Origin of the sequence: Thiothrix litoralis, from assembly GCF_017901135.1 — a bacterium.
Classification (GTDB): Bacteria; Pseudomonadota; Gammaproteobacteria; order Thiotrichales; family Thiotrichaceae; genus Thiothrix; species Thiothrix litoralis.
This window is the reverse complement of sequence record NZ_CP072801.1, coordinates 3677843-3734929: the sequence shown is the minus strand read 5'-3', so window position 1 is coordinate 3734929 and position 57087 is coordinate 3677843. Positions and strand designations below refer to the sequence as shown.

General features: G+C 54.2%; 55 protein-coding genes and 3 pseudogenes (2 of these 58 only partly in view). 26 read left to right on the top strand and 32 right to left on the bottom strand.

Annotated features, from left to right (window positions below; genetic code table 11):
• The 4 genes in view from J9253_RS18050 to J9253_RS18035 are tightly spaced (at most 6 nt apart) and all read right to left on the bottom strand, a layout consistent with a single transcriptional unit that may run on beyond the window.
• Window positions 1-370, bottom strand: the beginning of a protein-coding gene (locus J9253_RS18050) for a complex I subunit 4 family protein (RefSeq protein WP_210222249.1). 1166 nt of this gene lie to the left of the window's left edge; 370 of the gene's 1536 nt are visible here — the first part of the coding sequence; its start codon is at window positions 368-370; the stop codon falls past the left edge of the window.
• A 6-nt stretch (window positions 371-376) separates the two neighbouring features.
• Window positions 377-1936 carry a proton-conducting transporter transmembrane domain-containing protein gene (locus J9253_RS18045; protein WP_210222248.1) on the bottom strand — a complete coding sequence of 520 codons (1560 nt, stop codon included), beginning with the start codon at window positions 1934-1936 and terminating at the stop codon, window positions 377-379.
• Window positions 1929-5159: a putative inorganic carbon transporter subunit DabA gene (locus J9253_RS18040; RefSeq protein ID WP_210222247.1), complete on the bottom strand. Its 3231-nt coding sequence runs from the start codon at window positions 5157-5159 to the stop codon at window positions 1929-1931. The genes J9253_RS18045 and J9253_RS18040 overlap by 8 nt, the downstream gene beginning before the upstream one ends.
• A complete protein-coding gene (locus J9253_RS18035; RefSeq protein WP_210222246.1) occupies window positions 5156-6652 on the bottom strand; it encodes a complex I subunit 4 family protein in 1497 nt (498 codons plus the stop codon). The genes J9253_RS18040 and J9253_RS18035 overlap by 4 nt, the downstream gene beginning before the upstream one ends.
• Window positions 6653-7009: 357 nt before the next feature.
• Between J9253_RS18035 and J9253_RS18030 the strand changes: the two are divergent.
• Window positions 7010-7350: pseudogene (locus J9253_RS18030) on the top strand (zinc ribbon domain-containing protein); the annotation flags it as partial.
• Between the two features lie 13 nt (window positions 7351-7363).
• On the opposite strand, the gene J9253_RS18025 reads toward J9253_RS18030, so the two are convergent.
• From J9253_RS18025 to soxB, 4 genes are all read right to left on the bottom strand, one after another.
• Window positions 7364-8968: a TolC family outer membrane protein gene (locus J9253_RS18025; protein WP_210222245.1), complete on the bottom strand. Its 1605-nt coding sequence runs from the start codon at window positions 8966-8968 to the stop codon at window positions 7364-7366.
• Window positions 8969-9059: 91 nt separating this feature from the next.
• Complete coding sequence (locus J9253_RS18020; RefSeq protein ID WP_210222244.1) at window positions 9060-9374, bottom strand: rhodanese-like domain-containing protein; 315 nt, start codon at window positions 9372-9374, stop codon at window positions 9060-9062.
• Window positions 9375-9376: 2 nt separating this feature from the next.
• Window positions 9377-10036: a protein-L-isoaspartate O-methyltransferase family protein gene (locus J9253_RS18015; protein ID WP_210222243.1), complete on the bottom strand. Its 660-nt coding sequence runs from the start codon at window positions 10034-10036 to the stop codon at window positions 9377-9379.
• A gap of 442 nt (window positions 10037-10478) precedes the next feature.
• Entirely contained in the window at window positions 10479-12227 is a 1749-nt protein-coding gene (soxB, locus tag J9253_RS18010; protein WP_210222242.1) for a thiosulfohydrolase SoxB, read from the bottom strand.
• 146 nt (window positions 12228-12373) lie between these two features.
• On the opposite strand from soxB, the gene J9253_RS18005 reads away from it, so the two are divergent.
• From J9253_RS18005 to J9253_RS17990, 4 genes and pseudogenes are all read left to right on the top strand, one after another.
• Window positions 12374-12913 carry an RNA polymerase sigma factor gene (locus tag J9253_RS18005; RefSeq protein ID WP_210222241.1) on the top strand — a complete coding sequence of 180 codons (540 nt, stop codon included), beginning with the start codon at window positions 12374-12376 and terminating at the stop codon, window positions 12911-12913.
• A complete protein-coding gene (locus J9253_RS18000; RefSeq protein ID WP_210222240.1) occupies window positions 12910-13611 on the top strand; it encodes a hypothetical protein in 702 nt (233 codons plus the stop codon). The genes J9253_RS18005 and J9253_RS18000 overlap by 4 nt, the downstream gene beginning before the upstream one ends.
• Window positions 13612-13774: 163 nt before the next feature.
• Window positions 13775-15454 (top strand): InlB B-repeat-containing protein, encoded by a 1680-nt coding sequence (locus J9253_RS17995; protein ID WP_210222239.1) that lies wholly within the window; start codon window positions 13775-13777, stop codon window positions 15452-15454.
• A pseudogene (locus J9253_RS17990) lies at window positions 15412-15731 on the top strand (zinc ribbon domain-containing protein); the annotation flags it as partial. The gene J9253_RS17995 and the pseudogene J9253_RS17990, both read left to right, overlap by 43 nt.
• A gap of 68 nt (window positions 15732-15799) precedes the next feature.
• Here the strand turns inward: J9253_RS17990 and J9253_RS17985 are convergent.
• Complete coding sequence (locus J9253_RS17985) at window positions 15800-17575, bottom strand: N-acetylglutaminylglutamine amidotransferase (RefSeq protein WP_210222238.1); 1776 nt, start codon at window positions 17573-17575, stop codon at window positions 15800-15802.
• A 159-nt stretch (window positions 17576-17734) separates the two neighbouring features.
• On the opposite strand from J9253_RS17985, the gene J9253_RS17980 reads away from it, so the two are divergent.
• Together J9253_RS17980 and J9253_RS17975 are read left to right on the top strand one after the other, a co-directional pair.
• On the top strand, window positions 17735-17986 hold the full coding sequence (locus J9253_RS17980; protein WP_028489824.1) for a type II toxin-antitoxin system Phd/YefM family antitoxin: 252 nt from the start codon (window positions 17735-17737) through the stop codon (window positions 17984-17986).
• Window positions 17983-18237 (top strand): Txe/YoeB family addiction module toxin, encoded by a 255-nt coding sequence (locus tag J9253_RS17975; RefSeq protein WP_028489823.1) that lies wholly within the window; start codon window positions 17983-17985, stop codon window positions 18235-18237. Before J9253_RS17980 ends, J9253_RS17975 begins: the two co-directional genes overlap by 4 nt.
• 33 nt (window positions 18238-18270) lie before the next feature.
• On the opposite strand, the gene J9253_RS17970 is transcribed toward J9253_RS17975, so the two are convergent.
• On the bottom strand, window positions 18271-19404 hold the full coding sequence (locus J9253_RS17970; protein ID WP_210222237.1) for a peptidase associated/transthyretin-like domain-containing protein: 1134 nt from the start codon (window positions 19402-19404) through the stop codon (window positions 18271-18273).
• 136 nt (window positions 19405-19540) lie between these two features.
• Here J9253_RS17970 and J9253_RS17965 point away from each other — a divergent pair, with 136 nt between their 5' ends.
• From J9253_RS17965 to J9253_RS17945, 5 genes are all read left to right on the top strand, one after another.
• On the top strand, window positions 19541-20230 hold the full coding sequence (locus tag J9253_RS17965) for an ABC transporter ATP-binding protein (protein WP_228291424.1): 690 nt from the start codon (window positions 19541-19543) through the stop codon (window positions 20228-20230).
• Window positions 20231-20256: 26 nt separating this feature from the next.
• The gene (locus J9253_RS17960; RefSeq protein ID WP_210222236.1) at window positions 20257-21441 is read left to right on the top strand and encodes a PDC sensor domain-containing protein; all 1185 of its coding nucleotides are present in this window, start codon (window positions 20257-20259) and stop codon (window positions 21439-21441) included.
• Between the two features lies 1 nt (window position 21442).
• The gene (locus J9253_RS17955; protein WP_210222235.1) at window positions 21443-23848 is read left to right on the top strand and encodes an ABC transporter permease; all 2406 of its coding nucleotides are present in this window, start codon (window positions 21443-21445) and stop codon (window positions 23846-23848) included.
• Window positions 23838-24947, top strand: a complete 1110-nt coding sequence (locus J9253_RS17950) for a lipocalin-like domain-containing protein (protein WP_210222234.1) — start codon at window positions 23838-23840, stop codon at window positions 24945-24947. The genes J9253_RS17955 and J9253_RS17950 overlap by 11 nt, the downstream gene beginning before the upstream one ends.
• Window positions 24948-25057: 110 nt before the next feature.
• Entirely contained in the window at window positions 25058-25642 is a 585-nt protein-coding gene (locus tag J9253_RS17945; RefSeq protein ID WP_210222233.1) for a superoxide dismutase, read from the top strand.
• A 67-nt stretch (window positions 25643-25709) separates the two neighbouring features.
• Here J9253_RS17945 and J9253_RS17940 read toward each other — a convergent pair whose 3' ends face one another.
• Window positions 25710-26318: an SCO family protein gene (locus tag J9253_RS17940; RefSeq protein WP_210222232.1), complete on the bottom strand. Its 609-nt coding sequence runs from the start codon at window positions 26316-26318 to the stop codon at window positions 25710-25712.
• A 140-nt stretch (window positions 26319-26458) separates the two neighbouring features.
• On the opposite strand from J9253_RS17940, the gene J9253_RS17935 reads away from it, so the two are divergent.
• Window positions 26459-27478, top strand: coding sequence for a DUF2189 domain-containing protein (locus J9253_RS17935; RefSeq protein WP_210222231.1), 1020 nt, complete (start codon window positions 26459-26461; stop codon window positions 27476-27478).
• Window positions 27479-27518: 40 nt separating this feature from the next.
• Window positions 27519-28853, top strand: a complete 1335-nt coding sequence (locus J9253_RS17930) for a cbb3-type cytochrome c oxidase subunit I (protein WP_210222230.1) — start codon at window positions 27519-27521, stop codon at window positions 28851-28853.
• 8 nt (window positions 28854-28861) lie between these two features.
• Here the strand turns inward: J9253_RS17930 and J9253_RS17925 are convergent, their stop codons facing one another.
• From J9253_RS17925 to J9253_RS17905, 5 genes are all read right to left on the bottom strand, one after another.
• Window positions 28862-30652, bottom strand: a complete 1791-nt coding sequence (locus J9253_RS17925; protein ID WP_210222229.1) for an AAA family ATPase — start codon at window positions 30650-30652, stop codon at window positions 28862-28864.
• A 73-nt stretch (window positions 30653-30725) separates the two neighbouring features.
• The gene (gene cyoE / locus J9253_RS17920) at window positions 30726-31622 is read right to left on the bottom strand and encodes a heme o synthase (RefSeq protein WP_210222228.1); all 897 of its coding nucleotides are present in this window, start codon (window positions 31620-31622) and stop codon (window positions 30726-30728) included.
• 28 nt (window positions 31623-31650) lie between these two features.
• Entirely contained in the window at window positions 31651-32436 is a 786-nt protein-coding gene (locus tag J9253_RS17915) for a DUF2189 domain-containing protein (protein ID WP_210222227.1), read from the bottom strand.
• Window positions 32437-32485: 49 nt separating this feature from the next.
• The gene (locus tag J9253_RS17910; protein ID WP_210222226.1) at window positions 32486-33109 is read right to left on the bottom strand and encodes an SCO family protein; all 624 of its coding nucleotides are present in this window, start codon (window positions 33107-33109) and stop codon (window positions 32486-32488) included.
• Window positions 33106-33861, bottom strand: a complete 756-nt coding sequence (locus tag J9253_RS17905; RefSeq protein ID WP_210222225.1) for an SURF1 family protein — start codon at window positions 33859-33861, stop codon at window positions 33106-33108. Before J9253_RS17905 ends, J9253_RS17910 begins: the two co-directional genes overlap by 4 nt.
• A gap of 12 nt (window positions 33862-33873) precedes the next feature.
• Here J9253_RS17905 and J9253_RS17900 point away from each other — a divergent pair, with 12 nt between their 5' ends.
• Window positions 33874-34083 (top strand): twin transmembrane helix small protein, encoded by a 210-nt coding sequence (locus tag J9253_RS17900; protein ID WP_210222224.1) that lies wholly within the window; start codon window positions 33874-33876, stop codon window positions 34081-34083.
• A gap of 12 nt (window positions 34084-34095) precedes the next feature.
• Here the strand turns inward: J9253_RS17900 and J9253_RS17895 are convergent, their stop codons facing one another.
• The 6 genes from J9253_RS17895 to J9253_RS17870 are packed head-to-tail and all read right to left on the bottom strand — an operon-like array spanning window position 34096 to window position 39034.
• Window positions 34096-34995, bottom strand: a complete 900-nt coding sequence (locus J9253_RS17895) for a cytochrome c oxidase subunit 3 (RefSeq protein ID WP_210222223.1) — start codon at window positions 34993-34995, stop codon at window positions 34096-34098.
• A gap of 9 nt (window positions 34996-35004) precedes the next feature.
• Entirely contained in the window at window positions 35005-35625 is a 621-nt protein-coding gene (locus tag J9253_RS17890; RefSeq protein WP_210222222.1) for a cytochrome c oxidase assembly protein, read from the bottom strand.
• A complete protein-coding gene (locus tag J9253_RS17885) occupies window positions 35622-35759 on the bottom strand; it encodes a hypothetical protein (protein ID WP_210222221.1) in 138 nt (45 codons plus the stop codon). Before J9253_RS17885 ends, J9253_RS17890 begins: the two co-directional genes overlap by 4 nt.
• Complete coding sequence (locus J9253_RS17880) at window positions 35756-37366, bottom strand: cbb3-type cytochrome c oxidase subunit I (protein ID WP_210222220.1); 1611 nt, start codon at window positions 37364-37366, stop codon at window positions 35756-35758. Before J9253_RS17880 ends, J9253_RS17885 begins: the two co-directional genes overlap by 4 nt.
• Window positions 37367-37387: 21 nt before the next feature.
• Entirely contained in the window at window positions 37388-38512 is a 1125-nt protein-coding gene (gene coxB, locus J9253_RS17875; RefSeq protein ID WP_210222219.1) for a cytochrome c oxidase subunit II, read from the bottom strand.
• A gap of 27 nt (window positions 38513-38539) precedes the next feature.
• Complete coding sequence (locus tag J9253_RS17870) at window positions 38540-39034, bottom strand: DUF2244 domain-containing protein (RefSeq protein WP_210222218.1); 495 nt, start codon at window positions 39032-39034, stop codon at window positions 38540-38542.
• Window positions 39035-39146: 112 nt separating this feature from the next.
• On the opposite strand from J9253_RS17870, the gene J9253_RS17865 reads away from it, so the two are divergent.
• From J9253_RS17865 to J9253_RS17845, 5 genes are all read left to right on the top strand, one after another.
• Window positions 39147-39656, top strand: a complete 510-nt coding sequence (locus tag J9253_RS17865; protein WP_210222217.1) for a TlpA disulfide reductase family protein — start codon at window positions 39147-39149, stop codon at window positions 39654-39656.
• 5 nt (window positions 39657-39661) lie between these two features.
• The gene (locus J9253_RS17860) at window positions 39662-40660 is read left to right on the top strand and encodes a COX15/CtaA family protein (RefSeq protein ID WP_210222216.1); all 999 of its coding nucleotides are present in this window, start codon (window positions 39662-39664) and stop codon (window positions 40658-40660) included.
• Window positions 40661-40695: 35 nt separating this feature from the next.
• Window positions 40696-41319: an IS607 family transposase gene (locus J9253_RS17855; RefSeq protein ID WP_210222215.1), complete on the top strand. Its 624-nt coding sequence runs from the start codon at window positions 40696-40698 to the stop codon at window positions 41317-41319.
• Complete coding sequence (locus J9253_RS17850) at window positions 41316-42524, top strand: RNA-guided endonuclease InsQ/TnpB family protein (protein WP_210222214.1); 1209 nt, start codon at window positions 41316-41318, stop codon at window positions 42522-42524. Before J9253_RS17855 ends, J9253_RS17850 begins: the two co-directional genes overlap by 4 nt.
• A gap of 267 nt (window positions 42525-42791) precedes the next feature.
• Window positions 42792-44003, top strand: coding sequence for an RNA-guided endonuclease InsQ/TnpB family protein (locus J9253_RS17845; protein ID WP_210222213.1), 1212 nt, complete (start codon window positions 42792-42794; stop codon window positions 44001-44003).
• A 156-nt stretch (window positions 44004-44159) separates the two neighbouring features.
• On the opposite strand, the gene J9253_RS17840 is transcribed toward J9253_RS17845, so the two are convergent.
• Window positions 44160-44378, bottom strand: a complete 219-nt coding sequence (locus tag J9253_RS17840; RefSeq protein ID WP_210222212.1) for a hypothetical protein — start codon at window positions 44376-44378, stop codon at window positions 44160-44162.
• Window positions 44379-44577: 199 nt separating this feature from the next.
• Complete coding sequence (locus tag J9253_RS17835) at window positions 44578-45384, bottom strand: TatD family hydrolase (RefSeq protein WP_028489834.1); 807 nt, start codon at window positions 45382-45384, stop codon at window positions 44578-44580.
• 53 nt (window positions 45385-45437) lie between these two features.
• On the opposite strand from J9253_RS17835, the gene J9253_RS17830 reads away from it, so the two are divergent.
• The 3 genes from J9253_RS17830 to J9253_RS17820 all read left to right on the top strand — a co-directional run bounded on the left by J9253_RS17830 (window position 45438) and on the right by J9253_RS17820 (window position 47481).
• A complete protein-coding gene (locus tag J9253_RS17830; protein ID WP_228291423.1) occupies window positions 45438-46376 on the top strand; it encodes an ATP-binding protein in 939 nt (312 codons plus the stop codon).
• Between the two features lie 143 nt (window positions 46377-46519).
• Complete coding sequence (locus J9253_RS17825) at window positions 46520-46690, top strand: hypothetical protein (protein ID WP_210222211.1); 171 nt, start codon at window positions 46520-46522, stop codon at window positions 46688-46690.
• A 200-nt stretch (window positions 46691-46890) separates the two neighbouring features.
• Window positions 46891-47481, top strand: coding sequence for a transposase (locus J9253_RS17820; protein WP_323128882.1), 591 nt, complete (start codon window positions 46891-46893; stop codon window positions 47479-47481).
• A 124-nt stretch (window positions 47482-47605) separates the two neighbouring features.
• Here J9253_RS17820 and J9253_RS17815 read toward each other — a convergent pair whose 3' ends face one another.
• From J9253_RS17815 to J9253_RS21375, 4 genes and pseudogenes are all read right to left on the bottom strand, one after another.
• Window positions 47606-47986 (bottom strand): RNA-guided endonuclease InsQ/TnpB family protein, encoded by a 381-nt coding sequence (locus J9253_RS17815; protein WP_210222209.1) that lies wholly within the window; start codon window positions 47984-47986, stop codon window positions 47606-47608.
• Window positions 47949-48092 carry a hypothetical protein gene (locus J9253_RS21380; RefSeq protein WP_407701800.1) on the bottom strand — a complete coding sequence of 48 codons (144 nt, stop codon included), beginning with the start codon at window positions 48090-48092 and terminating at the stop codon, window positions 47949-47951. The genes J9253_RS17815 and J9253_RS21380 overlap by 38 nt, the downstream gene beginning before the upstream one ends.
• 5 nt (window positions 48093-48097) lie before the next feature.
• Window positions 48098-48406 (bottom strand): hypothetical protein, encoded by a 309-nt coding sequence (locus J9253_RS21040; protein WP_228291422.1) that lies wholly within the window; start codon window positions 48404-48406, stop codon window positions 48098-48100.
• A gap of 59 nt (window positions 48407-48465) precedes the next feature.
• A pseudogene (locus tag J9253_RS21375) lies at window positions 48466-48516 on the bottom strand (hypothetical protein); the annotation flags it as partial.
• A gap of 171 nt (window positions 48517-48687) precedes the next feature.
• Here J9253_RS21375 and J9253_RS17800 point away from each other — a divergent pair.
• The gene (locus tag J9253_RS17800) at window positions 48688-49506 is read left to right on the top strand and encodes a hypothetical protein (protein ID WP_210222206.1); all 819 of its coding nucleotides are present in this window, start codon (window positions 48688-48690) and stop codon (window positions 49504-49506) included.
• Here J9253_RS17800 and J9253_RS17795 read toward each other — a convergent pair.
• Window positions 49503-51020, bottom strand: a complete 1518-nt coding sequence (locus tag J9253_RS17795) for a B12-binding domain-containing radical SAM protein (RefSeq protein ID WP_210222205.1) — start codon at window positions 51018-51020, stop codon at window positions 49503-49505. The genes J9253_RS17800 and J9253_RS17795 overlap by 4 nt on opposite strands.
• A 464-nt stretch (window positions 51021-51484) precedes the next feature.
• On the opposite strand from J9253_RS17795, the gene J9253_RS17790 reads away from it, so the two are divergent.
• Window positions 51485-51874: a 3D domain-containing protein gene (locus J9253_RS17790; RefSeq protein ID WP_210222204.1), complete on the top strand. Its 390-nt coding sequence runs from the start codon at window positions 51485-51487 to the stop codon at window positions 51872-51874.
• Between the two features lie 83 nt (window positions 51875-51957).
• Window positions 51958-53148 carry a BaiN/RdsA family NAD(P)/FAD-dependent oxidoreductase gene (locus J9253_RS17785; RefSeq protein WP_210222203.1) on the top strand — a complete coding sequence of 397 codons (1191 nt, stop codon included), beginning with the start codon at window positions 51958-51960 and terminating at the stop codon, window positions 53146-53148.
• Window positions 53149-53164: 16 nt separating this feature from the next.
• Here the strand turns inward: J9253_RS17785 and J9253_RS17780 are convergent, their stop codons facing one another.
• The 3 genes from J9253_RS17780 to J9253_RS17770 all read right to left on the bottom strand — a co-directional run.
• Window positions 53165-53464 (bottom strand): TusE/DsrC/DsvC family sulfur relay protein, encoded by a 300-nt coding sequence (locus J9253_RS17780; protein WP_028490407.1) that lies wholly within the window; start codon window positions 53462-53464, stop codon window positions 53165-53167.
• A gap of 97 nt (window positions 53465-53561) precedes the next feature.
• Complete coding sequence (gene polA / locus J9253_RS17775; RefSeq protein ID WP_210222202.1) at window positions 53562-56324, bottom strand: DNA polymerase I; 2763 nt, start codon at window positions 56322-56324, stop codon at window positions 53562-53564.
• Window positions 56325-56395: 71 nt separating this feature from the next.
• Window positions 56396-57087: the 3' portion of a TIGR00266 family protein gene (locus J9253_RS17770; RefSeq protein ID WP_210222201.1), read on the bottom strand. The gene runs 19 nt beyond the window's last position; 692 of the gene's 711 nt are visible here — the last part of the coding sequence; its start codon lies beyond the right edge, outside the window; its stop codon occupies window positions 56396-56398.

Here is a 57087-nt window from a genome sequence, read left to right as displayed (position 1 = left end):
GAAGCATCATCATCACCGCCAGCATCAAACTCTCATGCAAGCGCATCACCAGAATGAAGGCCACACTCAGCAAGCTGATCAGGCTGGTCAGCAACACAAACATCACACTGATGCCATCCACCGCCGCGTGGTAGTGAAAAGCCCCCAGAATCTGCACACTTTCGGCAAACTGCATCACCCCCGCAGGTTGGTGAACATCAAATTTCGCATACAGATTGATCGCCAGAAACACCTGTGCCAACGACATGATGCCCCCCAACGCGACGGCGGCATTGCCCCGCACCCACACCAACACCAAGCCAGTCAGAAAGGGCAACAATTGCAAGATTGTCAGCAAGGGCGTATTAGCCGCTATCTCGGAAAAGTTCATTGCACACTACCCTCGGAAGATGACCACCAGTGTCGCCATAATCAGTAACACCAGATAACGCGGCTGGGTCAATAAGCGCTCAACCCTGTCGATATAATGCCCCAGCCGATCCAACAAGGTTTTGGCTTTACCGCCATCCTGTTGCAACAGCAGACGGTTTTCAAACCACTCCAAATGTTCCGCCACCCACTGCATCAGCTTGCCGAACACCCCTGAACCCACGCCGATGCTGCTTTCCACCCGCAAACGCCCTTGTTGCAATGCCTGCATATCCGCCAGCGTTTCAATACTACTGTGCGTCCCCGGCGTACCACTGAGCTTGTCGAGGATTTGCCCATCGAACACCTGTGCTTCCTGCGACAAGGCCAAGGTCGGCTTTACCAGCAACCAATCTGCCAGCGGATCCAGCCAGAAACGTTGCAAGGCTGCATTGTGCAACCAGCGCTGCTTGCCCAGCCACGCTGGAGCCGCCGGTGCAGGCTGCCATTGCGTGTGCAATGCAAAAGACGGCGAATGCAGAAACTGGTAAGCCCGCCACACCGCGTGCAACAACAAATGCACCAACGCCAGCGTATACCAACCAAAGCTAATCGCCACCAGCATCAGGCCAGTTTGTGCCAAGGTTGCAAACATCAGCGAGGTTTTGATGTCGGTTTGCACCATCCCACCCAGCCTGCCATACAACACCGTCAGAAGCCCCACCACCAGCAACAACCATTGCAGCACCGGCGCTTGTTCCAGTAAGGGATGAATCCGCAGTAACAGGAAAATCCCCGCATGAACCATGAGTGAGCCATAAAACACCGTACTTGAAGGCGTTGGGCCTTCCAGCGCCCGCGTAATCCACGCCGAAAACGGAAATTGCGCCGACTTCACCAAAGCTGCCGCGATAAAGCCCAGTGCCAGCACCCCCACCAACAAGCTGGAGGTCTCCGGTTGCGCCACCAGCATCACATCCCATTCGGTGGTACGGAACAGCGTAAAGGCCATGAACATTCCCAACAAAAACCCGGCATCCCCCATCCGGTTGGTCACAAACGCACGGGTTGCACTCGTGGCTGCCGTGCGGCTTTGCCAGTTGTAAGCGATCAGCAGGTAAGAACTTACCCCCGCCAATTCCCAGCCCACAAAGGCCAGCAAGGCACTGCCGGAAAGCGCAATCGATTGCATCGCCGCCGTGAACAGCGCCATCACCATGAAAAAGCGCTGAAAGCCTGCCTCCCGATGCAAATAAGCCACCGAAAAGCGCGTCACCAGCAAGGCAATAAGCCCCACCAGCGTTGCCATGCTCAGCGCCAACGGGTCGAGCATAAAGCTGATGCTAGCGCTATACAGGCCGCTGTGCAGCCAAGGCAACACCAGCACATGACGGCTTCCCAACAGCCAATAATCCACATCCGCCCACAACACCAGCAACAAACTCAGGCTACCCGCTGCCTGTAACAAACGCGCCGTGAAACGTTCACACCCATCGCGCTTGCTCCAGCCGAACAAACGATCCAACACCATCAACAACGCCGCCAGCAAGGGCAAACCGGGAATCAGCAACAACATCACTTCAGGCATGATTCACCTCCGCCATCCCGCGCACTGCCGCAGGCGACAAATGCCCATGATGCCCGGCGTACCACTCCTGCGAATGCTGCACTTGCGGCAAGGGATGCACCGTCCCCTGCCATTGCACAAACCCCTGCCCGGGCTGAAACACATAAATTTCATTACGCGCCGGTGGCTTTACCGCCAGCAACACCCAGCCATTATCCAACAACTGCCGTAGGTAAGCGTCGCGCCGGTGAATCACCCCCAGTGTTGCCAGTTCCGCCTCCACAATCACCAGCAGCCGCATCGGCTCATGTAACTCCACCATTTGCTGAGCAAGCCCAGTACGCAAATCGCTGGAACCACCTTCCATCACCCCAAACATTCCCGTCAGGTTATGGGTCGCCTTGCTACCGGAACCGAAGTAACCGCTTTGCATCCGCGAAAAATAATAATCCATCTGAATACCGACCCCGACCACGCCATTGCCATTCAATTGCGCTTCCAGCAGCTTGCCTTCCGAGTCATGCTGCGGGTCATAGGAAATCAGGAAGGAACGCCGATCCCAAAATACCCCTTTACTCAAACTGCGCGGCCCGATGAATGCCACAGCACAGCCTTGATGCCCCAGCTCGGCACGCACCTGATCGGGGGAAGCGGCACGGCCTTCCACATGACGCTTGGCCTTTTCCGGGGTCAACTGCGGGTGGGCAGAGGCAAACTTGCGGCAACGTTCCTGCGCTGACTGGCGGGCGGCCTGCTCGGTCGCTTGTTGCACCCGCTCGAACACCGCCTGATGGCTGGCGGGAATCAGATCCGTATCAAACCAGTCGATGTCATCGCTAGTGGTGTCGTGTTCACTGGCCATAAACCAGCAACCTTCAGGCATGTGGATGCCGTGTTGTTCAAGCAACTGAGTGCGCACTTCCGGCTCATTACACATCCCCGCAAACGCCCGCGCATTCGGCCCCCCGAAACGCCCGCTGCACGCCCCGCAGCCATAACCAAGAATATGCGGATTATTCAAATGGCGTGAACGGTGCGCCATCAACACCACCAAGGGTGCGAACCCGCTGATGAACCCCGTCAACTTGAGGAAAGCCGCAACTTTGGCGACCTTTTCTGCTGCACTCAAACCGATCTGGTTGTGTTCCTTGCTAGGGCATTCCAACACCTCGGTAGCATTGTAAGCCACGCGGGTTTGCAGGGGCAGACTGGCCTTGTGTTGCCACTTGCTTATGAAACGCTGGTAAGCCGCTGGCATCAAACCACGCCCCAGCAATTCCAGCAGCGCAAACGGCGCAAGCAACGGCAAAGCTAAGGCCGTTCCCAACACACTGCGACGCATCCAGTAATTTTTCAGCCCTTTCAGCCTGTTGAGGAAACGCTGGCGGCGTTGGTGCGCGGGTAACTGGGGTTCAGCGCTGCTATCCGGGATTTCGTGAAGTTCGTGTACTGCGGTCACCGTCGGCTGTGCCAGCTTGAGCGGGGCAGGCGCATCCAGCCCGCGCCAGTTATTGGGCAAGCCGAAAACGCCCGCAGCGCCCAAGGTTTCGAGATCAGGGGCGATTTCCTCCAGATGGCGGCGCACGCTTTCCTCGCGGTCATCCATGCAAAAAATCAGTTGGGCAGCAGGCGGGGCAGAAAGAGCGGAAGGCGCCTCATCGGCGTGCTTGTTCAGCACTGCACTGAAGATTTCTTCCTGATAGTGGTGCTCATAGGCTTGCAGCCACAGGTAGCCGCTGGTGTTAGGGTCATCCAGCTCCTCCAAAATCGCCAGCAAGCGCTTGATCCGTTGTGGTTCCAGTTGGGCAACACTGGCAGCATCCAGCGCCAAATGTTGCGCCAGATGGAACAAACGCCATGCCTTGCGGTAGATGTCCGTGCCGACCGGGATAACCGTTTGCGGCGCAAGGCTCCACGTCAGAATCTGGTGAGCAAGCTGATGCCAGTCTTGCGGCAGGATGTCCTCCTCACTCACCAGAAACTGCTGGGCAAGCTGCTGCAAGAATTCCGGCAAGGTAGTGTTGTAAGCGTGGTAGCGAACAAAAAACTCGTCCTGATGCTGGTGAAAATAGCCGCGCAAGTTGGTAGTACTGGCATTGATTTTCCAGTGTTCGCTGGTGTATTGACGGCAATACAGGTGTTCCAGCACCAGCCTGACCGCGAGGTAATCTGCCATGCTGACAGGCGCTGACAACCCGTCATAACCGGGGTTTTTCGAGCGCCAGTTGAACATACCCGACCAGCCCGGCAGTTCCAGCGCCAATACCCGCAGGTAGCCGCCCCAGTGCTGGCGGTCGATACCGATGCGCATCAATTCCTGATGGATAGTTTCCAGTGGGTCATCGTGCAGGGAACACAGGTAATCTTCCCAATCATCCATCCCCTCCAGCGTCAGGGTGATGTCATGCAAAGTAGCTTCGCGCCAGTAGGCATAGAAACCCTCCCCGCTTGCTCTCAACCCTGCTATCCCCTGATCCAGCCAGCTTGCCAGATGACGATCCAGCAAGGGCAGCAGTTTCTCCATGACATCGACATTCACCAGCTTGTGTAACAGGCCACGCAGGGTCAGGGTTTCACCCACCTGATCCAGCAAGTGGTGCAACAGGTGACGGCTTTCGGCATGGATGAAGCTTTCCGCATCCGGGATGCTGGCACCGATCTGGCCTTGCTGCTTGATCTGATCCCAGATGCCATTAATGTCGGTGAGGCGCAAGTTCAGCAGGGCTTCCGGGTGCGGCAAGTCGTATTGAAGCTCCAGCTTTTGCAAACAGGTTTCCCACAGGGCGCGGATGGCAGTGGCTTCATCCTGCCCGGCAGCTTCCAGCAGTTTGTCACGTTGCTCGAAGGCCACGTCTGCCTGAAAGCGTTCCAGCGCGTGGTTTTCTTCCACCTGCCAACGCATTTGCTGGAAACTGATCGCCTTGATCTCAGTCGCCAGCACAGTGAGGTAAATCTCGCGGTCAGCGAACTTGTCCGGTTCGCCCGCCAGTACGCTAAAAATATCATGACGGCTAATGCGCCCTTCCCGGAAAAAACGTTGGTAGTCGCTAGCAGGCAAATAACCCAGTGAACCACTGTCGGCATGGGCAGCGCGTAACGCCTCCGCAAATGGCAAATGTTCGTAATTCACCAGCGGGTTAAAATGCACAAAATCCTGCAACGGTGCCTGAATCGGTAACACCGCATCCAGCGCGGCAATGGCTTCTCGCAACTGTTCGTGGTATGCCTGATGGTTTTGACTCACAGATTACCCCCTGAAACCTGCGCCATGGTTTCCAGTGCAAAGTGGCTAATGAGTTGTTGCACCGACATATCCACCATGTGCAGCAAGGGCGCGGGGTAAAAGCCCAGTAAAAACGTACCAGCAATCAGGCCACCCGCCGCCAGCATTTCCAACGGACGCAGGTCTTCCACCTGTTGCATGTCCAGCCGTACCGGGCCGGTGTAAAGCTGCTTGACGGTGCGGAGGCTGTAAGTTGCGGTAATCAGCACGCCCAGTGACAACAGCACGATAGGCCAGCCCCAGCGCTCAAAACCACCGATTAGCACATGCAATTCCGCCACAAACCCGGCGGTACTCGGCAAGCCTACCCCCCCCACAAACGCCAGAATAATCAGGAAGGCAAAACGCGGTGTCACCTTGATCAGCGAGCCGTAATCATTAATGTCGCGGGTATGGGTACGCTCATACAGCAAGCCGATCAGCATGAAGGTTGCGCCCGCCACCAGACCATGCGCCACCATCTGGTAAACCGCCCCAGTCATGCCGTGGACATTCAGGGTGGAAATACCCATCAACACCACCCCCATGTGGCTCACCGACGAATACGCGATCATTTTTTTCATATCGCTTTGCCGCCACGCCAACAGGCCGCCGTAAATCAAACCAATTACCCCCAATGCAAACAGCAAGCCTTGCAGGGCAAGCGCAGCAGCAGGCAAGCTATCAATCGCCCGCAACAAGCCATACGCCCCCATTTTCAACAGGATACCGGACAGCAAAATACTCACCGGGCTAGGTGCTTCCACGTGCGCCAGCGGCAACCAGCCATGCAGCGGGAACAGCGGTATTTTTACCCCCAAACCAATCAACAATCCCCCGAAAATCAGCACTTGTTCGGCAGTACTCAAACCCTTCGCCCCTTGCGCCATGGCCGCAAACGTGAAGGAATGCTGCGGCGTAGCATCGAATAGCACCAACAAGGCCAACAACATGAAAACCGAGCCGCCCATGGTATACAGCACGAAATTCAATGCGGCAGTCTGACGATTTTTACCACCCCAGCGGTCGATCAGAAAAAACAACGGAATCAGCACCAGTTCCCAGAACACGTAGAACAAACCCCAGTCCTGCGCGATGAACACCCCCAGCGTAGCCGCTTCCAGCAACAGCATTAACAGGTAATAGCCTTTGACGTGATGCGTAATCATGTGCGAAGCCAGCAAGGCCATCAGCACCAACAGTGTGGTCAGCAAGACCAGCGGAAAGGACAAGCCATCAACGCCCAGCGAAAAAGACGTACCCAATTGCTCATTCCACACCACGCTGGTGTCCAACTGGGTCGCAGCCTTGGCGAAATCCATCTGGCTGGTTAAACCAACCGCATAAACAAAGGTTACTAACGCCACGGTAATGGCTGTATAACGAATCAGGCCGGGGCGTTCATCAGGCAACAATGCCAGGACGCAAGCACCCACAGCGGGTAATAACAGCAACAGGATTAAAGGGTGATCCATAAGATCCAATACGCTTTCAGGTTGGGACAGGGAAGGTAGGCGAATGATACTACCTAAGTTTGTTATTTGAAGGTAGGTGTTATACGGTTAAGCGCTACACTTTTCTGCGACGTAGAGGCGAGTAAATGCAGCATTCCAAGCATCGCCTGGTGTTGTTCCCGTCACACTCCGCAACAGCAAGGCTGACACCGCCATCATTACCAATATTCGCGTAAAGCTCCGTCCTTCAGGTCGGGGATATAAGCGTCTTTAGCTAACCTATCCGTTGGTGGCGTATCTCCCACCTTTCATACGGTTTTCCCGTTGTCATTCACACCTAAACGGGTCATTGCGGAAACCGCTGAATGGTGTTCTATGACGTGCAGCAATGGCGACAAGCTGGAGCGCGGTGATTTCTACCGCAACCTCGAAGCAAAGTTAGGCATTGCCCAACGCGCCAAACAGAAAAAGCGCGTGAAAGCGATTCATGCCAAGATCAAAAACAGGTGTTTGAGGAAATCGACGAAGCGTACACTACCCAAGCCTGTTCGTGTGGCGGCAGTATTTCCGCCAGCAGCCCGAAAGGTAGAGCAGGACTTGGAATAAGAGAATGGATTTGTGCCGAGTGTGGCACGCTGCACGACAGAGATGTCAATGCAGCACGGAACATTCTCGCGGCTGGGCATAGCCGTCTCGTAGGAGGAATCCTCGTTCTTTAGGGCGAGGAGGATGTCAATACTTGCCAACATCCTTGGGGATAATGAAGTATTGCGGCGCGTCAGCCTTGGGCTGCTGGACAGGTGCTGGCTTGGCTTGTGCCTTTGGTGCAGCTTGCTTCACTGGCGCTGTTTCTGGCATCGCTTTATCGGCAACAGCAGGCTCAGGCTGCGTGCTTTTCATGTCATCCTTATTGGTCGGCACAGCACTGTAGCGTTCAAAACTGCCATTGTCCTCCAGATCTGCGGGTGGAGCGCTGGGCTGCAAAGCTGCTGCCAATTGCTTTGGCGTCGTGGTCATGACAGTGTTCATCGTCACAATGTCCTGATCGGACAACGTACCCGCTGCCTGGCGCAGTTTCAGGGTATTCAACAAGTAGGTGTAACGGGTCTGTGCATAGTCACGACGCGCACTGAACACATTGCGCAAGGCAGTCAGCACGTCAACGGCGGTACGTGTCCCCACCTCAAAACCTGCCTGAGTCGCTTCAGCAGCGGTTTCCGCCGAAGCAAGGGCGCGTTGGTTGGCTTTTACCTGACTGATGCTGGACTGCACCGTGAGGAAGGCATTACGCGCTTGTTGCTCAGTGGTGCGGTTCTGGAAGTCATATTCCTGTTGTGCCTGACGGAAACTGTGTTGGGCGGCGCGGATTTTGGAGTCCGTCGCGCCACCTGTGTACAAGGGCATACTCACCTGCACCCCAACGCTGACACCATAGTATCGCTGGTCAAGCGATGCATAACTTTGAGTGTCACTGCCCGTTTGCTTGGCCACCAGATCCACCACCGGTTTTTTGGTAGCACGCTGGATGTCGATGGCCGTCTGTGCTGACTGGATAGCATATTGGCTGGCAATCAGTTGCTTGTTGTTGGCCTTGGCCGTTTTAACCCATTGCTCAATATCTGCCGGAGTCGGCATAACCAGTGGCAAGTTGGCAGCCGGGGCATTCAGGCTCTGGTAGAAACCGCCGGTCAGTACCCGTAACTGTTCCCGCGTCAGATCAAGCTGGTTCACGGCATTGATTTCTTGTGCACCCGCGAGGTCATAACGGGATTCTGCTTCCTTGACATCGGTGATGGCGGAACGGCCTGCATCAAAATACGCACGGGTCTGTTCCAGTTGGCGACCGATCGCGGTTTTCTCGGTACGGGCAAACTCTAGGTTATCCTGCGCCAATAGGAAATTGAAGTAGGCTTCTCCTACCCGTAAGACCAAGGCTTCGCGTTCGGCCTCCAGTTCTGAACTGGCTTGGGCAATGATGGAATCAGTCTGCTTGACTTGCTCATTCAGCGTTTTATTGTACAGGGATTTGCTCAAACTCAGGCTATAAGTGGCGCTACTACCATTAGCAACGCCATCCGTGTCAAGCAACGAATAATCATAGGTAATCCGCTGGCGGGTTTCGGTAATGGAGCCGGAAAGCCCCACTTGCGGCTTGAGGGCTGCCAACGCTTGGGGCTTGCGTTCCAGAATCGAAAGATAATTGCTTTCCACTGCTTTAAATTGGGCATCGTAGCCTTTTGCCTGTTGGTAAACCTGAAGCAGGTTTTCCGCCTGAACTTGCTGGGTTGCCAGTGTCAGGGAGGCTGCAATCAAGAATGCCAGTGTCTGTTGTTTCATAAAAAACGGTTCCAGTAATGTAGTTAGCCACATGCGGACTCGGCATGTTCATTTAAATTGATTCAAACGCGAATTATAGCCCTAATTCGTGTTAATAGAGTAACATATCGCGGTCAACCTCTTTAGCCCAGCGGTCGATACCGCCTGTCAGATTGACCACCTGAAAGCCATTTCGTTCCAGATAATAACACGCATGGGCACTGCGGATACCATGATGGCATACGACCAGCCACTCCCGACTGCTATCCAATTGCGCCATTTTCCCTGCCAATTGCCCCAAGGGAAGCAAGGTTGAGCCTTCCAAGTGTGCAATATCGTATTCCCACTCTTCCCTAACGTCCAGTATCTGCAAGGGTTCAGACGTTTTTAAATGTTCAGCCAGTTCGGCGGGTGTCCAGTGGCGCATGATCAGAACACAAAATCACGCCCGGCATCGCTGTCTGCACCCACCAGCGCTTGCAAGCGGGTTTCAAATAAAGCAGTACGGGTAAATTCGCCTTCTTCTTCACGCTTGACCAGCATGGCCTGCATCGCAGCACCACGCCCGACCACAATAAACAAACGCCCACCAACGGCCAATTGTGTTTCAAAATTCGGCAGGTAAGCCGGAATCGAACCAGTCACCGCAATGACATCGTATTGCTTACCAGTTCCCTTATCACGCAAGGCATCAGCCGTATGCAAGGTGTGGTTACGCAGCTTCAGGGAAAACAGGCGCTCCTCCGTTTGTCGGATAAAATCGTCATAAATATCCACACTGTCGACGTGTTTGCTAATATGGGACAGGCAAGCCGTTACAAAACCGCTTCCTGTGCCAATTTCTAAGCAAGTGTCTTCTGGAGTGATCGCAAGTGCCTGCAACATCCGGGCTTCCATGCGCGGGAACATCATGTGTTCGCCGTGAGCCAAGGGTATTTCAACATCGGCGAACGCGAGTGTCTTATGGACTTTGGGTACAAACAGCTCACGCTGGATGAAACCAAAGGTTTCCAGAATGGTCTGATCCAGTACGTCCCACGGACGTATCTGTTGTTCGATCATATTAAAGCGGGCATGTTCCAGATTCATGTGCAGGCTCCAGACAAAGAATGGCACTAAGAGTACGGATTACAACGGCATGTCGCAAGTGATTGAGTACTGCCCAAAAGCATCTAATACGAGGTTTTTTATGAAAATGCGAGGAATGCTACTGTTCGGGTGGCTATTGCTAGCAGTGTCGTTGGCAGGGTGTAGCCGTTCTGATGCGGCGAATGCACCGACAACGCCTTTTCTACAGTGTCAGGAACCACGACCAGAAATTTGTTATGAAGTGTTTGCGCCAGTGTGCGCAACCATCAATGACCCAGCCATCCGTTGTGTCACGGCACCATGCCCTTCCAGCCTGCGTCTGACGTATGTCAACGACTGCAAGGCCTGTGCAAATCCACTCGTGCAAGGGTTTACACCAGGAGAATGCCAGTAAGTAAAGTCCCGCCCCCTGAGCGTAGTCGAAGGGAGCGGGGTCAGACACTTAAGCCAAACCTTCGTTGCCCTCGACGTTTTTCAGTTTCGGGGTATTCAACTCAATTTTGCCAATGGTCTTTTTGCTACGCAGGTAATCCGCGACCACTTCCCAAATCTGCTTATTCTCAGGCACTTCTTCCTGCACGCTTGCCCAACCCGCTACTGGGTAGGTTTTTGCTGCATCCAACGGTTTTCCGCCCAATTCCATGTCAGAAACACGCTGCCCCATCTTCGCAGTAGGGTCAAAGCTGAACTTCAAGCCACCAACCCGCACCATGTCCCCCCCTTGCTGGTAGTAAGGGTCTTCATTGAACAGATTATCCGCCACGTCTTCGAGGATGGTTTTGATCATTTCACCACTCATCTCGTTGCGCGTGACCGTGCCGTAAGTGATCGCCGTTTGGTCAGCAACGTGTTCAAAAGTGATTGGCTGACCCGGCAGCACGCTTGTGCCCCAACGGAACCCCGGTGAGAACGCCATCGGCGCATCCAACCCTTCCATCAGCGCGTCACAGATCAATTGGTCGAACGTACCGTTGAAGTTGCCACGACGGTACAGCACGTCGTCACATACAGCGAGTTCTTCCGCCAGCTCTTTCTTGTACGGTTCGCGGATCTTGTCGATCAGCGTTTGCATGTCCTTGTTGGCTTCCAGCAGGTTGGAGAACACTGGCAGCAATTTGTAACGGAAATCAGCAACTTTGCCATCTTTCACATCAAGGTCGAGGACACCGAGGAATTTACCGTTGGAACCGGCATTGGTTACCAGTGTTTTACCGCCACTGTTTTCCACGACTACTGGTTGGAACACGCCGTCGTGGGTGTGACCGCCCATGATCGCGTCGATGCCGGTGACTTTGCTGGCCATTTTCAGGTCAACGTCCATACCGTTGTGGGACAGCACGATCACGACTTTGGCACCCTTGGCACGGGCAGCATCCACCGCTTCCTGCATGTCATCGTCACGGATACCGAAGCTCCAGTCAGCCACCATGTGTTTCGGGTTGGCAACCGGCACATACGGGAAGGCTTGCCCGACAATGGCCACCGGCACACCGTTGATTTCCTTGATCACGAACGGTTCAAACACACGCTCGTCAAAGTCATTACTGAAGACGTTCTGGGCAACAAAATCAATCTTGCCCGCGAAATCCTTCTCGACGATTTCTTTTACGCGGTCAGCGCCGAAAGTCATTTCCCAGTGCGGAGTCATGACATCGACACCGAGGGCAAGCTGGGCGTCTACCATGTCTTGCGCATTGGTTTTCAGCGCCGTCCACGAACCTTGCCAAGTATCACCGCCGTCCAGCAACAGCGAGCCGGGGCGTTGCGCCCGTACTTGATCAACCAAGGTTTTCAGGTGAGCAAACCCGCCAACCTTACCGTATTTTTTAGCGGCTTCGACGTAATCCAGATAGGTAAAGGCGTGCGCATCCATCGTTCCGGCCTCAAGACCGTACTTTTTCAGGAAGTGTTCGCCAACCAAATGTGGTACCTGGCCTTTCATACTGCCAAGACCAAGATTGACGCTGGGTTCACGGAAATAAATCGGCATCAACTGTGCATGACAGTCGGTGTAATGCATCAGCGATACATTGCCGAATGCAGGCAGTTCATAGGGATTACCGGGGGCTTTGGTATCGGTTTTACTGCCTTCCTTGCTGGCACCATCGGCAGCAAAGGCATTATTCAGGCTGAAACCGGCAACACTGGCGGCCGCCAGCATTTGCATAAATTCACGACGGGTTAGACTCACGTTCTCTCTCCTCAAACGGGCTGAAGTTGTTCTCGCTACAGGTTTACTGACGGGGCAGCCGCTAAAATATTCCATCTTTTTTGGAATATTTTGCAGGTTTTCGGCATCATGTTCGACAGAACCGCAGGAGAATTTAAATAACTATTATGTTTAGCCATTATTTTCGTTTTAACCGACTCGACCACAGGTTAGCAGAATACCGCGCCAAACTGTACCGCATGGCGGTGGCGTGGTGTGGCGACCCGGTGTTAGCTGACGATCTGGTGCAGGATGCACTCGCCAAAGCGCTGGAAAAACAGGAACAGCTCAAGGACGACGAGCGCCTTGGCGCCTGGTTATACAAAATCCTGCATAACTGCTGGATGGAACACCTGCGCACCCAAAAGCCCACGCTGGACATCGACGACATGGAAGTGGCTTGCACCGACTGCCCGGAAAAGCAACTGGCCGATGACCAACTAGCCGAACAAGTACGCGCAGCGGTAGAAACCTTACCCATCGGTCAATGTCAGGTGATGACCTTGGTTGATCTGGAAGGATGCAGCTATGAACAGGTCGCTGCAATCCTAGACATACCCGTCGGCACGGTGATGAGCCGCCTCAGCCGCGCCCGTGACACCATGAAAAAACGCCTGCAAGGCATACGCAACACTGACAACGTTCACTATTTACGGAGAGTGAAATGAACCCGGATCAGCTAACCATCCACGACCGCCTGCACGCACTGGCAGATGGACAACTGGATGCCGAACAAAGCCGCCGCGTGCTTACCCAAGTAGAAGCCGATATTGGCTTGCAAAAAGAGCTGTGCGACATCCAGCGCATCAAACACTTGATCAAATCCGCCTACCCCTTGCCCGCCATGAGCAGCATGAGCAAACAACGCCAGCGTCCGCAAGTGTGGCAACAGGCAGCCGTATACGCACTGGTATTCGGCCTGACCTTCCTCGCCGGGGCAGGCACGACTGAATACCTGCCACGCCTGTGGCAACCCGAAGGCTTGACGCTGGAAAATGCAGCGGCACACGACAACCGTTTCATCGTATTCCTCGACTCGCATGAACCTGCCAAACTGGAGAAAGCCCTGATAAAAGCCGAAGACCTCGCCAAACAGGTCGAGCATAATGACGGCAGCGTTTTTGTCGTCACCAGTGCGGAAGGCATCGACTTACTGCGGCTGGGGACAACCAAGCACGAAGGCCGCATCCTGCAAATGAGCGAAGAATACCCGCACCTGAAATTTGTGGCGTGCAGTAATACCTTGTATTCCTTCAAGCAACGCGGGGAGCTGGTATCGCTGGTCGACGAGACAGAAATTGCCCCGTCAGCGGTGGAATTTGTGGTCGATCACATGCGCAACGGCTGGCGCTATATCGCGATTTGAGGCAGGCTCCACAATACCCCACCCTTTATCGCAATTTTTAAACCTATTAGGTTGCCAACCCAACAAAATAAAAAGAACCCTATAGATTTAAGCTATAACCATAATCCGTATCAACAAAGCACGGTGAATAGGAAAGTTTTATGGCAAAAGCGAGGGGCGTTGGATGAAAATTTACACCACATGGTTGTTAAGCCTGCTCGTGTTGATGTTTATATTACCCCTCAACACGCAAGCGGCTACGAACCAAGCAGGGCTTGCCCTGACATTTGACGACGACTACGTTGACCAATGGTATGACTATTTCATAACCAATAGCCAAAACATCAACCTGTCGAATGTGAAAGCAACCTTCTTTGTGAGCAACTTTCACCTGCTGTCCAATGACCAGCTCAACAAATTACACATACTGGCTAACGCCGGGCACGAGATCGGCAGCCACAGTTATTCTCACGGCGAAATCAACACCAGCGACCCGACGGTTAATGACCCCGCGAAAGTCAGCACCTACCTGAATACACAAGTATTGCCCACCTTAACCGGGATGGTCGCGGCGGGTTTTACGCCGTTAAGTTTCGCTTACCCATCCAACGGGCATACCAATGCCTATGATGACGCCATTCGCCCCTACTTCCCCTTCCTGCGGGCAGGCTACGCGGATGAAACCCGACCACTCTCGCAACGGGATCGGCTTTATCACAACAGCGACAAGTACTACACATTTCTGGAAGGCGACAGTATCGACAATGATACCCAAAACGAACTCCCGGAAATTGGGGATGCCCTGACCCGCGCAAAAAATAATACCGAAATCCTCACGTTGTATACCCACCGCATCCAGCCGGACGCCCAACCCCATACCTACAGCCTGAATGTCAGCAAACTCAATGGTGTCATCAGTAAAGCCAAACAACTTGGGCTACGTTTCTATACGTTCAGTGAAGCCTACTCGGTTGGCCCTGCCCCCAACCCACAGGGACAAACGGGCGACCCCAACAATATCACCGTCAGTGTTGAATCCAGCAGCCGGGTGCGCGTCCGCTGGAACAGTATGCCCATCAACGATTTCATCGGTATTGTTCCGCTAGGCAGCCCGTACTGGGTCGAGAGTGCGACGACGGATGGCAGCCCTTCCGGCAACCTTGGCATCAACGTACCGGGTGTTCAGGCGGGGCAGGCATATACGGCTATTCTGTACTATCACGGCAACAAGGTTGTGACCTCCGCCCCCTTTGTGATTATCCCCGGAACATCACCTACCCCCCAGCCCCTGACCATTAACAAAACCGGCACAGGTTTGGGCATGGTCAGCAGTTTGCCAGCGGGCATTAATTGTGGCACGGACTGCGCCGAGAACTACACCAGCGGCACCAGTGTCACCCTCGCAGCAACAGCCGCAACCGGCTCAACCTTCGCTGGCTGGTCAGGCGCAGGCTGTAGCGGCACGCAGGCCAGTTGCGTGGTCAACATGACGGCAGCACAAACGGTTACAGCAAATTTCACGACGAATACTCCTCCTCCCCCATCGAACGCCACTATCAGCGTCTCCATCGAAAACATCAACCGGGTAAGGCTCAACTGGAGCAATATGCCACCCCACGACTTTGTAGGTATCGTGCCCACCAGCCAACCAGACTGGCAGCCCGGCATGTCTGGGGCAACCACGAATAGTAGCGCTTCCGGCAAGATCGGCATTACCGTGTCGGAAGCCGTCACAGGTCAGGAATATTCGGCCATTTTCTACCTGAATAATGCCAAGGTAACCACATCAGCACCGTTCATCATTATTCCCGGCTCAACACCGTGGAGCGCGGTGATTTCTACCGCAACCTCGAAGCAAAGCTAGGCATTGCCCAACGCGCCAAACAGAAAAAGCGCGTGAAAGCGATTCATGCCAAGATCAAAAACAGGTGTTTGAGGAAGTCGACGAAGCGTACACTACCCAAGCTTGCTCGTGTTGCGGCAGTCTTTCCGCCAGCAGTCCGAAAGGTAGAGCAGGACTTGGAATAAGAGAATGGACGTGTGCCGAGTGTGGCACGCTGCACGACAGAGATGTCAATGCAGCACGGAACATTCTCGCGGCTGGGCATAGCCGTCTCGTAGGAGGAATCCTCGTTCTTTAGGGCGAGGAGGATGTCAACAGCTCCCCTGCCGGTATCAGAGGGGGATGGGTGAGTGTTTACGGGCGGTTTTAAACGCCCTGACCCTGCAACCACATTTCCAACGCCGCCATGTGCCACAGCTTGCTACCCTGAATCCGCGTTAAGTGTGCCTCGGGTGACGCCAGTACCTTGTCGATATAGCTACGCTGATACAATCCCCGTTCGCGACACGCTTGCGAATCCAGCAAATCGCGCATCATGTCCAGAAATTCGCCCCGCACAAACTTGAGCGCAGGCACGGGGAAATACCCCTTGGGGCGGTCGATCACGCTATCCGGCACGTGCCCGCGTGCAATCTGTTTCAGCACATACTTGCCGCCGTCGCGCAGTTTCAATTCGGTCGGCATTTGCGCGGCGAGTTCCACCAGTTCGTGGTCGAGGAACGGCACGCGAGCTTCCAAGCCCCATGCCATCGTCATGTTATCCACACGCTTGACCGGATCGTCGACGATGAAGGTGGTGGTGTCGGCGCGTAATACCGCATCCAGCGTTTCTTCCGCATCGGGCGACTCCAGCAATTCGCGCACCAATTCGCTGGTGTAATCGCGGGTCTGGAACGGGGTTTGCAGCATTTCTGCCATTTCAGAATGGTCGCGGTCGAAATAATACGGGGCGAGGCGTTGCAGCATGTCGGAGTGGGTCGAGGCGTGCGCTTGCGGATACCAGAAATAGCCGCCGAAGACTTCATCCGCGCCTTGCCCGGATTGCACCACTTTCACATGCTTGGATACTTGTTCGGAGAGCAGGTAAAAGCCAATCGCATCCTGCCCGAACATCGGTTCCGCCATATTTTCTACCGCTTCCGGCAGGCGCGACAGGGTTTGTTCGTTGGGAATGTGGAATTTGTGGTGGGTGGGCTTGAAGCGTTCTACCACCGCGTCGGAATATTCGTATTCGCTGCCTTTTTCTTCCGGCTGGTCGTCGAAACCGATGGTGAAGGTGCGGATGTCTTTAATGCCGATTTCGGCGAGCAAGGCGACCAATAGGCTGGAATCGAGGCCGCCGGAGAGCAGCACGCCCACGGGTACGTCGGCGATATTGTTGCGGCGGCGCACGGCGGTTTTTAACGATTCGTGTACGGCGTCGATCCATTCCTGTTCGGTGCGCGGCTCGGCGGGGCGACGTGCCACCAGATTCCAGTAACGTTTCAGCTCTTGGCGTCCGTCGGCGTGGATGGTGAGGCTGTGTGCGGGTTGCAGCTTGCGGATGCCGTTTAGCACGGTGCGTGGGGCTGGCACAACGGCGTGCAGCGAAAACAGGTTGTGGATGGCCAGCGGGTCGAGGCCGGTATCAATCCCCGGCGTGGTCAGCAGGGCTTGCGTGTTGGAGGCAAAGCGGAAACGTTTGCCGTCGGCGGCGTAGTACAGCGGCTTGATGCCCATGCGGTCACGCGCCACGAACAGCGTTTTTTTGCGCATGTCCCAGATGGCGAAAGCGAACATGCCGTGCAGGTGTTTGGGCGCGTCTTCGCCCCATTCCGCGTAGGCTTTGAGGATGACTTCGGTATCGCCTTCGGAGAAGAAGTGGTGGCCTTTGGCTTTCAGTTGCGCCCGCAGTTCGGGGTGGTTGTAGATCGTGCCGTTGAACACCAGTGCCAGCCCCGATTCCGCGTCCACCATCGGCTGACTGGATTTGTACGACAGGTCGATGATTGCTAGGCGGCGATGCCCAAACATTAAGCCACCGTCGGAAAAGCTGCCTGCGTGGTCGGGGCCACGCTTTTCGAGCTTCGCCATCATGCTGTTGAGGTATTTCAGTTCGGGGAGTTGCCCGTCGAGGCGTAGTTCACCGCAGATGCCGCACATGGGTATTCCTTGTTATCCGCTAAATTTCTGCCATGCAGTGTGCCACAAGTTGATAAGCAAATCTAAAAGACCATTATTGCTATGCTTCAAAATAACTTGCAGAGTCTAATTATCTTACTTATAGTTTTACGTACATAATCACGTACAGGTTGACTGACCATGAACGCCATCTCCTACACCGCTGTGCGAGCGGAACTCGCCAAAACGATGGATCGGGTCTGCGAAGATCACGAACCCATCATCATTACCCGCAACCGCGAACAAGCCGTCGTCATGATTTCGTTGGAAGATTACAAAGCGATGGAAGAAACCGCCTATTTGTTGCGTAGCCCAGCTAATGCCAGTCGCTTGCTGGAATCCATTGCTGAATTGGGGCGTGGGAATGGGCAAGCGCGAGAGTTGCTGGAATGAGGATAGTTTTTTCATCCAAAGCGTGGGAAGACTATCTGTACTGGCAGCAAGCCGACAAGAAAATCCTGAAACGCATCAATGAGTTGATCAAGGCGATTTCCCGCGAGCCATTTGAGGGTATCGGTAAGCCCGAACCGTTGCGGCATGGCTTGTCCGGCTATTGGTCACGACGGATCAATGATGAACATCGCTTGGTCTACAAGGTGGAAGGTGAGGATTTACTGATCGCTATGTGCCGCTACCATTATTAAAGATGTCGGGCTAGCTAAAGCCCGACAGTTTCTTCAATTCGTCAAATGCTTCTGTAATTCGTCCTGCAACCGCTGCATCAGCATGTCTTCGACATTTTGGGGTTGCTGCTGCTGTTGCTGGAAGTTATCCATCGGTGGCATGTGTGGGGCGGGTGCTTGGCTTTGCCCACTCACGCCCCGGATATTGAAGGTATGCGTGCTCACTTGCCCCGGCTGTACCGTCAGGGATTTGTAGCCCTGAAACCCCTGGAAATCAAAGCTGACCACGAATTCCTGTGGCGGCAGGGTGAGTTCTGCCAGTGAGACGTTATTGATTCGATCAACGACCGTGCCATCCAGTCGGGCAATGGTGAAATTTACCTTGATAGGGCTGCCGTCATCGGCGGAAAGGGCGACGACCCGTAGTTTGCCATCCCGTTGCCCCGGTTGTTGCGCAGGCATCGGAGCAGGTTGTGGTGGGGCGCGAGTAATCGGAGGTGGCGCAGCAGGTGCGGGGGTGCTGGCAGCAATGGCGGGCAGCGGGAAAATTTCGTTGACCACTGCGCCATCCGGTACAGAGATATTGCGTGACAAGCTGGCGTAGCCTTCCGCCCGTACCGTGATTTTGTATTTGCCGGGTTTAAGGCTAAACGTGGCTTTGTTGGTGTAAGTAGCTTTGTCGATATTCGCGCCGTTGGTTTGCTGCACGTAAACGTTGGCCTTGATGGCTTTGCCGCTCTCGCTCTGGGCGACGATTTCCAGCTTGCCGGTTTGACCCACGACAGGTTGTGGCACGGGCGCGGCGGGTGGCGGTGTTGTGGCTGGTGTGGGGCTGGTAGTGATTTCATCCGCAGGTGGTTCTGGTATTGTCGGGGCTGCGGCCACGGAGGCGGGTGCTTCTTCTGCCGCCGGTGCTTTGGCTGTAGGCTCTTTGGTATCGGGTTCACCGACCAGTTCAACCTTGGTATCGTCTTCCTCCGGCTTGTCGTTTTTCGGATTCGTCAGGCGACTGTTGTCCGTCAGGGTGTCGGGTGAGGGCAGATTGGCATTGGGCATGAGCATGGGTTGTTCCCAACCGTCGGCGCTGGGGGGGGCGTTTGCTGGGTCGGTGGGTAACAGGCTTTTGATTCCCAGCAGGGCTAGGACGATCAATAAACCGCCCAATATGAATTTTGTCATTCCGCTCATGTCGCTTCTCGTTCATCATCAATGTGGGGAGGATAGCAGAAAGTTTCTGCTTGCCCATTCCATTGATGGGCTGAAAGGTATTTTACCGCCGCTGGTATTCCGTGTTACACCTGCTTTTTCGACTTTGGGGACTGTTATGTTGTTACAGGCAACGCACCTTCATTATGCTTATCCTGAAGCAGGCCGCGAGCACACGGTGTTGCGCGATGTTAGCCTGAGTTTGCAAGCAGGTGAACACGTGGCCTTGGTCGGTAGCAGCGGCTCGGGTAAGTCTACCCTGTTGAACCTGTTGGGGGGAATTGATGTGCCTGCGACAGGGGATATTCACCTCGCGGGGAAGTCTCTGTCGCGTTTGCAAGAGCCGGAATTGACCTTGTTTCGCCGCCAACACATTGGGTTTATTTACCAGCAGTTCAATCTGATCCCTACCTTGACGGTGGCGGAGAATATTTTGTTGCCACTGGCTTTGCTGGGAATAGCGGCGGATGAGCAGCAGCAACGTTTACAGCACTGGCTGGAAGCGGTGCAATTGCCGACCCGTGGCGCGGCGTTTCCCGATCAGTTATCCGGTGGGGAACAGCAGCGCGTGGCGATTGCGCGTGCCTTGATTCACCGCCCCGCACTGGTGCTGGCGGATGAACCGACTGGGAATCTGGATGCAAAAACCGGCGCGTTGGTGTTGGATTTGCTGTTTTCATTGGCAGATGCGGCGCAACAAACACTGCTGGTGGTGACGCACAGCCGTGCCGTGGCGGAACGTGCTGGGCGTATTGTGGTGATGGTGGATGGTTGCTTGCAGACAGGTGAGCAAGCCTTGGCGTGGTAAGGCCAAACAAGAAAACGAGGAATTTTATGACATTAAATACATTGCAACATTCGATCAATGCGCACCGTGCCTTGCTGACGGATTTGTTGGGTACGGCATTGAATGATTACGCAGGCAGAATTTTGCCACACATCGGTGAGTCTGAGCGTCTGGATGAGTGTGTGCGCCGGGTATTCGGTACGCTGGACTACTGTAAGTACGTGTACGTGCTGGATGCCAATGGGGTGCAAATCAGCTCGACCGCCAACCGTTATGGCGTGGATGCTGAGTCGCGTGGACGTGACCGTTCCGAGCGGCCTTACATGCGGCACATCAAGGATGCGAGTGTCGAATTTAATTTGTCGGAAGCCTACATTAGCCGCAATAAAAAGCGTCCGTCGGTGACGGCAATCCAGACGATTCGCGATGAGCAAGGGCAGCGCGTCGGGTTTCTGGGGGTGGATTACGATTTGCGCGAATTGCCGCATTCAGAAGTGATTTACGAAGAACCCAGCCAGTGGCGGCAAATCAAGGGCGACCCGGCCATTCGCAGCGGTTTGTTCGCGCAGCAGCGGGTGGAAAGCGTGATGGATCGGCATATTGATACGGTGATGTCGGTGCACGAGGCGCTGGTTCTGGATCAGGGCGTGCATCATTTTCAGGTGCACTTTTCCAGCAGCCGTACCACGATCTGGCATCGGGATGACCCGTATGTGTACCGTCTCTTGTCCAATGAAGAATTGATTGACCCGAATATTTGCTTGGCTTACCCGCGCCGCCCGTATTTTGAACGTGCCATTGTGCCCAAGGTGGATGTGGGTAAAGTGTTGCATCAATTCAAAGCCTTACGTTTTGCGGATGAGACCATTTACTTGCGCTCGGCTTCGCTGAATATTGTGAATGGGAAGGTGGGGCTGAATTTTTCCTGCGACGGTACGCATTATTTGGGGTATGACGAGTTTCTCTCGAAAGGGTTGGATTTCTGGTTTGGTGCAGATGATTTCCCACAAGCGGTGGTGCCTGCCGAGCCATTGGATAAGCCGCAATTGGATCATGTGGTGGAAGAAATTGCAGGCACAGGCTGTATGAAAGTCAACAAGGTGCTGTATGCGCTGGAAAAGGGCGATACCCCAGCACGCTTGGAGGCTTTCACCCCGGAGGAGCGTGATTATATTTACCACGAGCTTAAGTCGGTGATGGATGTGTACGACGGTGGCGTGTGCAGTATTTGACATGACCAGCAGCTTATTGACCCGTTCCAGTTGGCGGTTTTTCACCCGGCATCCCTGGCAGTTGTGGCTGACGCTGTTGAGCATTGCCTTGGGTACGGCGGTGATTCTGGCGGTGGATTTAGCCAACCAGAGTGCGGGGCAATCGTTCCGCCAGTCGGTGAATGTGTTGTCGGGGACAATGACGCACGAAATCACGGCGGTGCGCGGCACTATTCCCGATGATGTTTACCGGCAGTTGCGGGTGGAATGGGGTTATCGGGATGCAGCACCGGTGGTGGAAACCACGCTGGAGCGCGATGGGGTGGCGTATACCTTGCTGGGCATTGATCCGTTTGCCGCACCATTGCAACAGGCGGCGGGCATGAAGGTGTCCAGCGAGGAAGCGCGGCGCTTGTTGAATGAGCCGGGGGCGATGCTGGAAGTACGGGCAGGTTTGCTGGTGACGGATATTGCCACGGCGCAAGGGGCAACACCGGGGCTTACCCGCATCGAGCTTACCCTTAGCGACGCCCAAGCGGCGGCCTTGCAAGCGCGTTTGCCGCCTTCCCTGAAGCTCGACTCTTTTGCTTCTCGTCAGCAGGTGTTTGCTCAGATGACGCAAGCGTTTAGCACCAACTTGCTGGCGATGAGTTTGCTGGCGATGCTGGTGGGGGCGTTTCTGGTGTACAACACCATGACGTTTTCGGTGTTGCAGCGGCGTTCGGGCTTTGCGATTGCGCGGATGGTGGGGGTAACGGGCGGGCAGTTGTTCCGGCATTTGTTGCTGGAAGCCGTGGTATTGGGGGCGGTTGGCAGCGCTTGTGGGGTGGTGTTGGGCGTGTTGCTGGGGCAGGGTTTGTTGGTGCTGGTGACGCAAACCATTAGCGATTTGTACGTGAGCGTGCGGGCGACGGATTTGTTGCTGACGCCAGCCTTATTGCTCAAAAGCGTGGGGATTACCTTGCTGGCGGTGTTGGTGGCGACGCTGGCTCCGGCCTTGGAGGCGGCGCGGGTGTCGCCAGTGCAGGTGCAGCGTCAGTCGACGCTGGAACAGGCGGGGCAGCGTGCCGGGGTGGGTTTGGCAGTGGCGGGTGTGCTGTTGATGTTGGCGAGTGGCGGCTTGATTGCGTATTCCGGTAAGCAGTTGGTGCTGGGGTTTGTGGGGCTGTTTTTGCTGATTGTGGGGTATGGTTTGGTCGTGCCATTGGTGTTGCGTTTTGCTTTGCGGGGCTTGCAACGGGTGCAGGTGTTGCAGGCTTCCTTGTTGTGGCGCATGGCGGTACGTGGGGTGCAGGCGAGTTTGAGCCGTACCAGTCTGGCGATTATTGCGCTGACGGTGGCAGTGTCGGCAACGGTGGGGGTGAGCATTATGATTGGCTCGTTCCGCACCAGTGTGTCGGATTGGCTGGAAATGACCTTGAGTAGCGATTTGTATGTGTCGGCCACGTCCAAAGAGGCTTCGCGGGTGGATGGCGCGTTGAATCCGGCGTGGTTGGCGCGGGTGCAAGCCTTGCCGGGGGTGAAGGCGTTAAGTACTGGGCGCACGGCGCGGCTGACGGTGGAAGATTTCCCGATGCCGGTGCTGGTCTTGCAACCCAGTACGCACAGCGGGCGCGGTTTTGCGTTTCTGGAGGGCGATGCGGCGGCGATCTGGCAGCGTTTTCTGGCGGGTGAAGGTTTGCTGGTGTCGGAGCCGTTTGCGTACCACCAAGGCAAGCGGCGCGGTGATACGGTGCAGGTGACGAGCGAATTGGCGGGTAAGGTGAAGTTGCCGGTGTTGGGCGTGTTCCGCGATTACAGTGCAACGCAGGGCATGGTGGTATTGCCGCGCTCCTTGTACGAGCGTTATTGGGCGGATCGGGGGATTTCTTCGATCGGTATCCAAGTGGCTGAGGGGGCGGATGTGGCGGTCATCAAACGCCAGTTGCAGGTTTGGGCGGGGGAATTGCAGCAGGCGGGGCAGCCGTTGGTGGTGCGTTCTAACCGCGATATTCGGGAGTTTTCCTTGCAGGTGTTTGACCGCACCTTTGTGATTACCAATGTGTTGCGGGTGCTGGTGATTATGGTGGCGTTTGTCGGGGTGTTCAGTGCCTTGATGGCCTTGTTTCTGGAAAAGGGGCGTGAGTTTGCGATTTTGCGGGCGACCGGGTTTACCCCACCGCAGTTGCAGCGGCTGGTGATGGGACAGGCGGCCTTGATCGGTTTGCTGGCGGGGCTGTTGTCGTTGCCGCTGGGCTGGCTGATGTCGGTGGTGTTGATCGAGATTATCAACCAGCGTTCGTTTGGCTGGACGATGCAGACGCATGTGTTCGCGCTGGTGCCGTTGCAGGCGATGGCGCTGGCGATGGTGGCGGCCTTGTTGGCAAGCCTTTATCCGGTACGGCGGATTGGACAGGCATCGGTGCGGGAGGGGTTGGATGGGCGTTAGGCTTGTTCTATTGGTTATGTTGCTGTTGGCGGGGTGTAGCAAAACACCCGAACCGGCGGCACTTGATCTGAATGCGGCGTTGGGCGGGGTGGCCGATGCCGGTTTCACCCGTGCGCTTGCCCCACGAACTTTTCAGTTTCCGCAAGACCACGCGGCACACCCGGATTTCCGCAATGAATGGTGGTATGTGACCGGGAATGTGCATACTGACTCGGGGCGACAGTTTGGTTATCAGGTCACGCTGTTCCGCATTGCGCTCTCGCCGGACAAGCCCGCGAGTCAGTCTGCATGGGCAACGAATCAGGTGTGGATGGCGCATGTGGCGCTGACCGATGTGCAAACCGGCGAGCATTTGCACGACCAGCGGTTTGCGCGGGGAGCGCTGGGTTTGGCGGGGCAGTCGTTGCAACCGTTCCGGGTGTGGCTGGAAGATTGGCAGATCGTCGGCGATGGTGCGGGGGAATTTCCGTGGGCAATTGCGTTGAAGGCTAAGGATTTCACCCTGAATTTGCAGTTACGCCCGCAAAAGCAGCCCGTGTTGCAAGGCAATCAAGGCTTGAGCCAGAAAAGCAGTGAGGCGGGCAATGCTTCGTATTATTACTCGCTGACGCGCTTGCAGACTTTGGGTGAAATCTACCGCGATGGGCAGCGTTTCATCGTCACCGGCGAGTCGTGGCTGGATCGGGAATGGAGCACCAGTGCTCTGGGTAAGGATCAGGCGGGGTGGGACTGGTTTTCGCTGCAATGGGAGGATGGGCATGACCTGATGTTTTATCGGCTGCGCAATAAGTCAGGGGCAACCGATCCGCACAGTGCGGGCAAGTGGGTGTTGCCGGATGGTACGGCGCAAACGCTGGGGCGGGAGGATGTGACGCTGAAGCCATTACGTTACTGGCAGGCGCACAGCGGCGTGAAATATCCGGTGGCGTGGGAAATGCATTTGCCACAGCAGGGGCAGCATGTGCGCATTGAAGCGTTGGTGGATGATCAGTTGATGCAGACGGGGATTACCTATTGGGAAGGCGCGGTGAATATCCGCGATGTTGCTAGCGGTAAATTGCTCGGGCAGGGCTATCTGGAGATGTCCGGTTACGAATGAACGGGCGTTGACAATTCATCAAGCGAACACAGGCTTATTGCACGCTTGCCCCAAAATGGCCTATCTTACGCCCTGACCAAAAATCTTAACCATCAGAGGAGTAACAACTCATGGCTCATACATTGCCAGAACTGCCTTTCGCAAAAGACGCACTTGCCCCACACATGTCGGCTGAAACGCTGGAATTCCACCACGACAAGCACCATAACGCTTATGTCACCAACCTGAACAACCTGATTCCGGGCACTCAGTTTGAAAACATGAGTCTGGAAGAGATCGTGAAAGCGGCTCCAGCAGGCGGCGTTTACAACAATGCAGCACAAGTTTGGAACCACACCTTTTTCTGGAACTGCCTGAAGCCAAACGGCGGCGGCGCACCCACAGGCGCACTGGCTGCGGCGATTGATGCGAAATGGGGTTCTTTCGACGAATTCAAGAAAGCCTTCACCGCGTCAGCGGTTGGCAACTTCGGTTCTGCGTGGACTTGGTTGGTGAAAAAAGCGGACGGTTCTGTGGAAATCGTCAACATGGGTGCTGCTGGCACACCTTTGACCACTGGCGACACGGCGCTGCTGTGCGTTGACGTGTGGGAACATGCTTACTACATCGACTACCGCAACCTGCGCCCTAAGTTCGTGGAAACCTTCCTGAACTCACTGGCGAACTGGGATTTTGCAGCGAAGAACTTCGCGTAAGCGTTAGTCTCACGTATGCAGTAAAAAGCCGGGCTTGTCCCGGCTTTTTACTGCATACGTGAGGTTTTCACAATTCCTGACGGATACCGGTCGCCACCGATGCTGGTGTCATGTCATGCGGCAAGATGCTGACAAACTTGCCATCCTTGCTGATCAAATAAGTGTTGGAAGTGTGGTCGACCGTATAGCCCATCGCTGAATTGCTGGGCGCTTTGGCAAAAAACGCCCCGTACTGGCGGGCTGCTTGCTGCACTTCTGCCGCTGTGCCGGTGATGCCTGTAAAGCCGGGGTGAAAGTGTTGCGCATAGGCCATGAGTTTCTCACCGCTGTCGCGCTCCGGGTCTACGCTGATAAACACGGGCTGCACTTGCGCCAGTTCTGCGGGGGAAAGTTCGCGCAGGCCAGCGCTGATAATAGCGAGTGTGGTGGGGCAAATGTCGGGGCAGGAGGCATAGCCAAAATACAACACCGCAACTTTGCCAGTGAAATCACTGAGTTTGACGGGTTTACCGTTTTGCGTCAGGGTGAAATCGCCACCAAACTGGCCTGCCACCACGGGTACGCGTGTGCCAGCCGCCGCAGCGGGGGCGCTGCTGCTGGATCTGAGCAGGTATTGGGCGCTAACAATACCGACCGCGAAGGCCAGTAAAGCAATCAGGATGGGTGTTTTTTTCAAGAGGGTGTCTCCGGCATGGGGTGTCAATAAAGCATATAGTACCTGATAATTCCTTATTGTTTATCAGGTATTTAGGTGCTTCATCAGGTATTGGTCTAAAGGTTTATCTTCGGGGGGAATTATCCTGAGGAGGAAACGTTATGGCATTTAGTGTAAGTGATCCTGAGGTTATTGATGAACCTGCGCCGCTTGTTCGGCGACTTGACAGCAGCGCTCCGCTGCGTTGGCTAGGCAAAGGCTGGGATGATTTGAGAGTCAGGCCGGTTGCCAGTATTACCTACGGTTTGGTGTTTGTGATCGCGGGTCTGTTGATGATCCAGCTTGGCCCTGCTAACCCTTTGTTTGCTTTGCTGCTGCTTTCCAGTTTTATGCTGGTGGGGCCGCTGGCGGCAGTGGGTTTGTATGACATGAGCCAGCGCATTGAGGAAGGCCAAACACCCTCGTTGTTACACGCTTTGTCGAATGCGCGTTTCAGTACGATCAAGCTGATCCAGTTTGGCTTGATACTGGGGGCGGTTATGCTGGTGTGGGCGGTGGTGACGACGGGGATTATTAACCTGTTTTTCGGGGATAACCCTTTGGTGACGGGGAGTCTGGGGGTGTTGCTGGATGGGCGCGAGTCTTTGCCGTTTTTTGCGGTCTTTGTGCTCGGTGGGTTGATTATGGGTTTGTTGGCCTCGGCGGTGGCGATTGTGTCGATTCCGCTGGCAAGCCATCGTATGACGGATACTTTGACTGCCGGGGTAATTTTGCTGGTGCTGCTGGTGGTGTGGGCGCGGCTGATTGCGATGTTGTTTGGTTTGTTTTTTGATCATTCTGGCTTGGTGAGTGGGGGCTGGGAAACGTTGGTGGGGAATGCGAATTTCCTGCCATTCATTGCGACGTTTGTGGTGGCGGGTTTTTCGCTGGCAGTGGTGGCGTTTGCGATCAGTGTGGTAACTGTGCCGTTTATTGCACACCGTCAGGTCGGGGTCATGACGGCGGTAGTGACCAGTATTCGGGCAGTTTACCGCAATCCCGTGGTGATGATGCGTTGGGCGGCGATTATTGCGACCATGATTCTGTTGGGTATGGCTACGTTTTTCATTGGCTTGGCGGTAACATTGCCGCTGATCGGTCATGCCAGTTGGCACGCTTATCGCGAGACGGTGGGGGAATAGTGCCTGCGCCGGGTAATGTTGGATGTTTACAAGGTAACGTATGAGCCACACCGTTTTCACTTTACCCGACCCTCAGGGTCATGCTCGCACCCTTGCGGCAAACTGGTTGAAATTGGGGATTTTTGCGTTGCTGGCAGCCGGGATTTTTTCCCTGCTGCTGGTGATGTCACGCACGCCTGCGGTGCAGGATGTCATTCCTTGGTTGGACTTTTTCCACACGGCGTTGGTGGTGCATGTGGTGCTGTCGGTGTTGGTGTGGTTTCTGGCGTTTGCAGGGGTGCTGTGGACGGCGAATAGCGAGATCCGCCAGCCGTGGTGGGATAACAGCATTCTGGCGGTGACGGCGCTGGGAACCTTGCTGATCGTGGTGTCGCCGTTTACGGGGGATGGTCATCCGCTGTTGAACAATTACGTGCCCGTGTTGCAGCAGCCCGTGTTTTTGGTGGGGTTGGGGGTGTTTGGCGTTGGGTTTACTTGGTTGATTATCCGTTCCTTGATGGTGGCGCGGCATCAGAGTGTCGCGGGTTTTGGTATTTACCTGAGTATTGTGGCGGCAGCGGCGGCGGTGCTGGCTTTGTTGTTTACCGGGGTGAATCTGCCTGATGGTTACAGTGGGCAGGCGTTTTATGAGTTGCTGTTTTGGGGGGCGGGGCATACTTTGCAGTTTACCCATACGATTTTGCTGATGGTGGCGTGGTTGTGGTTGGCGCAAGCGTCGGGAATGCCGGTGCATTTGCCGCAGCGTTGGGCGTTTGGCTTGTTCGGGGTGATGGTGTTGCCGGTGCTGGTCGTGCCGTTTATTTATGTGCAATACGACGTGGTGTCGGCAGAATTTCGGGCGGCGTTTACCCATTTGATGCAATACGGCGGGCTGACTTCCTTGCCTTTGGGTTTGGTGGTGGTGTGGGCTGTGTTGCGGGCGCGGGGAGTGACGCCGGGGTTGCGTCCGTTACGCAATGCTTTGTGGGCTTCCATTGGGTTGTTTGCGGCGGGCGGTATTATTGGTTTTCTGATCCACGGGGTGAATGTGGTGATTCCGGCGCATTATCACGGTTCGATCGTGGGGGTGACACTGGCATTCATGGGTTTGACGTATTACTGCTTGCCACGTTTGGGGTTTCAGCCTGCGACCTCACAGTGGGCAGCATGGCAGCCGCTTATTTACGGGGGCGGGCAGTTGATCCACATTTTGGGGCTGGCATGGTCGGGGGGTTACGGGGTGCAGCGCAAGACAGCGGGGGCGGCGCAAGGCTTGCACGACCTTCCCCAAATCCTCGGCATGGGGATGATGGGGCTGGGTGGGTTGATTGCCATTATTGGCGGGGGCATTTTTGTGGTGGTGTTGTTGCGGGCGATGTATGGAAAGCCGAGATAAGGGAGCACTCATCCCAGCGTTACCCATATCAGCCGTTCAAACCCCAAGGCCACGACAGCGAGGCAGTGCAAGCGCTGCGGCTCGCGGTACTTTTCCACCAACACCTGTTGGTAATCACGCAATTGCCGCAAGGCTGCCTGCAAAGCGGTTTGCACGGCGGGCAGTTGCTGCAATGCCTCGCGGCTTTGCCCGCGCACCCCTTCCGCTGTCAGCCCTAAATCCGCCAATGACAGGTATTTGAACTCGATCACGATGTCTTTGAGCGCGTCAAGGCGGCGCATGTCGGGGCGGATAATCATCAGCAAATCGGCGTAACGCCGTTTGAGTGCTGCTTCCGAATCCATGATGTAGTAGGTGTCGTCAAACAGCAGGCTCATGAAGGCGGTTTTGATGGTCAGCTCGTTGTCCCAGCGGTAATCACGGTTGTTGAAGACGCTGAAATAGCTGCTTTCGAGGTAATGCGCCAAGGGTTGTAAATCGGCGGTTTGGTAGAATTGCTTGGCAAGCCCTTCCACTTGGCGGCGGTCAGCGAGGTCTGGCAATGCCTTTTCCCGCAACGCTTCCACGTACAAGGCATAAATGACCCGGTTAGGGACATCCAGCCGCAGTTCGTCCAATTCACCTGCCAAACCACCGATGGTCAAGACGCCGAAGAAATACAGCAGAGACACCATGTAACGCGCATCGTGTTGCAGCTTGTGCAGTTGCTCGATGCCAAACTGATTTTCCAGATAGGGCAGCACTACCGGATTCTGTTCATCAAGGATATTGCCAATCACGCTTGCCCCATCCGGCAGGTTGGCAATGTAGCGGATACGGCTGGCATCCATGGCCAGATTACCATCCAGCATTTTGCGTGGAGGGCTGCACGCTTGCTGGTAATGGCGCAAGAAATAGAAGGCCAGTGTCGGGTTATAGAGCAACGCACTGTCAGGCTGTTCGCAGAAACGGTAGCCGTTATAAAACTGTTTCATCGTTTCCAGCACGCTGGTTTGTTGTACGGCATCCTGTCCACAGTCTTGCAAAACTTCCTCAACCAAGCCTGCCAATTCCACATGGGTGATGCCGCATAGCGTGTTAAAACGGGGTTCCAGATAAATGCTGGTAGCGACATTGTACCCGCTGGTCATCTCACTCAATACCAGCGGCGATACACCGGTGATGAATACCCGTGCGATTTTGCCTTCTGATGCCCCCGCCTTGATAATTTTGAACAGGGTTTTAACGATACCTTCGCTTTCCAGCAAGTCGTAATAACGTTGCCAGTTGCCAACGTCATGTACCAGCACTTCATTGGCAAAATTGTCGTATTCGTCAATCAACACATAGATGCTTTGCCCGCTGTTTTTGACCACATCCACCAGCGATTGCAGTGAGCCGAGCGCGTCCTCCATGACATTCACCGGGTATTTCAGCAGGTGCTGGTAACGTTGGGTAAAGTCCAGAGTCGCCTGATTGAGGTGAGTGAACAAACTGTGTTGTATTGCCTCAATATCGCCTTTAGCCGATACCTTGGAAAAGTCGAAACGCAGGATCAGGTATTGGTTGTGTTCTGGTGTAGGGTCATTGCCTATGGCTAGATCACCGAATAAGGCATCAAATTCCCCCGCCATGTTGATGTCGTAATAATGGGCAAGCATCGACAGCAACAATGATTTACCGAAACGGCGCGGGCGCAGGAAGACCAGTTGTTTACCAGCATCCTCCAATGTGGGAATGGCTGCCGTGCGGTCAAGGTAACGGTAGCCTTGGGTGCGCAGGGTGTAGAAATCACTGATTGCATAAGGAAATTTAAGCATGTGCGGCAGCTTGCTGTCTCTGGATGATGCTTTCATTGTAGCACAAGCACTCGTTTACCCAGTAAACGGGATGTTATAGCCAAGCCACCGCATAATGATCCACCAACAGCGCAATGAACAAGGCGCTCAGGTAGAAAATCGAATAGCCGAAGGTTTTCATCGCATGTTGATCACCTTCGGTGCGGTACAAGATAACAGCGTGATACAGGAAGCCAGCGCCCAGCACGGTAGCCGCCACCAGATACAGTACGCCACTCATGTGGGTCAGAAACGGCATCAACGTCACCGCGATCAGCATCAGCGTATACAGCACGATATTGAGTTTGGTAAACGCTATCCCGTGGGTCACAGGCAACATCGGCACACTTGCCTTGCGGTAATCTTCGACACGTTTGATGGCTAGTGGCCAGAAATGCGGCGGTGTCCAGATAAAGATGATCAGGAACAGCAACAGCGCGTCGGTGTGCAATTCCCCGGTGACGGCTGTCCAGCCCAGTACCGGCGGTGCAGCCCCGGCAGCGCCACCCAGCACGATATTGTGCGGGGTAGAACGTTTCAGGTACATGGTGTAAATCACCGCGTAGCCCACCATGGAAGCCAGCGTCAACACCGCTGTCAGCCAGTTGACCATGACCCCCAGAATAAACATCGACAGAACGCCTAAGCCCACCGCAAACACCAAGGCTTGTGCTGTGCTCAATTGGTGTTGCGGCAGGGGGCGGTGTTCGGTGCGCTTCATCACCGCGTCAATTTTCTGGTCGACGATATGATTAATGGCAGCCCCGCAGGAAGCCCCCAAGCCAATGCCCAGCAAGCCCCAAAACAGGGTGCTGAAGGGCACGACATCGGGAGTTGCCAGTAACATCCCGACCAAAGCGGTAAACACGATCAAGCTGACCACTTTGAGTTTGCACAAGCCGAGATAGGCTTTCCAGTTCATTCCTGCATCAAGGTCGGCGACATTTATCATAAGGCGGTACTCACGTCAGTGGATGGGCTTATTCTGTTTCGATCAGGTCACGGTAAGCGTGCCAGCTTGCATGGCCTGCAATCGGCAAGGTAATCGCCAAGCCAACAAAGCCGAAAATGAAGCCCAAAAACACCAAGGTTGCCAGAATAAATGCCCAGCTCAGCATGACACCGGGGTTTACCATCACGGTTTTTACACTGGTTATCATGGCAGTGACGAAATCGACTTTCTTGTCAGTGATCAAAGGGACTGAGATCACGCTGATGGAGAATGCAACAACAGCAATCAATGCACCACCCAGCATCCAGGCAAGCAGGAACGGCACAAATTGCTCATGACCCATCAAAGTACCCAGCGCACTGTCGGTGACGGTAACGTTATCGAAGAATAGTGCGACGGTGACAGCCGAAATGACAGCCCAAACGCCGATCAGCACGCCGAGAACCATAGCAAAATTGATCAGGCTGACCCCATTGAAACGCAAGCCATCCAGCCCTTGGGAGAAGTGTGGTTTGCCGCCTTGTTCCAGTGTGCGGCTCATGCAATAGAAGCCTACCGCCACAATCGGCCCGATAATCAGGAAACCTGCTGCCAGTGAAGTAATGAAAATAGGGTTTGACCATGACAGCCAAGCTAGCACCAGCCCTAGTACGACGTAGATCATACCATAGGCAATACTTGCACCCGGTGATGCCTTGAAGTCCTTGATACCGGCGTTTAGCCAGCGCATGGAAGCTTCAGAATCGACTTTCCGCACGCTTAAACGTGGGGTTTCTGTCGCCATTGTGTGGTCAGTACTGCTAATCGTAGCCATAACACTCTCTCCTTTTCGCTTTATTAACATTCAGCCTTGTGGCTCTTGCTCACCCCACCTGCGACACTTTCAGCAGGCGGCGCAAATCTTTGATGATCAATTCTCCATTGAAATCAGATGGATACGACATCATCACATTGCCCAGCGGGTCGATGATGTAAAGGCCGTCTTGCGCCACCGGGTTAGGGTTTTGCAACAAGGTCTGTAACTGTTGCAGGGAGGCGGGTGGCCCAATCGCCACTTTCATCCCCGCGTGTTCGGTTAGGTGTTCTTGTAATGTGAGTAACTGGCTGGTTTCTGTCAATACCAGCAAACGTTCGACCCGGCGGCGTTCATTGCCCATGGCTTGACGCACCTGGCGCAGGAAATACAGGTTTTTCTGGCAAGCCGTTGTGCAAGCCGAGTCAGCCACCGTGACCAACACCCAACTGCCGCGCAAGTCAGCTACATTGAACGTAGTGCCATCTGCATCTTGTAAGGGTAATTCACCTACTGAGCGCACGGGCGATACCAGCGAGCCGTGGTTGGTGGTGGCTGGCAGGGGTAATTTGTCCATAAACTGGAAATAAACCCACCCCGCCAGATACGGGAATGAACACACGATCACCAGAATCCACAGCGTGCGGTTGCTGCGTTGCTGGGGTGGAAGCGTGTTGTCAGTGGTGGCAGTCATGCAGTTTCCTTGGTGGTTTTATGCGTATTCATTTTCAGGTAGGCAACCAGCACCATTAGCCCGAAAGCCGCCCACTGGATGCTGTAGCCAATGTGCATTCCGGCGTTATTGCTGTAAGCAGGCCAGTCGCGCCGTAAGCTATCGGGCGTGTCAGAGGTTTGCAGCAACAGGTAAGGCGCGAGCGGGTAGCCCAGCTTTTGTGCGAAATGGGCGGTATCGAGGTAAAGCCAGCGTTGGTTGCCTTCGGTATCGGCTGGCATATCCCCAAACAGGAAGACGGGTTTGGAACGGGGTTGGTCCAGTGTGCCGCTTAACTGGAGTTCGCCGGGGGGCGTGGGGATCTTGGGTAATACCTGCCGGTCAGCACCGACTTCCACCCAACCTCGGTTCACCAAGACGTGTTGCCCGTTAGCCAGGCGTAGCGGGGTAATGACGTGGTAGCCCGCTTTGCCATGCTCCACGATATTATCCAGCAGCACGGTGTGATGGGTTTCCCACTGACCGCTGACGGTGACGTGGCGGAAGCGTTGTGCTGGCCAGTCCACAGCGGCTTGGTTCAGGTCGAGCGGAGCTAGGGTGGTTTGGCGTGCCACGGCTTGTGCTACCTGTTCCTTATAGTTTGCCCGGTGGTATTGCCATACGGATAATGACGTAAAAATACCCACCATCACCACGGTCAGCAGCGTGGTAAAAACGCTAGGCCGGAAATGGTAACGTGCTGTTATACTGGCATTTTCACTGTGTTGTAACAAGCCGAGGCTCCTATGTGGTTTAAGGTACTCATTATCATCAATCTGGCGCTGATCCTGATCAGTCTGGTTTCCGGTGTGTTTTTCCTCGCCAAGGATGACGGCAAATCCAATCGGGTGGTAGCATCGTTGACTACACGGGTAGCACTGTCAGTTTTCCTGCTGTGCCTGTTAATGGTCGGCTACTTCACCGGGCAAATTACCCCCCACGGCGTCGTGCCGTGAAGAGCTTGACGGTTACAACCAATACACGAAAATAAACAAGGCTATCCACACCACGTCGACGAAGTGCCAATACCACGCGACCGCTTCAAACGCGAAGTGGTTGTGTTCGGTGAAATGGTTTCTGGCACTGCGCACCGCAATCACGGTCAGCATGATCGTGCCGATGGTGACGTGCAGACCGTGGAAGCCCGTCAGCATGTAAAATGTCGAGCCATACACCCCGGCATTCAGGGTCAGATCCATCGCATGGTGGGCGTGCCAATACTCATAGCCCTGCACGAAGAAGAAGATGACCCCCAAGGCAATGGTCATGACCAGACCCCTTACCAACTGTTGGTTATTGGCTTTCTTCAACCCCCAGTGTGCCCATGTCAGGGTCACGCCACTGCTCATCAGGATAATCGTATTGAGGAACGGCAGACCCCACGGCCCCATCGCTTCCTTGGCTGGCACGTATTTGGTGGTGTCTGCATCCGGCAAGTTGAGCAGCGGCCAGTTGTACTGGAAGCCTTCCCACAACATATTGGAGGTTCCCAACTGCCCATCACCGCCCAGCCACGGCAAGGTAATATTGCGCAAGTAAAACAGGCAGCCGAAAAAGGTGACGAAAAACGCCGCTTCCGAGGTAATGAACCAGAACATGCCCTGACGGAACGAACGGCTGACTTGCCCGTTGTATTTGCCAGTCAGGTTTTCGTCGATAACCGAGCCGAACCAGCCTTGCATCAAATGCGCCAGTACCGCGAAGCCCGTAACCATGATCAAGCTGCCCGCCAGACTCATCTTGTTGATGCTCAGCACCAGCCCGAGAAACAGCATGAAGATGCCAAACACTGCGATAATCGGCCAGCGACTGGGTTCCGGGATAAAATACGCTTCGGTATCCGTGTGTGTATCCGCATGTGTGGTCATGGTGGCTCCTTAATGGCTGGTGTTCAGTGCCGCGTGTTGTTCGGGTGTTAAGGCTTTGTCGCGGTCAGTATTCATAAAGGTGTAAGACAGCGTGACTGTTTCGTACTGCTTGTCCACCGCCGGGTCGATGCTGAAATACACCGGCATTTCCTTGGCTTCGCCGGGCTGCAAGGTTTGTTGGGTGAAACAAAAACACTCGATTTTGCTAAAGTGTTGCGTGACTTGCCACGGAGTAATGCCCGGAATAGCTTGCCCGGTAATCGGCTTGTCCGAGTTGTTCTTGGCGTAATAACGCACCGCCACTTTTTCACCGGGATGTACCTGCACTTGCTTGGTCATCGGGTGAAATTCCCACGGCAAGCCTGTGTTGATGGTGGCATCAAACTGCACCGTGATCAGGCGGCTGGTGTCGATTGGCGTTACGGCGGCAGCGGTGTCGATATCGGTCATTCGCCCGCCCCCCGGTGTTCCCGCCACGCCATTAATACCACCGACCTCACAAGCCAATTGGTACAACGGAACCATGGCAAACCCAAACGCAAACATACCCCCAACCACCAGAAACAGGCGGCGGGTCACACGCCTGTTCTTGCTTGCCAAGGTTTCGTCGGGAGCGCCCTGCGTACTCATCCGCCCGCTCCCGCCAGTATTTTCGGCAAGGTAATAAAGGTATAAACCAGTGCTGCCACGGCAATCATTCCGAGAATCAGGGCGACCCGACGGTTGGCCTTACGCAGTTTTTCATCGTGTTGTTTGTCCATCATTTCACCACTGGTGCTTCAGTAAAGCTGTGGAAGGGCGGTGGGGAAGACAGTGTCCATTCCAGCCCCGGTGTGCCGATTTGCGCACCATCCCACGGTTTGTCCGGTGCTTTTACACCACCCCGGATCGTCTTGATAATGATGTACAGGAACAGCAAGTGCGACAAACCAAACGCAAACCCGCCAAGACTGGAAATCACGTTGAACTCGGTGTACTGCACGCTGTAATCCACAATTCGCCGTGGCATTCCCGCCAGCCCGGAAAAGTGTTGCGGGAAGAAGGTGACGTTGAAAGAAATAGTCGTCCACCAGAAGAAAATCTTGCCCAGCCGCTCGTCATACATGTGGCCTGTCCATTTCGGCAACCAGTAAAACACCCCCGCATACAAGCCAAACACCGCCCCCGGAATCAAGGCATAGTGGAAATGCGCCACCACAAACATGGTGTCGTGATACTGCATATCTGCTGGCACGACCGCCAACATGACCCCGGTGACCCCGGCAAACGAGAACATCAGGATAATCGCAATCCCAAACAGCATCGGCGTTTCAAAGGTCATCGAGCCGCGCCACATGGTGAAAATGAAGTTCAGCAGCATCAGCCCGACCGGGATAGAAATCAGAATCGTGCCGATCATGAAGTAATTGGTCGCCGCCAGTGACATGCCAATGGTGTACTGGTGATGCGCCCAGACCACCATGCCCAGTGCTGCCAATACACCCATGCCATACACCAGTGACTTGTAGCCAAACAACGGCTTGCGTGCAAAGGTCGGAATCACCAAACCCAGCACCCCGATGGAAGGCAGCAACAATACATACACTTCAGGATGCCCAAAGAACCAGAACAAATGCTGGAACAGGATAGGGTCGCCCCCCCCCGCCGCATCAAAGAATGAGGTGCCGAAGTGACGGTCAAACAGCAACATGGTGACGCCCCCCGCCAACACCGGCATCACCGCAATCAGCAATAAGCCGGTAAACAACCACGCCCATACAAACAGCGGCATTTTCATCATGGTCATGGTCGGCGCACGCATGTTCAAAATGGTGGTGACAATATTGATCGAAGCCAGAATCGACGATACCCCAAGGGTATGAATCGCAAAAATGGTGAAATCCATGCCTATCCCGGTCTGGATCGACAACGGTGGCAACAGCGTCCAACCCGTATTGACCGGCGTACCGCTGCCCGGAAAAATATACGGCGCGAGGATAGACAGAATCAGCATGATCGCCGCTGCGGGTAACAACCAAAAGCTCAGGTTATTCAAGCGCGGCAAAGCCATATCCGGCGCACCGATCATCATCGGGATCATCCAGTTCGCCATTCCCGCTGCGGCAGGCATTACCATCCCGAAGATCATCACCAAGGCATGGTCTGTCACCATATTGTTGTAAAAATCCGGGCTGGCGAGCTGCACCCCCGGCATGAACAATTCGGCGCGGATATACATCGCCATTGCCCCGCCGAAAAACAGCATGAACAAGGCAAAAAACAGGTACATCGTGCCGATGTCCTTGTGGTTAGTGCTGTAAACCCAGCGCTGCCAACCCTGTGGTGGCCCGTGGTGATCGTGATGACCGTCGTGTGCTGCTGCTCCACTCATGGGTAAACTCCTCCTCAGAAATTATCGCGCGGCTTTTATGTCTTTGGGTTGTACGATGCCAGCGGCATTGCCCCAGGAATTGCGTTCGTAGCTAATCACCGCCGCAATATCCAGATCGTTCAGTTGTGCCCCCCAGGCTGCCATCGCCGTACCCGCTTTGCCCTTCACCACAATGGCGATGTGATCTGCGGGGTTGGTGCTGGTGGCTATTTTGCTGCCAGCCAGTGCTGGGAATACGCCGGGCAAGCCCAGACCGGTTGCCTGATGGCAAGCCAAGCAGTTCTTGGTGTAAACGGCTTGACCCTTGGCCATCAGCTCTACTTGTGTCCACTCCTTGTCGGCAGAGGCTTCGGCAGCAGCCTGTGCTTGTTGGGCTTTTTTGCCCGCCTTCCACTCTTCATATTTTGCCGGGCTGACAGCGGTGACGACCGCAGGCATGAAAGCGTGGCCTGTGCCGCAGTTTTCGTAGCATTGCCCTCGGTAAGTGCCTTCCTTGGTGATGTGCGTCCAGGTTTCATTGATGTAGCCGGGAATATTGATTTTCTTGGGGACAATTTCCGCAATTCCCCAATTATGCAGGACATCGGTGGAGGTCAGCAGGAAACGCACCCGTCTATCAGTGGGCAATACCAGCGGCTCATCCACATCACGCAGGTATAAGGGGTCGGTGGGTTCGAGTTTTTTCAGGTTGCTGACGATTTTGATGTCGTCGTCCATGTATTCGTAAGTCCACTTCCACTGCGAACCGATGACTTTGACGGTGACATCCGCTTTGTCATGGGACTCCACCGAAGACAGGGTATGTGACGCAGAACTGGCAATACTTAAGTCAATGCCCAGCACGAGCACGGGAACCAGCGCCCAAGCCCAGCGCCCAAACCAGCCATTGTGGAATTCCTGATCAGCCACCGCGCCTTTGGATTGGCGGAAAGCAAACAGAGCGTAAACGATCAGTGCGGTAACAATGATCATAATGATGGTGCCGACAACCGTGGTCAGCATGTGCAGGTCAAAGATTTCCTGCGTCAGGGTTGAGGCGGGCGTGTTCAGATTGTATTCGTACCCGGCGTAAGCCATGCCGCTGAATAGCCAAGCGCCACCTGTGATCGACAGGGCGGATAAGCGTTTCTTGCTTTTATGCAGCATGTTTCCTCCTAACATGTTACGGGGTGTTCAATGCGTTCTTCTGCAACTCTCCAACGCGGTAGTGATGGTTTTCGCGAGCGTTTTCCGGTCGGCATTGGTCAAACAGGCACCGATTTCAAGGCTTTCCCCGTGTGAGCGTAACAGCAGCTTGCTGGGATACCAGTCTCGCGGGTCGGGTTGCAGTGCTACGTGCACCCAGTAGGGCTGAAAACGGTATTCGCGCAGGGTTTTCACCCCACTTCGGGTAATAATCAGGAGGCTGTCAGGCGCGATCTGAATGGTCTCGGAATAGCGCGAGGCACGTTCAAACAGATACAGGCTGACACCTAGCACCAGTATTTCGAGCAGGGCGAAGGGCAACACCAGCCAAGCACCCAGTAGTATGAAGCGCACTGCAACGAGCAGGGTAAGGACAGTAACCGCCACGAAGAAAACCACCATGCCCTCGCGGGATAATGAGCAGTTGGGGCGTACCTCGAAGATACGGGAACCAGCGATCGTGTCGCTTGTTGTCGTTACCAAAACAATACCACCCGTCTTGGCTTAAGCAATGGAAGTGTGTGATTTCACACGGGATGTAAGTAATATATCTTAGTTTTTGATAATTATCATTGAAATTTGTGGGTTATTATGCATGTTAGTATCTGGTAATAAGCTGAAGTACGCACTGGCCTTACTGCTGATATTGAGCGTTGGGGCGGGTGTGCTGGTGTGGGCTAAGTGGTCGGCGAAGACGATTGCGCCGTTGAGTTTGCCGGTGTTGTCCGGTGAACGTATCCATCTTCCTGACCAGCGGGGCAGGCTGACGTGGGTTAATGCTTGGTCGAGCAGTTGTGCGGCTTGTTTGCATGAATTGCCTGCGCTGGAAACCTTGCATCAGGAATACGGCGAGCGGGTGCAGATGGTGGCGGTGGCGATGCCTTACGACCCGCCGAATACGGTGATGGAGGTGCAAGACCGCCTCCAGTTAACCTTGCCGCTGGCCTTGGATCTGGATGGGCAAGCGGCGCGGCAGTTTGCCCCTGATCTGATGGTGCCCAGTCACCATTTGCTCGATCCGACGGGGCGGGTCTTGCTGAGTGTCAAAGGTGAACTTACCTTGGCGAAAATGCGTGCTATGCTAAATCCTTATTTGACCCGGTAACAGCCATGCAAAAAGCGTATTCGATCTTGCTCTCGTTGACCTTGGGTCTGGCACTGCTGGTGATTGTGTTGGGTGCTTACACGCGCTTGTCGGATGCAGGCTTGGGTTGCCCGGATTGGCCGGGGTGTTACGGGCATTTGGCTGTGCCGGAGGCGGTGGATGGCGCTCAGTTTCAGCGCCCACTGGAAACGGGCAAAGCGTGGAAGGAGATGATCCACCGCTACGCTGCTGGAACGTTGGGAATGCTGATTCTGGGGATTTGGGTGTTCAGCGTCTGGTTCCGGCGGCGACTGGTTGGTGGGGTGCTGATGCCGAGCCTGTTGCTGGGGACAGTGCTGTTTCAGGCAGCCTTGGGAATGTGGACGGTGACGCATTTGCTCAGTCCGCCGATTGTGACGGCGCATTTGTTGGGTGGGTTTACTACCCTGGCTTTGGTGTGGTGGTTGTGGCTGAATCAGCACCGCCCGCGCTTTTCCACACTGTATCATCAGCTTACCACGGTGCGCGGGTTGGCACTGGGGGCATTGTTGTTGCTGATCGGGCAGATTCTGCTGGGGGGCTGGACGAGTACCCATTACGCGGCGGTGGCCTGCGGGGTGGAATTTCCGCTGTGTCATGGGGAGTGGTGGCCTGCCAGTGATTTCAGAAGTGCCTTTGTGTTTGATTGGCAACCGGGAACCAATTACGAATTCGGGACGCTGGATAATCCGGCACGGACAGCGATTCACCTGATGCATCGTCTGGGGGCATTGCTGGTGTTTGTGTATCTGGGGGGCTTGGCGCTGTGGTTGATTTCCAAGCGTTCGGTGTTGTTCGGTAGCGTGCCGTATGTGCTGTTACTGGTACTGTTTATTCAGGTGAGTCTTGGGATCAGTAATGTGGTGTTTGCGCTGCCTTTGGTGGTGGCAACCTTGCATACCTTGGGGGCGGCGCTGTTATTGCTGACGGTGTTGGCGTTGAATCACGGCTTGTATCCGGCGCGTGTTAGCTCAGCAAGGGTTTGAACAGTTTGCTTGAAATCTACCTTATGCTGTTCAATATGAAAAGATTAGTCCCCATCAGCGAAGCCTCAGAACTACTCGGTGTATCCGTCACGACCCTGCGTCGATGGGAAGCGGAGGGGCGGCTAATCCCCGAACACACCAGCGGCAAGCACCGCCGTTACGACATGCTAAAACTCAAGCCTGAACTGTTCCGTGCCAGCAGCGACAGCTGCAAGACACTTGCCTATGCGCGGGTATCCAGCCAAGACCAACAAGACGACTTGGAACGCCAAAAGCAGGTGCTGGAACTGTATTGCGCCCAACAGGGCTGGACATTTGAGCTAATATCCGATCTTGGTTCAGGCATGAATTACTACAAAAAAGGGCTGAAACGCCTGCTGAATGAGATACTGGCGGGTAATGTCGGGCGGCTAGTCATCACCCACAAAGACCGCCTGCTACGCTTTGGCGCAGAACTGGTGTTTTCCATCTGCGAAGCTAAACAAGTGGAGGTGGTGATTGTGAACAAGGGCGAAGACACCACCTTTGAAGAAGACTTGGCAACCGACGTACAGGAAATCATCACGGTATTTTCCGCCCGTTTGTACGGCTCACGTTCCCGCAAAAACAAAAAGCTGCTGGACGGGGTAAAGAAAGCCGTGGAAGACTCGCAAGCATGATCATCAGCCACAAAATCCGCCTTGCCCCCAACAATAAGCAAGCCACGTACTTGGCGAAAGCCGCAGGTACAGCGCGGTTTGCCTACAACTGGGCGTTAGCGGAATGGCAAACCCAATACACCGCATGGAAAGACGATAACACCCAGCCAAAACCCAACCAAATGGGCTTGCGCCGTCAATTGAACGCCATCAAGCGTGAACAATTCCCGTGGATGCTGGAAGTGACCAAAAACGCCCCGCAAATGGCGATTATCCAACTGGGAAACGCCTTCAAGAATTTCTTTGCAGGTCGAGCCAAGTACCCACAATTCAAAAAGAAAGGCAAAAGCCGAGACAGTTTCACCCTCACCAATGACCAGTTTGCCATCGACGCATCCCGCATCCGCATTCCCAACCTTGGGTTAGTACGGATGCGGGAAACGCTGCGCTTTTCCGGTAAAATCCTCTCTGCCACGGTTTCCCGCACCGCTGATCAGTGGTTCGCCAGCATCACCGTGGATACGGATCAAAACTACCTCCCGCCTGCCGAAAACCAAGGCACGGTAGGGGTGGATTTGGGCGTATCCGCACTGGCAACGCTGTCAACGGGGGAAAAAGTGGCAGGGGCGAAACCGCATAGAGCCTTGCTTTCCCGCCTGCAACGGCTCTCCCGCAGCCTGTCCCGCAAGGTCAAAGGCAGTGCCAACCGCCACAAGGCAAAACAGAAGTTGGCAAGGCTTCACGCCCGGATAGCCAACATCCGCCAAGACGGTTTGCACCAGCTCACCACGGATTTGACCCACCGATTCGATACCATCGGCATTGAAGATTTGAACGTATCTGGCATGGTGAAAAACCGTCATTTATCCCGTGCCATCAGTGACATGGGCTTTTTCGAGTTTCGGCGGCAACTGGAATACAAGGCAGGAATGCGCGGTAGTGTGGTCGTCGTGGCTGATCGGTTTTTTGCCTCCAGCAAAACCTGTTCTGCTTCTGGCTGTGGGCATAAAGTGGACAAGCTGCCGCTGTCGGTACGCGAATGGACTTGCCCTGTTTGCGGCGTAGTCCATGACCGTGACGTAAACGCCGCTAAGAATTTGCAAGAATACGCCGTGAGTTACACGGTGTCTGCCTGTGGAGGGGAAGGCTCTGGCTCTCGGTGCAAACCGACAGTGAAACCAGCCCCCGCGAAGCAGGAATTCAACGCCATGACTACTTTTAGTTAGCTAAAGGTAGATTTGGATAGGTTTGAAATAACGGATCTTTGTATTCAGCAGCCGTGAGTTTCGAGTTGGTACGCAAGGAATTGGCGCTATCCCACAGCTCGGTTTCGAGGACTTTGATCAGGTTGCGCGGCAAACCCCGTCCTTCAGGTCGGGGAGGATAGCGCGGGTGGCGAAGCCGCCCGATTTTCGGTAGTTTTGTCGGATAATCCGCGCAGTATTAACGCAGAATACCCACTCAAGCCGCTCTTGTTTAGCTACACTCCGAAGATGCAACGACTCCAAGCCTTCAAATACGAACTCATGCCCAATAGTGAAACACAGCGTCAACTACGCCGTTTTGCTGGGTCATGCCGCTTCGTTTACAACAAGGCATTAGCGTTGCAGCAAGCCAACCATGGAGCGGGCGAAAAATTCATCGGTTACGTGGCAATGGCAAAACACCTGACGGCATGGCGCAATGGGGAAGAAACGCCGTGGCTGAAAGATGCCCCGGTTCACCCCCTGCAACACGCGCTCAAAGACCTCGATAAAGCCTACCAAAACTTCTTTGCGAAACGTGCTGATTTCCCCCGCTTCAAGCGTAAAGGCAGCGGTGACAGCTTCCGTTATCCTGACCCCAAACAAATCAAGCTCGACCCAGGCAATAGCCGACTTTTCTTGCCGAAACTGGGCTGGATACGCTACCGCAACAGCCGCGATGTGCTGGGAGAACTGCGCAATGTCACGGTTTCCAGCAAGGGCAGCCAATGGTTTGTCAGCATCCAAACTCAGCGGGAAGTGGAAAAAATCGCCTCTCAAGCCACGACAGCCATCGGCATCGACCTTGGTATAGCCCGTTTTGCCACGTTCTCCGACGGTACGTACCTCGAACCGCGCAACAGCTTCAAAACCAAAGCCGCCAAACTCGCCAAATACCAACGGCGCATGGCGCACAAACAAAAGTTCAGCAACAACTGGAAAAAGGCACAAGCCAACGTTCAAAAAATTCACACGCAAATCGCCAATGCCCGCCGCGATTTCCTGCACAAGGCGACGACCACGCTCAGCCAAAACCACGCGCTCGTGTTCATCGAAAATTTGCAGGTACGGAATATGTCCAAGTCAGCGGCAGGCACAGCGGAAAACCCCGGTAAAAACGTTGCCCAGAAATCTGGCTTAAACAAAGCCATTCTCGACCAAGGCTGGGGTGAATTTCGACGGCAACTCGACTACAAGATGGCATGGAAAGGCGGCATGTTGTTCACTGTGCCACCGCATTACACCAGTCAGGAATGCCCCGAATGTCACCATGTAGCGGCGGACAATCGTCAGACGCAAGCGCGGTTTGTGTGCGTGAAATGCCATTACGAAAATAACGCCGATCATGTCGGCGCGATCAATGTTTTAGAGCGGGGATACCGCTTGTTAGCCTGTGGAGATGCGGCCTTAAGCCGCTCTGTGAAGCAGGAACCCGCCGAAGTCAGTCAGCTATCTAGCTGAATACAGTAGGAATCCCCTTCCTTCAGGGAGGGGAGGATGTCATGGTGTAGCTTCCGGTCAATGGGCGAGGAGCGATTATAGCCGGATTCTGCCCCCAACGTATTGAACCTACGCCATGTTTGAACTTAGCCCCATGACCACCACACAATCGCTGTCTTAGTGGCTAGATTCCTTGCCAGACGCGCAGCTAACATTTTGTGATGTGCCATTCTCAAAAGACAAACGACACAAATTAAAGTCGATCACTTCATTTTTAACAATCACCGGCAAACTGTGGCTAGCCGTTGCAGCCGCTGGAACAGTTGCATTATGGTCAGCAGCAATAGCGAACGTTGGCAGTAAGCAGACGGTAGCGATCAGAGCAAATTTCAACATGGCAAAGTTCCTTCAACAAAATCACAATGGGTTCCGGCGTTGTTAAGACATTACGAAGCAATGTCTGCTTTTGGATTCTGTTTTTGCAAGAAAAGTCACAAAAAGCGCTAAGTAAGTCGCAGGGTGATGAAATTAGGTTCATTTGGCTTTGTGATTTTTACAACTAATTTTGTGTTTTTTACAACACAAGCCCACGGGTTCAATGCCCAGCAAAAAACACCTCGACACTGTTCTTCCACACCTGCGGTAATAAGGTATCCAGTGGCACACCTTTCACCAGTGCCACATGCTCCGCAATGAACGGTAGGTACTTCGGTTCATTCTTATGCCCACGGTAAGGAATCGGGGTAAGGTACGGCGCATCGGTTTCAAACAGGATTTGTTCGACTGGCGTTAGCGCAATGATTTCACGCACATTTTCCGCCGCTTTAAACGTGCTAATGCCATTGAAACCCAAGCAGAAACCTTCGCTCAAACAGTATTCCGCCAGCGCCTGCCCAGAGGTAAAGCTGTGAATCACCCCGCGCTTGGGCATTTGCCCGACGAAATTGCGCAAGATGGCTTCCATATCCTCGTCGGCCTCGCGGGTATGCACCACGATCGGCAGTTCCAGATCAATCGCAATCTGTAACTGGCGCTCAAACGCATCTCGCTGTTTGGCACGATCGGAATAGTCATAATGGTAATCCAGCCCGATTTCGCCAACCGCCAGTATCTTGGCGTGTAAAGCATTGGCGCGGATTTGCGCATCGACGGCATCGCTATAATCATTGGCGTCGTGTGGGTGAATGCCCTGCGTGCCCCAAACTTGCGGGTATTGTTGCGTCAACGCCATCACCTTATCGAGGTTATCGGGTGAAACGGCAATCGTCATGATGCGTTCAACATTCACCGCACGGGCGGCCTGCAACGCAGCATCCAGCGCTTCGCCTTCCAGATAATCCAGATGGCAATGGGTTTCGATGATCGGGTGGTCAAAGACCGGGATTTCGCGTTTTTTGGACATGATGTGTTGCTGCTCTGGCTGCTGAGAAAGGGCGATTTTCAAGGCTTGCCCCGGTGAATGCAAGCAACTACAGTAAGCCCTTGATCAGCCAACACGCAGGAAAACCACCGATGGATCAGGAAGCTCTGAAAGTATTGACGAAAATAGCCCAGACATTGGAGAATCTGGATCACTATTTACTGGGCAAGCATCCATCACCCGCCGGTGATTTTGACCGCCATCTAGCGTTCGCGTGGCGCAAGGAAAACCACCACGGCTATTGTCAGGCCATCCCCACGCCCCGGCTAATCAACCTTGACGACCTGATGGGTATTGACGCCCAAAAAGCCGTTCTGGTGAAAAATACCGAACAGTTTTTGGCAGGCTATCCCGCCAACAATGCCCTGTTGTGGGGGGCAAAAGGCACGGGTAAATCCTCCATCATCAAAGGCTTGCTGCAACGTTACGGCGAGCGGGGTTTACGGGTCATCGACATTGACCGCAAAGACTTGGTGGATATTGCCGAGATTGCGGCAGTGCTGCGCGATAGCGACAAAAAATTCATTTTATTCTGCGACGATTTGTCGTTTGAAGCGGCTGACGTGAGTTACAAAGCGCTAAAAGTGGCACTGGATGGCGGCATGGCAGCGATTCCTGACAATATCCTGATTTATGCCACCTCCAACCGCCGCCACCTGTTACCCGAAATGATGGAAGACAACCTCAATTCACGGGTCGTCAACCGGGAAGTACATCACGCCGACGCCATTGAAGAAAAAATCTCCCTCTCCGAGCGTTTTGGCATCTGGCTATCGTTCTACCTGTTCAGCGAAGAGGATTATCTGAAAATTGTCCAGCATTGGGTTAACAGTTTCAGCATGGAGTTCACCGATGCCGTTGCACAGGATGCGATCATCTGGGCGCGGCTACGAGCATCCCGCAGCGGGCGTTCTGCCCACCAATACGCGGTTGATTTAATCGGCAAAACCAAGCTGGCTGAACACCTCTTGTAAAAATGAGGCCGTTTTTTAGAAAAAATTTTCCGTATTTCTACAAGGGTTTGTTGTAGTTGAGAATGTTCTGCACTAAATTAAGCTCAATCCCTAGTAAAATACTAGGGTATTATAAAGTCAAGCGTTCTCAAAGGAGGTTTATCATGACACAGGTCGCCAGTAAATCGGCTAGCGTTTCTACCGCTCCTCATGCCGAACAATTATTCACAAGTTACCCCGTCCAACACGTTGAACCTGCTGCGATTATGCGTTGGTTGCGGCAAGGCTGGGCAGATATTAAAGCGAACCCCTCCGCCAGTTTAAATGTGAATTAAGGGCAGACAACCAGCCATAGCGAAAGCCATTATCATACGGGAACTCTCTACTTTTCTCGGATGTTCTGGACTCTCACTATGGACTGGCAAGATCAATTGATAGCGATTTATCTGTCCCTTTGCAAGCAATATGAAGCAGACCTTTGGGTGTGTGTACAGCGCTTCTCCCCCCATGTTGAATTACAACTGACTGATAGCGTATTCAGTCCCAGGTTCCCCCGACTGATGGAAAACGGCTGGTTGACTCCTTCCCCGTTGCGCGGGCAAGACAGGGGCATCGCTTTAAAGCCCGTGTGGCAGCCGATATTGCTGACCATGGCTACTGCTCAACGAAAAAACTGTATGTTTATGGGGTGCGTGTTCATGTCATCGGGCGTAAACAAGCGGGAACGTTGCCCACGCCCGAATACATCGGTTGGTTGCCTGCCAGCGCACCGGATGGCAAGGTATTTGACCAGATCAGGCCGGTTCTAAAGCAGGAAGAAGTCTTCGGTGACAAAGCCTATCAACGCCCGGATGCTGCCGACATTGAACAATCCCAACAGCTGACTGTGCGGACACCGGTCAAAAAGAAGAAGGGACAACGCTATCTGGAAGCAGACGAACAGTGGCTGTCAACCGCTGTGTCACAAGTACGCCAGCCGATTGAATCGCTGGTTGCCTGGATTGAGAAGAAAACCGGTATTGAGTTCGCATCAAATGTACGTTCATACCAAGGGTTACTCGTTCATGTCTTTGGGCGATTGGCGGCAGCTCTGGTTTTCTGGAATCAGCTACGAAAATGCCCTTAATTCACATTATATGTCATGCATATACTGTTAAGAGCAAGGCAGGTAGTCTGGAAACAGGGAATTGCTGAGTGGATAGGTATCCATTAGTATTCATGGCTAACCGTTATATCAAATTTACCTATATCTAGCTAAAAGTAGTTATGGCGTTGAATTCCTGCTTCACGGGGGCTGGTTTCACTGTCGGTTTGCACCAAGAGCCAGCGCCTTCCCCTCCACAGGCAAACACCGTGTAACTCACGGCGTATTCTTGCAAATTCTTAGCGGCATTTACGTCACGGTCATGGACTGCACCACAAATGGGGCAAGTCCATTCGCGTACCGATAGCGGCAGTTTGTCCACTTTATGCCCACATCCGGGGACAGAACAGGTCTTGCTGGAGGCAAAAAACCGATCTGCTACCACGACCACTGCACCCCGCATTCCCGCTTTGTATTGCAATTGCCGCCGGAACTCGAAAAATCCCCTGTCACTGATGGCACGGGATAAGTGGCGGTTTTTCACCATGCCTGGATAGCCGTTGTAGGCGGGAAAGCAAGGCTTTATGCGGTTTCGCCCCGACCACTTTTTCCCCCGTTGACAGCGTTGCCAGTGCGGATACGCCCAAATCCACTCCTACTACACCTTGGTTTTCGGCGGGTGGGAGGGGGTTATGGTCTTGCGTGTCCACCGTGATGCTGGCGAACCACTCCACTGCTCAGCGGTGCGGGAAATCGTGGCGGAGAGGATTTTGCCGGAAAAGCGTAACGTTTCCCGCATCCGCACTAACCCAAGATTGGGAATGCGGATGCGGCAAGCGGCAAGGCTGAATTGGTCGTTGGTGAGGGTGAAACTGTCGCGGCTTTTGCCCTTCTTTTTGAATTGCGGATACTGGGTACGTCCAGCAAAGAAGTGCTTGAATCCGCTTCCCAGTTGAATAATTGCCATTTGCGGGGCATTTTTGAGTTGTAGGCAAACCGCGCTATACCGGCGGCTTTCGCCAAGTAGGTGGCTTGCTTATTGTTGGGGTTGAGGCAGATTTTGTGGCTGATGATCATGCATGATAGGATGCGATGCGGTGGGGTGTTTGTCTAGTGGCAAGTGTGTTCGCCGTTAGGTATCACCGATGAGCGGTAACTCATCACTTTAAAAACGATTCAACATGACAATACTTGAGTAGTTTTGGGTAGACTTTATGATAACTGTTCAAACCCCTTCAGGATAATAAGATGACCATCAAATACTTGGCACACGTGGGCTTGATAAGCTGTTGCAGTTTACTGTTGGCCTTGCCCGGCTGTGACAAGCCCAGCGAACCACCAGCGACCAACAACCGCGTGACAGTACTGGAAACGTATACCCAGGCATTAGCGACGGAAGATGATTCGGTAGACACCCGCTTTGGCAAGCTGAGCATTAGCAGCAGCAAACCTGACGCCTCACCCGACACCCTGAAGCTGGATGACAAACAAGTATTCCAACAGGAAGGCATCTACCTCTCCCTGCACCAATACATCAAACAGAATGCCCGCGATGTTGTGCTATTTGGCTCCAACTGCGGCGGCAGTGCCTGCCCACAAAACCAGTTTTACTTCTTGGTACTGGAGCCAGATAAAGCCCCCGAAGTCATTACCCATCGAGACTGTATCGCCGACCCGGATGACCTGAAATTAAGTGTAGAGGGTGAGCGCCTCATCATTGACCTCGGCTTTCAGGCAGGCAAACACAAAAGTGCCGTCCTGCAAGGCAACAAGCTCGGCATTGAGCTGGAAACTGTCCCCAAAAGCTTCGTCGGTGAAGAAAACTGCCGCTGGCTCTATGACGAAGCTTTGGGCGCGTGCAAAGATTCACAAGAAGCTGATACAAGCTGCCGTGACCCCCAAAGCAGCTTCCAAGGCTACTTAACGCGTGGGGTTGCAGCCGTCGGCGAACACCCCGGTTTTGTAGGTGAAGCCTTTGAACGGCGCTGCAAGATTGCCTGCGAAAGTGCCAAAATCGTCGACTACCCGACCTTCGCCAAGGAAGTGTGCAGTAAATCTGAACCCTAATTCAGAAAACGTAATTGCCGCTGGTTGCCGCTTTTAGTGGGCAGATAGGGGTTGCGCGAATTTTTGAGCGCCTCTGTCAAAAACGGCACCTGCCCTTTCTGCCCGGTCAGCGCATAATCTTGCAACAATGCCTCTTCCAATGCGGTGCGTTCAATCGCCAGCACCGCCTGCCCTGCCCCGTGCACCAATACAAACAAACGTGACAAAGCAATCTGGTGGGTTTGCTGCACCTCTGCGTAAACCCACTGGGTGAGCGTCCAAAAACGCGCAAACGGCGCATCCCCCAGCAGCAACGGCAAGGTATGCGCAAACCGCCCGGAATTGGCAATCAGATCCCAGTAGCGAGCAAAGCGATTCATGTGCTGCATCGTGTCAAAATCCACCCGGTCAGTGCGCAGGATGTTGTAAGGCGGCTGCGGGTTATACACCATTCCAAACGCTTCGGTGTGACGGATAATCGGCGTTCCCCGCAAACGCTTGAGAATACCCAACTGAATTTCATGCGGATTCAACGCCATCAGGCGGTCAAAACCTTCCCCAAAACTCTGCAAATCCTCTCCCGGCAGCCCAAAAATCAGGTCAGTATGCAAATGTGCCTGCGAATGCTCACGTAACCAACGGATATTGTCCGCCGCTTTAGCATTATCCTGCTTACGGCTGATCAAGGCTTGCACGGCTGGGTTGAAGGTCTGGATACCGATCTCAAACTGCAAAGCACCCGCTGGAAAGCGAGCGATCCGTTCCTTGAGCGTTTCCGGCAAATGGTCGGGAACCAGCTCGAAATGCAAAAACGTCTCCGCATCCAGCCTTTCCAGAAAGAAGTCCAAGATAGCAATGGTCGTCTGGATTTTCAGGTTAAAAGTACGGTCAACGAAACGGAACTGGCGCAAACCCCGTTCCCAGAGCTGCGCCATCTCCGCCAAGAAATGGCTTAATTCAAATGGCAAAGCGGTCTTATCGAGTGCCGACAGGCAAAATTCGCACTTGAAGGGGCAACCCCGCGAGGCTTCCACATAAATGGAACGGTTCGCCAAGTCGTCCTGCGTATACGCATTATAAGGTGACACCAGTTGCGCCAAGGGCACTTGCTCACCCGCTATCACCTTGAGCACCGGCTTCTGCCCATTCAATAACTGCCCACACAAGTGGCGGAAACTCACATCACCCGGCCCAGTAATCACATAATCAGCCCACTGAGCAATCGGTTGCTCACTGGTTTCGTAACTGACTTCGGGGCCACCCAGCACAATAACCACATCAGGAGCGAGGGATTTAAGCAACTGCACCAAGGCAGTGGTTTCGGTGATATTCCAAATGTATACACCCAGCCCAATGATGCGCGGTTGGCACGATAATAATTGCTCAGCAACATCCAGCGGACGCATCGCAATGGTAAATTCCATGATTGTCGTGCTGTCCTGCCACTCCCCCATATTGGCGAAAAGGTAGCGCAAACCCAACGAGGCATGGGTGTAGCGGGCATTCAATGTTGCAATAATAATAATGTTTTTCATAAATAAAATACTAATTTTTTCATTTAAAATTCTAATAAACTGGTTATTATTATACCAGTACTTTGTAAGCTCTTGTTTAACAAAGGCATAAATAATCATTATTGATCAATATTCGGAGCAAAAGAACTTTTTATCGTCAAAAAAATGACAAACAAGCATCTCTGTTATACACTCGGCCAACTTACAGTATGTTGTTGCTTGGATACAGTGAAGGTGATCAGTGTTGCAAAGTATCCAATAACAATTGCCCCGAAAGCGAAAGGAAATGCCCTTGCTGTTGACCATTAGTCATTGTGGTTAAAAAGTCTCCGAGTATGTATCACTTTAGTCCCTTGAAAGTCAGCCGTTTGTCGCTTTCGGCACAAATTTTTCTTCATCAGCATATTTGAATATGCTAATCTTCGCCGAACTCCTTCAATCAACTTTGTTTTTTTATTTTTGAAATCAAATATTTGGGTTAATTTATGTTTACTGTAAAACGTCTTCTAACAGTGGCTCTTCTGACCATTAGCATGGTTGGAATAGCCTCCGCTGGGCAGAAACGACCGAACAGCCTAAAGGTAACCGCTACCGCCTATAACTCGGTCTCTCAGCAGACTGATAGTACTCCAGACATCGCCGCATGGGGCGACCGCCTGAAACCAGGCATGAAAGCCATCGCCGTATCCAGAGACCTGCTCAAGCAGCACGGCCTGTCACGTGGCGACAAAATCAAAATCAAGGGTCTCGAAGGTGAATATCTTGTTTTAGATAAAATGCACTCTCGGTGGCGCAAAAAGATCGACATTTACATGGGAAAAGATCGCCGTGAAGCCAGGCGCTGGGGAAAGCGCACCGTCACCATTCACTGGTGATAAATCGTAACGATTGAAGGAATTCCTGAAGCCCACCGCTCGGTGGGCTTTTTTATTGGCCAACACCCGCTTATCATGCCCCCATGCAAAACCAAGATACTTATGATGTTGTGATTCTCGGCGCAGGCGCTGCCGGGTTAATGTGTGCCGCCGAAGCAGGCAAGCGTGGACGGCGTGTCCTGCTGTTGGATAAGGCTGACAAGATCGGCAAGAAAATCCTCATCTCCGGCGGCGGACGTTGTAATTTCACCAACCTGCATGTCACCCCGGCCGCTTACCTGTCGCAGAACCCACACTTCTGCAAATCGGCATTGGCACGTTACACCCCGCAAGACTTTCTCGACCTGATGCGCAAGCACGGTCTGAGTTGGCACGAAAAAACCCTCGGACAACTATTCTGTGACCAGAAAGCCCCTGCCATAGTCGAGATGCTGTGGACAGAATGCCGTGAAGCAGACGTACAATTACGCCTCAATACCGACTTCGACACCATCAGCCATGAAGAGGGGCAATTTACCCTGCAAACCTCACAAGGCAAGATCCAAACCCAAGCGTTGGTCATCGCCACGGGTGGCCCTTCCATTCCACGCATGGGGGCAAGTGATGTTGGCTTACGGGTCGCCAAGCAGTTTGGCCTGAAAAACATCCCGTTTTCACCCGCCTTAGTGCCCTTCACCTTCGATCAGCCGCAGTTAGAAGGCTTATTGGCTGGATTAGCCGGTGTCAGCACCCCTATCGGCGTCAGTTGCGGGGAAGGTTATTTCCGGGAAAACATGCTGTTTACCCATCGGGGCTTGAGTGGCCCAGCCATGTTGCAAATTTCGTCTTATTGGCAGCAAGGTAAAGCCGTGCAGATCGACCTACTGCCGGGGCAAGATGCGTTAAGCTGGTTACAAGCCCTGCAAAAGCAGCGTCCCAAAGCCGAATTAAAGACCGTGCTGGCTGAAGTGCTGCCCAACCGACTGGCGCAACGTCTGTGTGAAACCCTGTTCCCAAACCGCCCGCTGGGGCAATACGGCGAAAAATTGCTACAGTCGATTGCCGAGCCATTACAAGCATGGGAATTGACGCCCGCAGGCACAGAAGGAATGCGCACCGCCGAAGTGAGTCTGGGTGGCGTGGATACCCGCGAGCTATCCTCCAAAACCATGGAAGCGCGTAAAGTACCGGGGTTGTATTTTATCGGGGAAACGGTCGACGTGACCGGCTGGCTGGGTGGGTATAACTTTCAGTGGGCGTGGGCGTCGGGTTGGTGTGCGGGGCAAGTCGTTTAGCCCCGCACCCGTGCCCTTACACGCAGCCAGTGGGTTTTGGCAGGCCGCCGTATTTGGTGATTGGCTTCATTGGCCCGGTTTTCCACTGGGCGAACAGCTCTTTCTGATCCATATTGATGAATTTGGAGAACTTGCGGATCGGTGGAACAACCGCTTGGTCGTCGTAATATTCACGGGCTTTCAGGATTTGATCCCACTTAGCATCCGTCAATTCTACGCCATCGGCTTCAGCCATTGCCTTGCCGATTTCGGGTGTCCAGTCATCCATGCTCAACAGGTAGCCGTCGCCGTCACGTCCGGGAATTTCAGTACTCATGGTTTAGGTCTCCTCAAATTGCCTAGTAATTTCATCGGGTATTGTACTGACAAAGCGCCTACCGGTGTCAATATTCACTCTGGGCAAGGGGCGATCGTTAATGCGCTTCATCCCAATTATCCCCCACCCCGCTATCCACCACCAAAGGCACATCCAGCGTCACCGCCCCCGTCATCAGTGCAGTGACTTGCGCCCGCACAGTCTCCAGTTCGGCTTCCGGCACTTCAAACACCAGTTCGTCATGCACCTGCATGATCATGCGGGTTTGCAGGCCGCTGTCACGTAACCACGCAGCCACCGCAATCATGGCTTTCTTGATAATGTCGGCAGCCGTGCCCTGCATCGGCGCGTTGATAGCGGTGCGTTCCGCATATTGGCGGGTGACGGCGTTTTTGGACTGGATGTCGGGCAGGAACAGGCGGCGGCCGAACAGGGTTTCGACGTAACCCTGTGCACGCGCCTGTTCGCGAGTGTCGTCCATGTACTGCTTAACACCGGGGTAGCGGGCGAAATACAGATTGACGTAATCCTGCGCATCACGCCGATCAACCCCGAGTTGTTTGGCGAGGCCGAAAGCAGACATGCCGTAAATCAGCCCGAAATTGATCGCTTTGGCGGCGCGGCGCTGTTCGATGCTGACTTCAGCCAATGGCGTGCCAAACACTTCCGCAGCGGTAGCACGATGCACGTCCAGCCCATGCGCAAACGCATCCAACAAGCCCTTGTCGCCGGAAAGGTGCGCCATAATGCGCAATTCGATCTGCGAATAGTCCGCCGCCAGCAGTTTGTTGCCTGTGTCCGCGATGAACGCCTGACGAATACGCCGCCCCTCTTCAGTACGAATCGGGATATTCTGCAAATTCGGGTCGGAAGACGACAACCGCCCGGTCGATGCCACCGCCTGATGGTAGGAGGTATGCACCCGCCCGGTACGCGGGTTGATCTGTTCCGGCAACTTGTCGGTGTAGGTGGATTTAAGTTTCGCCAAACCGCGATGCTCAAGGATCAAGGTCGGCAGTTCATGGCCTTGCGCTGCCAGTTCTTCCAGCACATCTTCAGCGGTGGAAGGCTGCCCCTTGGGGGTTTTGCGCGGTGCGTGCAGGCCGAGTTTGGTGTAGAGGATTTCCCCCAATTGCTTGGGCGAAGCCAGATTGAATTCCTGATCAGCAGCGGCATAGGCTTGTTTCACCACCTCCTGCATCCGCGTTTCCAGTTCCTTGCTCTGTTTGGCGAGCATGGTGGCGTCGACTTTCACGCCGTTGCGTTCGATGCTGGACAGCACGCTCACCAGCGGCACTTCCACCTCCTCATACAGCTTGCACTGAGCGTCGAGGGCTTGCAGTTGCGGCCAGAAATGCTGGTGCAGTTGCAGGGTCATGTCAGCATCTTCGGCGGCGTAAGGGGTCGCCTGTTCCAGCGCAATCTGGTTAAAGGTGAGCTGGTTTTTGCCCTTGCCTGCAATGTCGATGAAACTGATCGTGGTGTGGTTGAGGTATTTTGCGCACAACGTATCCATATCGTGACGGTTAGCGGTGGAATCCAGCACGTAGGATTCGAGCATGGTGTCGTGGGCAATGCCGCGCAGTTCAATACCGTGGTTGAGCAGCACGCTGCGGTCGTATTTCAGATTCTGACCGATTTTGCGTAAGGCAGGGTCTTCCAGCAGCGGCTTGAGTTGGGCAAGGGTGGCGTCGCGGTCAAGCTGCGGTGGTGCGCCGAGGTAATCGTGCGCCAACGGCAAGTAAGCCGCTTCACCCGCACTGATGGCGAAGGAGACACCGACGATTTGCGCCTCCATGTAATCGAGGCTGGTGGTTTCGGTGTCGAAGGCGAATTCGGCGGCGGCTTGCAGGCGTTGGAGCCACGTGTCGAGGTCGGCTTGGGTGAGGATAGTTTGGTAAGAAACGCCTTCGGCGGAAGAAACCCCCTCTAACTCCCCCTTATCAGGGGGAGAACCGGAAGCGCCACCTTCTTGCTCCTCCCCTGATAAGGGGAGGTTGGGAGGGGTTTCTTTCCCCAACCCCGCCAAGCGCGTCCGAAATTCATAACGCTCATACAACGCGTGCAGCTTGTCCACATCTGGCGGCGTAAACGTCAGCGCTTCCGGCGAACAGTCCAGCGCCACGTCGCATTTGATCGTCACCAGTTCGTAGGAAAGCGGTAAATGCGCGAGTGCTTCGCGCAGGTATTCGCCGACTTTGCCTTTGAATTCGTCGGCGTGTGCCATGATGTTTTCCAGCGAGCCGTATTCAGCCAGCCACTTCACCGCTGTTTTGGGGCCGACCTTGTTGACGCCGGGCACGTTATCCACGGTGTCGCCGATCAGGGTGAGGTAATCGCGGATGCGTTCCGGGGCAACGCCAAACTTTTCCACCACGCCCGCCGGGTCGGAATACAGGCCGCTCATGGTGTTGATCAGGTGGACACGTGCGTCGACCAGTTGCGCCATGTCCTTGTCGCCGGTGGAAATGATCACTTTGCCAGCGTATTCCTGCGCCAGTGTGCCGATCACATCGTCGGCTTCCACGTCGGGGATAATCAGCAGCGGGTAGCCTTGCGCCTTGATAATGTCCAGCAAGGGTTCGATCTGACCACGCAAGTCATCCGGCATCGGCGGGCGATTCGCCTTGTAGTCGGGGAACATGTCGTCGCGGAAGGTCTTGCCCGGCGCATCGAAAATCACCGCCATGTGTTCGGGGTCGTAATCCTTACGCAACTTGTCGAGCATATTGAGCACGCCGTGCATGGCGCCGGTGGGTTCGCCGTGCGAATTGGTCAGCGGCGGCAGCGCATGAAAAGCGCGGAACAGGTAGGAAGAACCGTCGACGAGGACAAGTGGCTTGGAGGTGTGATTAGGCATGGGGCAAGGCCAAACTGTGTAAAAGCCTGAGTATAGCGTTTTCTGCCCCCTGCCCCAATGAAACTACCGTATCACGCCGTCATCCCTTTGCTCACCAACTTGGCGAAGGCCGCAGGGTTACGCGAACACACAAACACCTTACCGCGCCCGCTGAAACGTAACACGATACCTTCACCGCTGGTGGCGCTGTTGACGAGATTACCTAACATGCCGCCCAACCCGCTGCCTGAACTGCTGGTCGTTACCGACAACTCATAACGCAAGGTACTGTCCCAACACACCACATGGGAATTGTCGATAATAAGGTCTTTGTCCGGCTCCACATCCAGCGAGAACATCGAACCAAAACCCGATACCACCACTTGACCCTTTCCGGCAGTTTCCATCACGAAAAAGCCGCCAGATTGCGCGAACAAGGCATTGCCCAGACTTTGGGTACGCACTTTCATTTCCGTGCCGGAAGTGGCTGCGACAAACGCGCCATCGTTGAGCAAATACTGGGTGCTCCCCACCTCGATCACTTCCATGCCGCCCGGTAAAGCCGGGGATAACAGGCAATCACCGTCACCCCGCACCGCCTCGATATGTTGCTGGAACAAAGACTCACCGTTGGTAAAACGCCGCATCAAGGCGCTACCCAGCCCCCCGGTCATACGCCCTTTCAGCTCCAGATTGGCCTCCATCATCACCATTGCGCCCGATTCGCAATAAATCTTGTCGCCTTGCTGCATGGAAACGTGCAAAAAGGGATCAACTTCCCCGG

Coding starts and splice junctions, on each gene's coding strand:
- J9253_RS18045 (WP_210222248.1), bottom strand. CDS start 1,936: ATGCCTGAAGTGATGTTGTTGCTGATTCCCGGTTTGCCCTTGCTGGCG.
- J9253_RS18035 (WP_210222246.1), bottom strand. CDS start 6,652: ATGGATCACCCTTTAATCCTGTTGCTGTTATTACCCGCTGTGGGTGCT.
- J9253_RS18025 (WP_210222245.1), bottom strand. CDS start 8,968: ATGAAACAACAGACACTGGCATTCTTGATTGCAGCCTCCCTGACACTG.
- J9253_RS18020 (WP_210222244.1), bottom strand. CDS start 9,374: ATGCGCCACTGGACACCCGCCGAACTGGCTGAACATTTAAAAACGTCT.
- J9253_RS18015 (WP_210222243.1), bottom strand. CDS start 10,036: ATGAATCTGGAACATGCCCGCTTTAATATGATCGAACAACAGATACGT.
- J9253_RS18005 (WP_210222241.1), top strand. CDS start 12,374: ATGTTTAGCCATTATTTTCGTTTTAACCGACTCGACCACAGGTTAGCA.
- J9253_RS18000 (WP_210222240.1), top strand. CDS start 12,910: ATGAACCCGGATCAGCTAACCATCCACGACCGCCTGCACGCACTGGCA.
- J9253_RS17995 (WP_210222239.1), top strand. CDS start 13,775: ATGAAAATTTACACCACATGGTTGTTAAGCCTGCTCGTGTTGATGTTT.
- J9253_RS17985 (WP_210222238.1), bottom strand. CDS start 17,575: ATGTGCGGCATCTGCGGTGAACTACGCCTCGACGGGCAACTCCCCGAA.
- J9253_RS17980 (WP_028489824.1), top strand. CDS start 17,735: ATGAACGCCATCTCCTACACCGCTGTGCGAGCGGAACTCGCCAAAACG.
- J9253_RS17975 (WP_028489823.1), top strand. CDS start 17,983: ATGAGGATAGTTTTTTCATCCAAAGCGTGGGAAGACTATCTGTACTGG.
- J9253_RS17970 (WP_210222237.1), bottom strand. CDS start 19,404: ATGAGCGGAATGACAAAATTCATATTGGGCGGTTTATTGATCGTCCTA.
- J9253_RS17965 (WP_228291424.1), top strand. CDS start 19,541: ATGTTGTTACAGGCAACGCACCTTCATTATGCTTATCCTGAAGCAGGC.
- J9253_RS17960 (WP_210222236.1), top strand. CDS start 20,257: ATGACATTAAATACATTGCAACATTCGATCAATGCGCACCGTGCCTTG.
- J9253_RS17955 (WP_210222235.1), top strand. CDS start 21,443: ATGACCAGCAGCTTATTGACCCGTTCCAGTTGGCGGTTTTTCACCCGG.
- J9253_RS17950 (WP_210222234.1), top strand. CDS start 23,838: ATGGGCGTTAGGCTTGTTCTATTGGTTATGTTGCTGTTGGCGGGGTGT.
- J9253_RS17945 (WP_210222233.1), top strand. CDS start 25,058: ATGGCTCATACATTGCCAGAACTGCCTTTCGCAAAAGACGCACTTGCC.
- J9253_RS17935 (WP_210222231.1), top strand. CDS start 26,459: ATGGCATTTAGTGTAAGTGATCCTGAGGTTATTGATGAACCTGCGCCG.
- J9253_RS17930 (WP_210222230.1), top strand. CDS start 27,519: ATGAGCCACACCGTTTTCACTTTACCCGACCCTCAGGGTCATGCTCGC.
- J9253_RS17925 (WP_210222229.1), bottom strand. CDS start 30,652: ATGCTTAAATTTCCTTATGCAATCAGTGATTTCTACACCCTGCGCACC.
- cyoE (WP_210222228.1), bottom strand. CDS start 31,622: ATGATAAATGTCGCCGACCTTGATGCAGGAATGAACTGGAAAGCCTAT.
- J9253_RS17915 (WP_210222227.1), bottom strand. CDS start 32,436: ATGGCTACGATTAGCAGTACTGACCACACAATGGCGACAGAAACCCCA.
- J9253_RS17910 (WP_210222226.1), bottom strand. CDS start 33,109: ATGACTGCCACCACTGACAACACGCTTCCACCCCAGCAACGCAGCAAC.
- J9253_RS17900 (WP_210222224.1), top strand. CDS start 33,874: ATGTGGTTTAAGGTACTCATTATCATCAATCTGGCGCTGATCCTGATC.
- J9253_RS17895 (WP_210222223.1), bottom strand. CDS start 34,995: ATGACCACACATGCGGATACACACACGGATACCGAAGCGTATTTTATC.
- J9253_RS17890 (WP_210222222.1), bottom strand. CDS start 35,625: ATGAGTACGCAGGGCGCTCCCGACGAAACCTTGGCAAGCAAGAACAGG.
- J9253_RS17885 (WP_210222221.1), bottom strand. CDS start 35,759: ATGATGGACAAACAACACGATGAAAAACTGCGTAAGGCCAACCGTCGG.
- J9253_RS17880 (WP_210222220.1), bottom strand. CDS start 37,366: ATGAGTGGAGCAGCAGCACACGACGGTCATCACGATCACCACGGGCCA.
- coxB (WP_210222219.1), bottom strand. CDS start 38,512: ATGCTGCATAAAAGCAAGAAACGCTTATCCGCCCTGTCGATCACAGGT.
- J9253_RS17865 (WP_210222217.1), top strand. CDS start 39,147: ATGTTAGTATCTGGTAATAAGCTGAAGTACGCACTGGCCTTACTGCTG.
- J9253_RS17860 (WP_210222216.1), top strand. CDS start 39,662: ATGCAAAAAGCGTATTCGATCTTGCTCTCGTTGACCTTGGGTCTGGCA.
- J9253_RS17855 (WP_210222215.1), top strand. CDS start 40,696: ATGAAAAGATTAGTCCCCATCAGCGAAGCCTCAGAACTACTCGGTGTA.
- J9253_RS17850 (WP_210222214.1), top strand. CDS start 41,316: ATGATCATCAGCCACAAAATCCGCCTTGCCCCCAACAATAAGCAAGCC.
- J9253_RS17845 (WP_210222213.1), top strand. CDS start 42,792: ATGCAACGACTCCAAGCCTTCAAATACGAACTCATGCCCAATAGTGAA.
- J9253_RS17840 (WP_210222212.1), bottom strand. CDS start 44,378: ATGTTGAAATTTGCTCTGATCGCTACCGTCTGCTTACTGCCAACGTTC.
- J9253_RS17835 (WP_028489834.1), bottom strand. CDS start 45,384: ATGTCCAAAAAACGCGAAATCCCGGTCTTTGACCACCCGATCATCGAA.
- J9253_RS17825 (WP_210222211.1), top strand. CDS start 46,520: ATGACACAGGTCGCCAGTAAATCGGCTAGCGTTTCTACCGCTCCTCAT.
- J9253_RS17815 (WP_210222209.1), bottom strand. CDS start 47,986: ATGGTGAAAAACCGCCACTTATCCCGTGCCATCAGTGACAGGGGATTT.
- J9253_RS21040 (WP_228291422.1), bottom strand. CDS start 48,406: ATGGCAATTATTCAACTGGGAAGCGGATTCAAGCACTTCTTTGCTGGA.
- J9253_RS17800 (WP_210222206.1), top strand. CDS start 48,688: ATGACCATCAAATACTTGGCACACGTGGGCTTGATAAGCTGTTGCAGT.
- J9253_RS17795 (WP_210222205.1), bottom strand. CDS start 51,020: ATGAAAAACATTATTATTATTGCAACATTGAATGCCCGCTACACCCAT.
- J9253_RS17790 (WP_210222204.1), top strand. CDS start 51,485: ATGTTTACTGTAAAACGTCTTCTAACAGTGGCTCTTCTGACCATTAGC.
- J9253_RS17785 (WP_210222203.1), top strand. CDS start 51,958: ATGCAAAACCAAGATACTTATGATGTTGTGATTCTCGGCGCAGGCGCT.
- J9253_RS17780 (WP_028490407.1), bottom strand. CDS start 53,464: ATGAGTACTGAAATTCCCGGACGTGACGGCGACGGCTACCTGTTGAGC.
- polA (WP_210222202.1), bottom strand. CDS start 56,324: ATGCCTAATCACACCTCCAAGCCACTTGTCCTCGTCGACGGTTCTTCC.